We start from the raw sequence: 57,671 nt of genomic DNA, 5'->3' as shown, positions 1-57,671 counted from the left end.
AGTCTTGGTTCCTTCCTGATGGACTGAGTAGTAAAATAGGGTTTGGATTGCTTTACAAACAGTGGATTGCTTTAGGCATTCATTCCGGAATAGATTGGAAATGGTACGACAAACTAGTTATAGTTCCTGTTTATATTAATTTAAAATTAAGTCCAAAAATAGGAGACAATACCAGACTTGCGCTACAATTGGGCTCAGGAAAAGCAATTGCTCTGGGTCGCGGCGCTTTAACAGGAGGTTATAATAAAATAAGCTTGGGTGTACAAACTGCAGATAACCTCATTATATTCATTGAACTAAATCAATTTAAAATTCCTTTTGGCAATCTAAAAGAGAATGAAAGCATTAGTTTAGGTCTTTCTCTAATCACTTTTTAAAGTAAAATCCTTATCAAAACGCAAAAACACATGACAAATCCTGTAATTGAACTTGCGATGTGTTTTTTCTAAAAAAATTAAAGTAGTTTTAAACCATACTTTTTTTGTCTAACCGGCTACTGCCTTCTGTTAATAATTAGCTACGTCTTTACCTCCAAATAGTAAATAAGATAAATAATCATAAACCCTCTCAAATAAATTTTTCATAATGATGTTTTTTTAATTGTTATACAATAGTTAAACATCCATAAAAAAGTAAATCAAATAATAGACTTGGTTGGCAAAGAGCAATTTACGAAATTTTTCGCTGTATAAACATTTAAATTCGAGAAAATGTTAATAATTTAGGTTTGAAGGATCGTATTAATTCTTCCTTCAAATAAAATAGTGTTTGTTTTAAGCTTCGGAAATAAATTTAGCTTTCATCTTATGCATCTAATTCTAGCATTGCACCCACCAACTCATTTTGAGTAGTTATGCCTTTATCATGCAAATACCAAAGTTGCAAATTGGTTTTTAGTGTTTCATCGATAACTCCAAATTCTTTTTTATAATCCGCTACCAATTCTGCGGCAGCTTGCGGCCTTGGACCCCACTTTCCTAAAGCACTTCCTGTTTCTTTGTCTAAAAATACTACTATGGGAATTGCTTTTTTGTTATTAGTTAAAAACAAATTCATTAACTCTTCGTTTTCATCTCGCAGCACAATTCTCAATTCTATTTTGCCAGATTCCACTGCCATCTTATTCATGATAGGAAGCAATTGTGCAGCATCACCGCACCAACCTTCAGAAATTATCAACCAAATGTATTCTCCGTTTAGCGCCTTTAGTTGAGAGGTAGTTTCGTCTGTTATTTTTATCGTTTTGTCTAAACGGTTCATTCGGGTTTCATTCAACTCACTATAATGGGTTAAATCCTCTGATTGTTCGTTTCCGGTTGATTTTTTATCAAGCAATAAATCGGCAATTAATTTTCTATATTCTAAATAGGAATGACTATTAAACAATGCTTTAGCTATTGGAATTTTCATAGTGAATATTTTGTTTTTAACAAAGTTACCATAAATTTGAATTTTAATCATGACAAATATCACATTCAATTGGCCAAAAAGAGTAATTTTATAACAAATAGTTACAATGGATTTAAAAACAAAGTCGATAGGATTGGTACTTTCTGGCGGGGGCTCTAAAGGTTTAGCACACGCTGGAGTTATAAAATTTTTAGAAGAACAAAATATTAAGCCTTCGCAAATAGCAGGCACGAGTGCGGGATCCATTGTTGGTGCATTGTATGCTTGGGGAAAAACACCCGAAGAAATTTTGGAATTTTTCAAATCCATTTATCTTTTTCATTGGAAACACCTCACTTTTAAAAAAGCAGGACTAATTGATTCCGAATCCTTCCGCATTTATTTTCACAGTATTTTTGGAAATGCCGTTTTAAGCGATTTGAAAATTCCAATTCAAATTACAGCAACTGATATGGTTAGGGGAAAATTAAAAGTGTTTGGTCCTAAAATAAAAATCGTTGATGCTATTTTAGCCTCTTCTGCCTTTCCAGGAATTTTGTCGCCGTATGAGATCGAAGGGAGCATATATAGTGACGGCGGAATACTAAACCATTTCCCCACCGATATTCTGCAAGGACAATGTGATACAGTAATAGGAGTTTATGTAAGTCCAATCCAGAAAATTGAAGCCAAAGATTTGCGTTCTATCAAAGCGGTGACTACACGGGCTTTTGATATACTTTCGGCAAATTCAAATATGCATAAATTTAATATTTGCGACTGGGTTATAGAACCAAAGGATTTGTGTCTGTATAGCACCTTTGAAACCAGCAAAGTAAAGATGGATGCGGTTTTTACTATTGGCTATGAAGCCGCAAAAAAATCGTATGAAAAACTTAGTTTATAAAATTTAAGCAACATTATATTAAAAAAAAAAGAATATTCTATATTTGCACCAATCAACTCAACACACACATGAAATACAAAAGAATTCTTCTGAAACTAAGTGGCGAAGCTTTAATGGGCGACTTGCAATACGGAATTGACCCAAAAAGACTGGCTGAATATGCTGACGAAATCAAGCAAATTCATGACAAAGGAGTAGAAATAGCCATTGTAATAGGTGGTGGAAATATTTTTAGAGGAGTTGCCGGAGCCAGTGCAGGAATGGATCGAGTTCAAGGAGATTATATGGGAATGCTAGCCACTGTTATCAATGGGATGGCATTACAAGGAGCACTGGAAGAAAAAGGGATGAAAACCCGTTTGCAAACGGCATTGAAAATGGAATCCATAGCAGAACCTTACATTAAAAGAAGAGCAGATCGTCATCTTGAAAAAGGAAGAATTGTGATTTTTGGCGCAGGTACAGGAAATCCCTATTTTACAACAGATACCGCTGCTGTTTTACGCGGTATAGAAATCAATGCTAATGTAATCCTAAAAGGAACTCGTGTAGATGGAGTGTATGATTGTGATCCGGAAAAAAATGCCGCAGCGATTAAATTTGATACGATCACCTTTGATGACGTACTTAAAAAAGGATTGAATGTAATGGATACCACTGCATTTACCTTGAGCCAGGAAAACAAATTACCAATCGTAGTTTTCGACATGAACAAGGTAGGAAATCTATTGAAAATTTGTGCAGGAGAAAACATAGGAACCATAGTAAATATATAGCCCCTAAATTCTAAAGAGGGAAATCAAAATTTAAAAAAATGACTGAAGAAATTGAATTTATTTTAGATAGCACCAAAGAATCCATGACGGGTTCAATTGCGCATTTAGAAAAAGAATTTTTGAATATTCGTGCCGGAAAAGCATCTCCAGCCATGCTTGGAAGTGTTTTTGTAGATTATTATGGATCTGCTACACCGCTATCTCAAGTTTCAAAAATTAGTGTTCCAGATGCTAGAACTATTACTTTACAGCCTTTTGAAAAAAACATGCTGCAAGTCATTGAAAAAGCAATTATGATTGCAAACATTGGTTTTAATCCAATGAACAATGGCGATGTAATTATCATTAGCGTTCCCGCATTGACAGAGGAAAGAAGACGCGATCTAGCAAAACAAGCCAAAGTTGAAGCAGAAGATGCTAAAGTGGGTATTCGAAATGCCAGAAAAGATGCCAATACCGAAATCAAAAAACTGGAAAAAGACGGGACTTCAGAGGACATTTGCAAATCTGCCGAAGATGAAGTTCAAAACTTAACCAATACGTTTATTCGTAAAATTGATGAACTTTTAGTGGTGAAAGAAGCTGAAATCATGAAGGTGTAATCATAACCAAATATACTTTAAAACCGTCTTGTTGATTTACGAGAGGGTTTTTTTTTGCTTAAATATCACTAAAAGTGGGTATTGTAACTTGTGAAATATTTCCTATTTTTATGAAATATTAACATCTAAAAATTTTATGAAAACAAACAAACAAACAAACAGCTAAAAAACTATTTATGCAGGACAACTATCCTTAGCTTGGTTTTAATTTTACTTAGTTGTAGTGAAGATTTATATGAGGAAAATATTGATGCTTCAATTGGCAAAGCAACTATTACTGAAATGAAATTTGAAGAGCTTTTGGCAAAAGATTCTAAATTTAAAGACTTAGTTGAAAAAGTAGGTGGAAATTTGATTACAAAAAAAAATGCGTTCAAAATACAAAATGATTTTATCATCACTAACGACAATGTAAAAAAAATTAAATTAAACAATATTATTTCTTATACAATGGCGATAAAAAGAAACAATGTTTCTGATAATTTAAGTTTTGAAAATTTAGTTATACAAGAAGAAATTAATACTAATCCAAGAGCATACATTTTAAAATATATACCTAATAATATTATATTATCAGAAGGTCAATTATTGAATTTTGAAGGTAAAATTCAAATGAATCGTTTAGAAAAAGCACCTAAATTTAATAACAACAAACCACAGAACCGAACCACAGAATCAGAATGTTTCGTATATGTAGACCAATTATGGTGTTCAGCACCTTATCAAGGTAGTACACAACATCATTTACCCGGTGCGTCGTGTAAAGTTTCAACCCTCTATATAAGAACAGTTAAAGTATTAACACCTGATGCATGTGGTAGTACTGGTGGTGGTGGAACAAGTGGTTCAACAGGAAGTGATGGTGGTTTTGGCGATCCCTACGGTATAGGAGGCGGTGGCGGCTACGACAACAGTGATTACCCAACAGAGGATGCATATACAGAGAATTATCAACAATATATTACAGTCCCTATATTGAGTGCAGAAAATAGTTTTGATATAAAGAATACTTTGATTTTTTATAACAGTCTTTCTTTTCAGCAGCAACAATGGGCTATTGACAACCCTAATTCATACAATCAAATTATCCAATATCAAATAGACAACAAATGGAGCGATGAAAGTAAAGAATTTTCTATACAAATAATAACACCATTAAGTGGAGACTCTTCATTAAAAATCGATATTGAGTCTTCTTTTAAATCACCAATGAATATTGATTGTTCAAGTATTCCCTATGACCCTACAAAACCCGAAAATCAGAAGTTCAATGAATTATTCAAGGCATTAAAAACGTCTGCTGAATTTAAAAAACTGTTTTTAGATATTTTCCACGATAGTAAACGATTTAATGTTAAATTTGAAATAGCCGATCGAGTATATGAAGATAATAATTCTAGTAAACCAGAAGTTAATGCTACCACAAGTGAAGATCCAGTTACAAAAAATTTGACAATAAAAATTAGTAAACAAATATTAATTTCAGGATCAACAAGATCCCAAACCAATATTGAAAATACAAAAACAATATTACATGAATGCATTCATGCTTATCTTTTTTCAAAAGCTGCTAATCCTGCTGTGGGGGTTACTTTTGTTAAAACTTTAAATAATAAATATCCTACTCCTGATGAACAACACAATTTCATGTATGATAAAATGATACCTACTATGCAAAAAGTTCTTAGCGAAGTAAGAGATTTAGTAACGACTATACCAAAAAGAACTATCCTAGAAGAGTATACAATGCATCCAACAACAAATCCATTGGCTTCTATTCCATTTAATTGGGCTGATTATTATCGTTATTTAAGTTTAAGCGGATTAGATGAAACCGACTGTTTTAAACAGGATTTTCAAAATCCTTCAGATGCTCTGAGGTTACACCAAAATTATATTGATGCTGGTAAAACTGAATTAGACCGTTAACTTAAAGTATAATAAGATGAAAAAATTAGCCTTTTTAATTATATTTTTTTGCTATTCTCATAGTCATGCACAAGATATTGAGTATATCAAAAAACTTGACACTGTTTACGTAAAGTTTAAACAATCTGTTAATCAGACGAAACAGGGTTCGGCAGATTATCGTTTTTATACAATTACGCTTGATAAAATTCAAGACGAAGGTTCTTTATATTTTACTAAACCTGATTTTAAAGATAATTCAACAGAGACAGCTAAAAAATATTTGCCTAGAATCGAAAAGAAATCTTTTCTGAAGAAGCATAAAAACAATATTGTTGGAATAGATTTTTTTCAAAAATACGGTATTAAAAAAAGCACATACGACGCTTTTTCTGTAAATAGTGTAATTTACATCATTGATTGTGATGAACGAAAAAAAGACAAAATTTCTTTGTATAGAGTTTCAATGTCGAGTTCTTATCGTATGGGAGAATAAAACAGTATTAGGTTATGTTGACGAAATTACCCCCAGCTGGAGCAATCGACTCGCTCGTGATGCTTGTTATGGATTAATATGATTTTGATTTATGGCTAGGTTTAAAAATTAAAGAATGTCACAATTTAGGTTGTCTTCACGAGCGAAACGCCCCGTGAGCTAGGGAAGTAGATGTTTCATATGAGATAATAATTAATAATCCTAACGGAACAATAATTTCAATAAAAAAGTTGTAATGGAAAAAATAGTAAATGATTAAAGTATTGAATTAATTATTTGGCAAATATTTTTAGTGATATTGGTCCTAATAATTGTTTATTTTTTAGTTAAACTTTATAAAAAATTTAACAACTTTTTAAATAAAGACAAATAGATTTATTTAAAAGAATTCAAAAAAAAGACAAGAAGGCGCAAACATGCAGTTACTGACAATTCTTGATGGCAAATGTAACCGAGGTTTACTTTAGTATTTAGCTTTCTTTTGAATTATGGTAAGATATGAATTGTTTTCACGACGGGGATGCTTACGCGAGATGGGACCAAAATCATGAAGTTTCAATTCCCATTAAATCATATAAAACCCGTTTTATTATCATGTAAACAGGACGGGTTTTTTGTTTTTAATGGGATTTTGCATAGATTGTTTTTGGACTTCAAAATTACTTCCGCTAGCGCGAGCGTCCCGCTCGTGATGCCTGTTATGGATTAATATAATTTTGGTTTGTGGTAGTGTTTAAAAATTAAAGCATGTGACAAAACAGATTGTGTTCACGAGCAATACGCTCGCGCGAGCTGGGGATATTTGCAAAACTGCCGAAGATGAAGTACAAAACTTGACCAACACTTTCATCCGTAAAATAGATGAACTTTTAGTGGTGAAAGAAGCTGAAATCATGAAGGTGTAATTACAGCTTCAATTATATTAAAAATGCGTCGTGCTAGAAACTCGACGCATTTTTTATTTAAAAAATTTAAAATGTCTTTTTAATGACTCGAAACAAATTTTAATCCAATAATCGAACTGATTAAAGTGGTAATAAAAAATATTCGCCAGAAATCAGCCGGTTCTTTGAATACAAAAATCCCAACCAATACGGTTCCCACAGCGCCAATTCCGGTCCACACGGCATAAGCGGTCCCTATGGGTAAGGTTTGTGTGGCTTTGTAAAGCAACACCATACTTATTGTCAAGCAAACCAAAAATCCGCCCAACCATAAGGTTGCTGTTGTCCCGGTGCTTTCTTTGGCTTTGCCTAAACAAGTGGCGAAACCCACTTCAAAAAGACCACCGATAATTAATAAAATCCAATTCATATTACTGTTTTAAAATTAGTACTGAAGGAACGTCGCTGAGCCAGACACTTCTGGAATCAACTAATTGTTTCCAACTTTCAAGACTAATTAACATTAAATCCTGTTGGTCTAAAAATTCCTTTTTAATAGTTTTATCCGTTATCAAACTAATGTTATTTGGATATTTTTGTTCCAATGAATCAATCGCACTCTTGATTACAAAATTAGTAGTAACAAACCCATTGACATCCAAAATAACAATTTTAGTATTATTGTTGTAAATTAATTTTTGAATATAATCAATCACAAACGAATCCTCTGGACTAAAAATTGGAATAAAAACATGTTTGACTTGTTGTAAATCTTTATCAATCAAAATCCCGATTGGCATTTTGGTTTTGGAAATAATCTGTCTGGTTCTTTCATCAAAAGGAGAATTTTCAAACAAGCCTTCTTTTCCGGTGAACTTATCAATTAAACGATCCGGATTGATTATTCTAGTTGTAAAACCGATTACTTTCCCAAGAATCGTACCTTCAAATATTGATTTCCCCAGACCTATCAATAACAAATCGTAATCGCCTTGATTGGCTACATCAGCAATCTCAGTTTCAATATCCATCGTTGCTTTAAAAATGGTGGTGATATCCTGTTTCAGCAGTTGCGACTCTTCCACAATGGGATAAAAACTATTTTTTTCTTTATCATCCATATTAAAAGTGTGCATCTCATCACTCAAAGACAAATGCATCACGGTAATACTGGAAGTGTTTTTCTGTTTTTTTATCAAACTATTGGCCAATCGCAATAACGATTTCCCTTTTTCGTTGTTTCCAAACGAAATTAAAATACGGTATTTATTCTGGTTTGTTGGTTCTATAATTTCAACACCATCTTTAGTTTTAAAGATGTAATTGATTAAATCTAAAGCTGGTCCCGTCATAAATGTGGTAACCAAAGCCATAATTACCATCATGGTGAACACTTCGGGAGTCAAAACTTTTAGTTCTAAACCGATGTTCAAGACAATCAATTCCATTAAACCTCTGGTGTTCATTAAGGCTCCAATGGTTAAGCTGTCACGCCAACTCTGTCCTACAAATTTGGCTGCCAAGGCACTTCCCAGAAATTTCCCTACTACAGCTACCAAAATAATAAAACCAGTAACTTTCCATAGATACGGATCATTGATCAGACCAATTTCAGTTTTTAAACCCGTGAATACAAAAAACAAAGGCAGTAAAAGTATCAAGGCTACGTCCTCTACTTTTTCTATGAAAATAGTTCTGAATTTTGGAACATCTGGCATAATAGCTCCTGCCATAAAAGCACCAAATAAGGCATGAATACCAATCACCTCAGTGGCATAAGATGAAATGATTAAAACGAGAAAAAAGATAGCTACAACCGGTTTGATAATAGTGTCTTTTGAACCATATAAATCTCCAATTCGCTTTAGAAATGGCTTTACAATATAAATCATGGCTATAACATAAAGCACTGCCAACATAATGATGTATAAAGAACTAACGAAAGTTCCTGCTTTGACAATGGCAATAACCACGGCCAAAATACACCATGCCGTAATATCATCGGCAGCGGCACAGGTAATGACAATAGCACCTAATTTCGTTTTATGAATTCCTCGTTCCTGCACGATTCTGGCCAAAACCGGAAAAGCGGTGATACTCAACGCAATTCCCATAAACAAACTAAAGGAAAGGAATTTAACACCTTCAGGAGCAAATCGATTGTACACAAAATATGCTAGTCCTATTCCAAGAGCAAAAGGAATTACGATACTCGCATGACTAATGACCACCGCTTCATTGGCTTTATTCTTCAGCACTTTTAAATCGAGTTCCATGCCGATGACGAACATAAAAAGGATTAATCCTATCTGACTTAAAAATTTTAAATTCCCTAAGGACTCAGCGGGAAATAAAGCTAGAGAAAATTCCGGAAAATACATTCCTAATAAAGACGGCCCGAGCACAATTCCAGCAATAATTTCCCCAATTACGGAGGGCTGGCCAATTTTCTTGAAAATCCATCCAAAAACACGGGCAACAAGTATTATGGTTATAATTTGGGCTAATAGAATAGCCAAAGGATCTTGAAAATTGTGTTGCATCGAAGTTAGAAAATCTCCCCAAGAACCCTTTCCGCTTTCAGGCGTGACAATTGTTTCAGCCACTTCTAAACGTTTCCCTTTCGTTATAATCCAATACATCAAAGCAGTAAAACCGCCTGTTACAATCAAATAAAAAACGGTGTTTTTATAATTCTTCATATACTATTTTATGTCAGCACTCTCAACTGTGAACCATGACGATGAGAATTCAAATGTATTAATTATATCTCAAAAAAATATTTAATTATAAATAAAATAAAGTGGCGTTCATATTGGCATTTACATCTAAAAAGTTTCCGTTAAAACAAATGATTTACAGCGGTTTTAACTACCTTTACCGCCGTTAAACAGGAAATATGATCAAGTGGTTTAGTTTAGGATTTTGGGAATTAATAGCTCGAATTGTCCTTAGAAATAGAATTTTAATGTTATCCATTATTGTTGTGATAACTGGGCTTTTAGCACTGCAATGGAAAAATATCCACTTCACTTTTACCGAAGCCAATTTATTACCGGATGATAATATTGTAAATATCGAGTACAACGCCTTTTTGAATAAATTTGGCGAAGAAGGAAATATGGTCATCATCGGTGTAAAAGATGACGCCATATTTACGCCAAAAGCATACGCTTCCTGGAGTAAAATGATGAATACGCTGAAAGGAGACAAAGCGGTTGATTTAGTTGTTTCACTAAATGATTTAAAGAAATTACAAAAAAATGATTCGCTGCAAACTTTCGAATTAGTCACTTTTGTGGACCAAAGCAAAACTGTTGACCCGGCATATCTTCAAAAAATAAAAAAAGAACTTTTCAATGATTTGCCTTTTTATGAAGGATTGCTTTTCAATAAAAGATCGGGAAGCATTCGCTCTGCTGTTTACATGGATAAGAAAATTGTAAACACGGCTGCCCGAAAAGATTTTGTTCTTGATAAATTAGTTCCCGCGGTTGAAACATTCGAAAAAGAAACCGGAATCGACCTGCGTGTTTCGGGAATGCCTTATATCCGAACACTGAATGCAAAAACCATTACTGATGAAATCAGCATCTTCATTGGAGCTTCATTATTAGTCACATCTCTGCTTTTCTTTTTCTTTTTTAGAAGTTTTAGAGCCACCTTAATATCAATGATTATCGTAATTATTGGCGTCATGTGGTCTTTTGGATTTTTAGGCTTATTGAATTACGAAATCACAGTTTTAACGGCTTTAGTTCCTTCATTAATCATTGTAATCGGGATTCCGAATTGTATTTTCCTGACCAATAAATACCATCAGGAATACAAAATTCACCACAATAAAGCCAAAGCATTACAGCGAGTTACTACCAAAGTAGGAATGGCAACCTTGATGACAAACCTCACCACAGCGATAGGCTTTGCTACTTTTGTCGCTTCTAACAACCAATTGTTATTAGAATTTGGAGTGGTGACTTCTATCAATATTATGGCACTTTTCTTTTTGTGTATCATTGTAATCCCTATTTTTCATAGTTACATTCCCGCACCAAAAGAGCGTCACATCGAGCATTTGGACCGTAATTACGTGAAGGTTTTCATGGATTGGATTCTGAGAAATGTAAAATACAATCGGTTTTCAATTTATGTCGTTTCGATTATTCTTCTTGTAATTAGCATTGTAGGAATCTATGAAATGCGTATTTCCGGCAGTTTGATTGAAGACATGCCGAAAAAAGAAGCCTTTTTTGAGGATATTGTTTTCTTCGAAAAAGAATTTGACGGCGTGATGCCGCTCGAAATTATGATTGACACCAAACGCAAAAAAGGAGTCATGAAATTATCTACGTTGAGGCGAATGGACGAACTGGAGAAAACTATTGACGAAATTCCGGAACTATCTAAACCTATTTCCATTGTGAATCTGGTAAAATATTCCAAACAGGCTTATTACAACGGAAACCCCGATTATTACGATTTACCAAGTTCACAAGAACAGTCGTTTATTTTGTCGTATGCTAAAAATGCGACGAAAAACTCGAAAGACAATCTGATGAAAAGTTACGTAGATTCCACGGGACAATTTGCCCGAATCACGACTTTTATGCGCGATGAAAACGGCGATAATATTGCCAAAATTGAAGCTGAAATTCGCAAGAAAGCAGATAAAATTTTCCCGCCAGATCAATACAAAGTCACCATAACCGGAAAAGCACTGGTTTTCCAGAAAGGAACCGGTTACCTGCTGGACAACTTACTTTCATCGCTGGCTTTCGCCTTTTTCCTGACCGCGCTTTTGATTGGTTTTATGTTCCGTTCATTCAAAATGGTACTCGTTTCCATCATTCCAAATTTATTACCGTTGATGCTAACTGCAGGAATTATGGGCTTTCTTGATATTCCGCTGAAACCGTCGACGATATTGGTTTTCGGAATTGCGTTTGGACTTTCGGTGGATGACACCGTGAGATTCCTGTCTCAATACCGTGAGGAATTAAAGAAAAACAACTGGAAAATCCGCAAATCCGTTTACGCCACATTTACGGATGCCGGCTTGAGCATGTTCTATACTTCTATCGTGTTGTTCTTTGGTTTTTCGGTATTTATGTTGTCCAGTTTTGGAGGAACAATCGCACTTGGTGGATTGATTTCACTGACATTATTGTTCGGGATGCTGTCTAATTTGATGTTACTACCGGCTTTGGTACTGACCTTGAATAAAACACTGGCTAACGAACAAGATTTTATCGAACCTAAAATTGATATCATCGAACCAAGCGATGCCGAAATTGATGATTTAGAGAAAAATAAGTAGCAGTTTTTGGAGCTTTTTCCCGCTATTCGTTGCAATCTTCCTGTTTTTTAAAGAAAAAACAGGAAGGATTTTCACTGCTATCGCGGCTATGGAATTGTGGAAACCTAGAAACTTGTTACTGTAACTCACATAAAATGACTTATCGTGGTGAGATTCCTCCTTCGTCGGCATGACAAATAAAGAATAGAAAGACAAAACGGTGCAGGAAATTCATTAGAATGTTTCTGAAAAACTCCCAAATACCTCCATTCGTTTAGCCCCGATAGCAGCGGCATCCTTTTACTTTTTTCTTTCAAAAGTAAAAGATATAGCGAATAGCGGGAAATAGCTCCTGATTACCCTATTTCTCGCAATGACTTTTCAAACAAATCATTTATATTTGCACTTCAGTCACGAGACAATTTTTAAAATCAATTATACACATAAAATGAGACATACAAAAGTTAAAGACTTACTAAACAGCACAACAACGCTTCATGAAGTGAATGCAAAAGGATGGGTGAGAACTTTTAGAAACAATCAATTTATTGCCTTAAACGATGGTTCGACCATTGATAATATTCAATGTGTTGTCGATTTTGAGAACACGCCAGACGAAACCTTGAAAAGAATTACGACTGGAGCTGCGATTTCTGTAACAGGAACATTGGTAGAAAGTAAAGGAGCCGGACAAAAATTTGAAATTCAAGTAGCTCAACTAGAAATCCTTGGAGACTCGGATGCAGAGAAGTTCCCGATACAACCCAAAAACAAACCGAGCTTGGATTTCTTGCGTGAAAATGCACATTTAAGAGTTCGTACTAATATGTTTGGAGCGATTATGAGAGTACGCTCCGTATTATCGTATGCGGTTCACAGTTATTTTCAAGAAAAAGGTTTTGTGTATGTGAATACGCCAATCATCACGGGATCGGATGCTGAAGGCGCTGGTGAAATGTTTAAAGTTACCGCTTTGCCATTTGACGGAACACCAAGAACAGAAGACGGAAAAGTGAATTACAAGGAAGATTTCTTCGGGAAAGAAACGAACTTAACGGTTTCGGGACAATTAGAAGGAGAAACTTTCGCCATGGCTTTGGGCCAAATTTATACTTTTGGACCAACATTTAGAGCCGAAAACTCAAATACTTCACGTCACCTTGCGGAATTTTGGATGATTGAGCCGGAAGTGGCTTTCAATGATTTGAATGACAATATGGATTTGGCTGAAGATTTTATTCAGTATGTAATCAAATACACTTTGGACAAATGTCCTGAGGATTTAAAATTCTTGGAAACGCGATTATTGGATGAAGAGAAATCAAAACCCGTTGCGGAAAGAAGTGAAATGCCGCTTTTGGAAAAATTAAATTTTGTTTTGGAAAACAATTTCAAACGAGTTTCATATACGGAAGCAATTGATATTTTAAGAGAATGTACGCCAAATAAAAAGAAAAAATTCAACTACATTATCAACGAATGGGGTGCTGATTTACAGTCAGAACACGAACGTTACTTGGTAGAGAAACACTTTAAATGTCCAGTAATCTTGTTTGATTACCCGGCAAATATCAAAGCATTTTACATGCGTTTGAACGAAGACGGAAAAACAGTTCGCGCCATGGATATTCTTTTCCCTGGAATTGGAGAAATCGTGGGAGGTTCTCAAAGAGAAGAGCGTTTTGATGTTTTGGTTGAAAAAATGAAAGCCTTAGGAATTGACGAAGAAGAATTATGGTGGTATCTTGATACCCGAAGATTTGGTTCAGCAGTTCACTCTGGTTTTGGACTTGGGTTCGAAAGATTGGTATTATTTGTAACAGGAATGACAAACATTCGCGACGTAATTCCTTTCCCGAGAACGCCAATGAATGCAGAATTCTAAAAATTTGTTTCAGATTTAAAGTTTAAAGTTGTTGAACGTTCTGCAACCTTAAACTTTAAACCTTAAACTTTTAAACAATAAAAATGCTAAAGCAATTTCTAAATTTAAAATTATCCCAGAAATTATCCCCTCAGCAAATACAGCTGATGAAGTTAATTCAATTGCCTACGCAAGCTTTTGAGCAACGACTACTCGAAGAAATGAATGAAAATCCAGCGCTTGAAACTGGAAAAGAAGAGGATGAGTACGAGAAAGACGAGTTCGAAAACGAAGATTTTGACGATTATGACGATGCCGAATCGGAGCGCATTGACGCTGAAGACATCAACATTGATGAATATTTAAGCAACGACGAAACGCCAGATTATAAAACACAGGCTAATAACTACAGCGATGACGATGATGATCGGGAAACGCCTTTTGCCGCGCCAGTGAGTTTTCATCAGGATTTAATCAATCAGTTGAATACTTTTATCTTGAATGATGAGGAGCGAGATATCGCTGAATTCCTTGTGGGAAGTATCGATGACATGGGGTATATCCGCAGAAGCGTTGCTGATATGGTAGACGATATGGCATTCACGCAAGGCATTTACACCGATGAGAAAATGGTGGAGAAAATGCTGCAAGTAATTCATGAACTGGAACCATCCGGCGTAGGCGCACAAGATTTACAGGAATGCTTGCTGTTACAACTAAAACATAAAACACCTACAGAATCCGTAGAACTAGCCACTGACATTATCGAAAATCAGTTTGATGCGTTTACCAAAAAGCATTACGACAAGCTGTTACAAAAATACAATGTTTCGAATGAGCAACTGAAAAAAGCCATTCATGAAATAGAGAAATTGAATCCAAAACCAGGCGGTTCTTTTACCGGAAACAATAAGGTAACTGAAAATGTAGTACCTGACTTTGCGATCCGAATTGTAGATGGTGAACTGGAACTCACCCTAAACGGACGCAATGCTCCTTCCCTGCACGTTTCCAAAGATTATCAGGAAATGATGCAAACCTACAAGGATTCCCGCGACAAATCAGCGCAGCAAAAAGATGCGGTGCAGTTTATCAAGCAAAAACTAGACTCTGCTAAATGGTTTATTGATGCGATTCGCCAGCGTCAAGAAACACTTTTTGTAACCATGAATGCGATTATGCATTATCAAGAAGAATTTTTCCTAGATGGTGATGAAACCAAGTTGAAACCGATGATCCTGAAAGATATTGCTGATATGGTGGGCCTCGACATTTCTACGATTTCACGTGTGGCAAACAGCAAGTATGTGGAAACGCCTTATGGGACAAAACTAATAAAGGAGTTCTTCTCAGAATCAATGAAGAACGATCAAGGAGAAGATGTTTCTACATTAGAAATTAAAAAAATTCTTCAGAACACCATTGAGGAAGAAGATAAGAAAAAACCACTACCAGACGATCAGTTAGCTGAAATTCTTAAAGAAAAAGGCTATCCTATCGCAAGAAGAACAATTGCAAAATACAGAGAACAACTCGATATTCCGGTAGCGAGAATGAGAAAGAAGATGTAAGACTGTTGATTTAGAAATACTAAAAGGGGAAATTTGTTTTGAAGCAAATTTCCCCTTTTTTATAAATTAACCCTTTCAGAGTTTTAAACTCTGAAAGGATTTCATATTTCAATCCAGTTCCGGCTCCCTCTCCTTTGGAGAGGGTTGGGGAGAGGATTTTATTTCTCCTCATCTTTGCGCATTGCATGATAATACGCAGCACGACTCAATGGTTCGTATTCTTCGGTTTCGCCGAGCATAACCAGTTTATCATTATCCGTTTTACGGAAACTATAATTAGCGAGATTTCCGGTACGAGTACAAACAGCGTGAACTTTAGTAACATATTCGGCAGTGGCCATTAATGCAGGCATTGGACCAAAAGGATTTCCCTTAAAATCCATATCTAATCCGGCAACAATTACCCTGATTCCCTGATTGGCCAAATCGTTGCAAATTTTGACAATTTCATCATCAAAAAACTGTGCTTCGTCAATACCTACCACATCACAACCTTGCGCCAAAATAGCAATATTTGCGGCAGCAGGAACAGGCGTAGAACGGATTTCATTGGCGTCATGAGATACGACCATTTCATCATCGTAGCGCGTATCAATTGCCGGTTTGAAAATTTCTACTTTTTGCTTGGCAAACTGCGCTCTTCTCAAACGACGGATCAATTCTTCGGTTTTACCCGAAAACATGGAGCCACAAATGACTTCAATCCAACCAAATTGTTCTTTATGATTTACTGTATTTTCGAGAAACATTTTGTATTTTTCTAACTTAAAAAATGAATAGTTTTTATTACTTTGTAATAAGCGAACCGACTTAAAAATTTTATACTTTTACGTCGTTTCAAAAGTATAAAATTTATATCAAATCGGAGATTCGCGAGCACTTATTTAAAAAAATAAAAAATTGCGATACAAAGAATCCCTTTTGTGGGTACAATATAAAAAGTAGTACTAAAACACATCAAAAAAGACCTGCCTAACACCCTATAATTTCAAAGTTATGAAAAAAAAATTGGAAGCCGATTTAATCAGCATTGCACACAGAATATTACAGCTAAAAAATAAATCTGACATCAATCAATTATATCTTGAAACACAGAAATTATACGAAAAACTTTCTGTCTTACGATTTGTTGACGAACATTTCAGTGAAGCAAAGCCAACTATTGGTATAACGGAAATTAGCAAAGCAATAGAATCTATTTATGATACAACTGAATCAGTTCACCCGGAAGCAGAAGTTGTAATTAAAGAAACTGCTGTAGAAGAAACTACTGAAATGACTTTGAAACAAAACGCAGAAACAACTCCTGTAGCAGCATCAAAACCAGTTGCAACAGCAGAAGAAAGTACTGTTGAAGCAGAGGAAATAGAGCCTCAACAAATTCCTGTAGCAGAAACAATTACGGAGGAAAACGTTGAAACGACTGTGGAGCAACCAGAAGTGGTAGTTGATAAAAACGAAGAAGTAGAAGAAGAAATATCGAAAACTATTGAGGAAGAAACTATTGAAGAAAAGGAACTAGTATTAGATACAGAACAAGAAATAAAAGAAGAAGCTCAGGAAAGTGATACTGCGATTGCACCTGCTTTTGAGTTATCACAGGAAAAAGAAGTACAAACTGAACTGGAAATACCAAAGAAAACAGAAGCTGTACAAATCTCTTTTGAAGATCTTTTAGGCGGCAATTATCACGATACTCTTTTTGTAAAAAAACAACAAGTAGATAATATTCCAACTGTAGTAGTCATTGAAGTTCCAAAAGACGATACAGCCACTGAAGCACCAAAATCAGCCCCTTTACAATCACAAATAGTCGAAAAGACAGAACCGAAAATAGTTTCTTTGAATGATAAATTAGCCAAAGGAATTAACATCGATTTAAATGACCGTCTGGCGTTTATAAAACATCTTTTTGGAAACAGCAGTGAAGATTACAACCGTGTTTTGAGCCAATTGATTACGTTTGATACCTTCTATGAAACTAGAGATTTTGTTCAAGAAATGGTAAAACCAGATTATAATAACTGGCAAGGAAAACAAGAGTATGAAGAACGTTTCATGGATATTATTGAGAAAAAATTCCTGTAAAATTCCTTCTATAGTATTGATTACGCATTTCAACAGTTTCTGATTTTATTGGAAATTTGTACTTAATTATTTTATCTATGTCAAAATTATATATCGTTCCTACGCCTATTGGCAACCTCGAAGACATGACTTTTCGGGCGATTCGGATTCTTAAGGAAGTAGATTTGATTCTCGCCGAAGACACGCGTACGAGCGGAAAATTATTAAAGCATTTCGATATTGGCACGCACATGTACAGCCATCACATGCACAACGAACATAAAACAATCGAAAATCTGATTTCGAGGTTGAAAGCTGGAGAAAATATCGCCTTAATTTCAGATGCAGGAACACCTGCAATTTCTGATCCCGGTTTTTTATTAACACGTGCTTGTGTTGAAAATGGAGTTGAAGTAGAATGTTTGCCTGGAGCCACGGCATTTGTACCTGCTTTAGTCAACAGTGGCCTACCTAATGACAAATTTATTTTCGAAGGATTTTTACCTGACAAAAAAGGCAAACAAACTCGTTATTTGGCTTTAGCCGATGAAACCCGTACCATGATTTTATATGTCTCTCCACATAAATTATTAAAAACATTGGCGGAATTCATCACTTATTTTGGAGAAAACAGACCGATTTGTGTGTGCAGAGAATTATCAAAACTACATGAAGAAAATGTTCGAGGAACGGTACGAGAAGTATTAAACCATTTTGAAAAAATAGCTCCACGAGGAGAAATTGTGGTGGTGATAGGTGGAAAAACAATAATCAAAGAGCCGAAAAAAAGGAAATTTTCGGAGGAAGAAGAATCATGAAAAAGGCAAAAGTTATTATAATAGGAGCTGGACTTTGCGGACTTTACACTGCTTTTTTACTTCAAAAAAAAGGTGTTGAACTTGTACTATTAGAGGCCAATACGAGAACTGGAGGCCGCATAAAAACTATCACTGGGACAACCGCTGTTACCATGGAAATGGGTGCGACTTGGTTTGGAAACCAACATAACCACCTTCTGGAAGTACTCAGATCGTTAGAAATCCCCTATTTTAAGCAACACACACAAGGCATTTCATTATTTGAAACCATGTCTTTTGTTCCACCACAGAAATTCGAAATTTCGGATTCTGAGGAACCTTCTTTTCGCATCGAAGGCGGAACTGAAACCTTAATTAAAAGATTAATTTCTGAAATCGGCATTCAAAACATTAAAAAAAATACCAAAATTACAGTAATAAAAGAGGAAAACAACCATTTAATCGTAACGGATTCTGACGGAAAAAGCTATTCCGCCGATAAGGTGATTAGCACTATTCCACCTAATTTGTTAGTGAACTCAGTGGTATTCGAACCTAATTTACCCGAAAATTTCACACAACTAGCCAAGAAAACGCATACTTGGATGGGTGAATCCATTAAAATCGCTGTGGAATATAAAACTCCTTTTTGGAAACAAAATAACTACTCTGGAACGTTATTCAGTCAAGCCAGTATTATTCAGGAAATGTACGACCACAGTACAGCTGATAATTCCGGTTTTGCGTTGAAAGGATTTTTAAACGGTGGAACCGCAGTACTTTCCATGGAGGAACGCAAAGAGAAAGTAATAGCGCAACTAACGACATTCTTTGGGCCAGAAGCTACGGATTATGTAGCCTATTATGAGAACGTTTGGCGGGAAGAACCACTTACATTTGAACCGTATGAGCAACTCGTATTAGCCCACCAAAACAACGGACATTCTCTTTTTAAAACACCGTTATTAAACGAAAAATTATATATTTCAGGCGCTGAAACCGCCACTCAAAACCCTGGTTATATGGACGGCGCTATTTTTGCCGCGAAAACAATTGCCTCACAATTCTAAACAATGAAAATCAATATGACTATAACTGCTTTCTTAGAAAAATTAACACAAACTCCTGAAGCAATAGTGTTTTCAGAAACCATTGCAACTATCGAAGAAAACTACGAATTTACTGCAACGGCATTTGAGAATGGTTTGCAACACAATGCAGCAGGAGAAAATTCAGGATCTTGTAAATTATTTGCTTTCGCCGAAATTCGAAATTTATCAGAAGCAGAAACATTAGCCTGTTTTGGAGCATATTACTTCGAAGATGTTCTGCAAAATCCAAACGGAACGGATCATCAAAACATTCGTAATTTCATAAAAACCGGTTGGGACGGAATTGCCTTTTACGGAAGTGCTTTAGTGTTGAAATAATAAGTTGTTATTTGTACGTAACAAAATATTGCAAAATTGTTATCTACAAATAACAAAATACGTTAAAAACGTTACTTATGCATTACATTTTTGAGTATATTTGTTGTCTAAAACAAACAAAATGGAAAATCTATTGCTGGAATTTCAACAGAAAATTATTAGAACCTCTTTAGACTTTCAGCGGTACTTGATGAAAGAAATTGATTGGAACAACCAGTTGGTTGCTATAAAAGGAGCAAGAGGTTCCGGCAAGACTACCTTGTTATTGCAATACGCAAAGCAACATCTGAACCTCAAAACAAGTTTATTTGTGAGTTTAGACCATTTATTTTTCATTGAAAATACTTTAATAGATTTGGCTAAAGATTTCTCTAAAATGGGAGGCAGTCATCTCCTTTTAGACGAAGTTCATAAATACCCCAACTGGTCGAGAGAGTTAAAGCTAATTTATGATGATGTTCCCGACTTGAAAGTAATATTCACCTCATCATCAATGTTAGAAATATATAAATCTGAATCTGATTTGAGCAGACGTGCTGTCAGTTATGATTTAAAAGAAATGTCTTTTAGAGAATTTATTGTTTTCGAAACGGGTCTAGTTTTGAAATCGCATACGTTAGAAGATCTATTAGAAAATCATACTGAAATTTCAAATTCACTTTTGCAACGCATAAAACCAATCCCGTTATTTATTAAATACCTCGAAATAGGCGCGTATCCATATTACAAGGAAAACAGTAAGTTATACCATCAAAAATTAATAAACACCATTAATTTAATAATTGAAGTTGACATTAATGCTGTAGACCACATCAGTTATGATTTGATTATGAAACTCAAAAAGCTCTTATTTGCCATAGCAACAAGCGCGCCTTTTACACCAAATATCACTAAATTAAGCGAAAGAATTGGCGCTTCCAGAGCAGTGCTGATTCAAGCTATAAAACAATTAGAAAGAGCGGGATTAGTAAACGAATTGTACCGCCCTACTAAAGGAATTGGCGTATTGACAAAACCCGAGAAACTATTCTTAAACAATACTAATTTGATGTTTGCACTCGCAAAAAATAATACCAATGTGGGTAATTTAAGAGAGACTTTTTTTGTAAATCAATTCAAAAATTTAGCTACAATACATTTAGCAGATCACGGCGATTTTTTGATCAATGAAAAATACACTTTTGAAATTGGAGGAAAAAACAAAACCCAAGTACAAATTCACAACGTAAAAAACAGTTACCTTGCTAAGGACAATATTGAGATTGGAGTTGGGAATATCATTCCTATTTGGCTCTTTGGCTTCTTATATTAATTATTCTAAATCATTTTCAAAAAGATCTTATCTTTTAATAGATGGCCGCCCGCAATCGATTCAATAAAAAAAATCTTTTTTAAATCCCTAAACCAAAAATAATATGCGTTGGACACTCAAACCAAAACCTTCAGAAGAAACTGTACAGCATTTAGCGACAGCGTTGAATGTAGAAGATTTTGTAGCCACTTTATTAGTCCAACGCGGCATTGAAACTTTCGATGAAGCTAAGGCATTTTTTCGCCCTTCCTTAGACCATTTACACGATCCATATCTCATGAAAGACATGGATAAAGCAGTCGAACGAATCGAGAAAGCGATTGAAAATGAGGAAAACATTCTTGTCTTTGGCGATTATGATGTGGACGGAACAACAGCGGTCTCCCTTGTTTCCTCCTATTTGAAAACCTACTACCCAAATGTGGCAACGTACATCCCCGATCGTTATGGAGAAGGTTATGGTATTTCATTCAAAGGTATTGACTTTGCTGACGACAATGGATTTTCACTCATTATTGCATTAGATTGTGGCATAAAATCCATTGATCATGTGGGCTACGCCAAAGCACGAAATATCGATTTTATCATTTGTGACCATCATAGACCTGGAGAATTCTTACCCGAAGCCGTTGCCGTTCTCGATCCAAAAAGGGATGACTGTACGTATCCTTATGATGAATTGTGCGGTTGTGGAATTGGTTTCAAATTAATTCAGGCTTTGGGCCAAAACCGAAATGAAACTATTGATGATTTGATTCCGTATCTGGATTTAGTTTCGGCTGCTATTGCTGCTGATATTGTACCAATGACTGGAGAAAATCGAGTATTAGCTTACTTTGGATTACAAGTCATCAATACTGATCCAAGACCGGGAATTAAAGCCATTATTCACCAAATAAAAAAACAAACCTTAGATATTACCGATGTTGTCTTCATCATTGCGCCCAGAATAAACGCGGCAGGACGCATCAAACACGGCAATCATGCGGTAGAATTATTAACCGAATTTGATTTTGAGCAAGCCCAACAATTTGCTTCAGAAATCGAGGCGTATAACTCGGAGCGAAAGGATTTAGACAAATTAATCACCAAAGAAGCATTAAAACAAATTGAGGAAAACAACGAGAAAGAACGTTTTACTTCCGTCGTTTTTCAAGAAGACTGGCATAAAGGCGTGATTGGAATTGTTGCTTCCAGATTGATTGAAACCTATTACCGTCCAACCCTAGTTTTTACCAAAAGTGGTGATAAATATGCTGCATCGGCACGTTCCGTGAAAGGATTTGATGTGTACAATGCACTCGAGGCGTGTACCGAGCATTTGGAGCAATTTGGAGGTCACATGTATGCTGCGGGAATGACGTTAAAAGAAGAAAATTACCAAATCTTCAAAGATGCTTTCGAAAAAGAAGTTGAAAGAACTATTCATCCGGACATGTTGACACCCGAAATTGCGGTTGATGCCGAAATTGATTTTGCTGATATTACACCAAAATTAATTCGGATTCTGAAACAATTTGAACCGTACGGACCACAAAATATGACTCCAATTTTCCTGACCAAAAACATCAAAGACACCGGTTATGGAAAACCTCTAGGACAAGAAGAGGAACACTTAAAACTTTTTATCAAACAAAACAATTCCGAAGGTCTTGCTGCAATTGGTTTTAATTTGGGAAACAAAATCGAACTGACTACGCATCAAAAACCTTTTCAAGCGGTCTATTGCATTGATGAAAACGAATGGAAAGGCAAATTTAGTTTGCAATTGCGATTGCGAGATATTAAAGAATGATTTATTTGTAATGAAAAGAAACGATCCTTATTCGGCACTGCGTTACAAAGAATTTAATATTTTTTTGTTATTGCGTTTTGCAATGGTTTTTGGCTGGTCGATGCAGTTTATTGTCATTGAATGGGAAGTATACAGTTTGACCAAAAATCCGTTATCATTAGGAATCATCGGATTAATGGAAGTCATTCCAGCGATTTCGATGGCTTTATTTGCTGGCCACATTGTGGATCAAAAAGAGAAAAAAGGATTACTTTTTAAATGTATTTTAGGGTTTTCAATCATTAGTTTGGGATTGTTTTTATTTACTTGGCCCCCTTTCATTAAAGACTTTTCTACCGAAACTATTTTATATTCCATTTACTTTTTCGTGTTTTTAGGAGGATTGGTACGTGCTTTTCTTGGCCCGACGATATTTTCTCTTTTAGCGTTGATTGTTCCTAAAAAATTATATCCCAATGCTGCCACTTGGAGCAGTTCGGTTTGGCAAATAAGTTCGGTTTTAGGTCCTGCAGTAGCAGGTTTTTCCATCAATTGGATTGGCGTTCATTGGTCCATGTCCATTGTTTTAGTATGTTCTCTTCTTGCTTTAACTGCCTTAACCCAAATAGCAACAAAACCTATTTTGAATCCAAAAATTGGGGAACCCATTATGGAAAGTTTGAAAGAAGGTGTGAAATTTGTGTTCAATAATAAGACGATTTTAGGCGCTTTATCACTGGATATGATTGCCGTTCTTTTTGGAGGAGCCGTTGCGTTGTTGCCCATTTTTGCTCAGGATATTTTAAAAGTAGGCCCGCAGGGATTTGGTGTCTTGAGAGCTGCTCCGGCTGTTGGCGCTTTTTTGATGCTGATAATTTCCGCATACATTCCCTTTACTAAAAATGCGGGTATGAAGCTGTTATCGGCCATTTTTGCGTTTGGGATTTGTATTATCGTTTTTGGGCTTTCGTCTATTTTTTGGTTGTCCGTTGCAGCCTTATTTTTTAGCGGTGTTTTTGATGGGATTTCGGTGGTGATACGGCAAACTATTTTGCAGCTTAAAACTCCCGATCACATGCGAGGCCGAGTTGCGGCTGTGAATTCTATATTTGTGGGTTCCTCTAATGAATTAGGTGCTTTTGAAAGCGGCTTAACGGCAAAGCTGATGGGAACTGTTAGCGCAGTGGTCTTTGGCGGAAGCATGACATTGATTACAGTATTTCTTACTGGTGCTGTATCGCCCACTTTTAGAAAACTGGACTTACAAAAAGATGTGGAGGAACACGAAAAGATCGAATAATAAATAGTTTTTTTTAGAAAAAACACTTCTTATTATCTTTCGATAAATTAATCTCAAGATTACTTACCGACTTTTTTTATGTCTTTTTTATGTCTTATTATTTAGAACAAATATAAATAATACTTATATTTGTTTCAAATTGATGACACATGCAAGAAATAAAACAAATATATCATAACAATTTAGGCACTGCTTTTTACTGGAGAAAAGACAATGATGTAGTATTGGACAAAGTCCAACTGGTTTTTAGAGAAATGGGTTTTTATTTTACCAAACAGGAACTGCAACTATTTAAGCGCTGTATTGAAGACAGCTATATCCAAAACAAATGTTGTGATGATTGTGAACTGAAGAACAAATGCCAAAAATTTTTACTAAAAACACCTTGTTCCCAAATTGATTTGGCCGTTTCCATGGAAGAATTAGATGCCGTAAAAGACTTGGTGGAAGGTACTTTGTTTAAAATAAAATTGGATGATTATTTGTATGGAGAGGGGATGAATTAGGGACTTGCTAATTATCATTTAACCTTTTTTTTATAAACACAAAGGAAATACTCTCACCTCCCTTGAAAGAAGCTTCCAGCATAACAAATTAGAAAGTATAATTGTGTGGAGTTTGTTCAACTAACTACTCTTTAATCTGATTGGTATTTTTCTCTTTGTAAACTTTGTACAAGAAAATCATTAAAAATAAAGCTCCAAGGATGATATTTCTATATGGTCCTTTATTGACTTCAAATGAAAAATCACCTAAGTCTACAGATAACAGCCCCATTAACAGCAATATTGATCCTAGTAAAAAAAAGAATTTAGATACTTTATTTTCAGTTTTCATAATTTAATTTTTACGATGATTTTAATACTTTTTAATCTCGAAATTCTTCCCATCAAAAACTCCGTATGTAAAATACGTAATCCAGTCACCCAGATTTACATACTCGGCATTTTCTCCCACGGTTACTTTCATAGGCAAATGGCGGTGTCCAAAAATAAGGTAATTGTAGTGTTTGGTTTCTAGTTTTCTTTTAGAATAAAGAATGAGCCATTCATTGTCCTCTCCAAGAAAGGTCACATCTTCATCGCCAGAAATGAGTTTGTTTTTTACGGAAAGGTATTGCGCCAGTTTCACGCCGATGTCCGGATGAATCCATCTAAAAAGCCATTTAAAAAACGGATTGGTAAATACCTTTTTCATGCGTTTGTATCCTAAATCACCTGGACCTTTTCCGTCGCCATGGCCAATAAGGAATGTTTTATCTCCAAAAGTGTATTCCTGATTGTCATGAAACACCGGAATATTTAATTCTTTCTGAAAGTAATCTTCCATCCATAAATCGTGATTTCCTACAAAGAAATAAATGGGGATTCCACTGTCTCTGATTTCAGCAAGTTTGCCAAGAACTCGAATAAAACCTTTGGGGACTACGGTTTTGTATTCGAACCAAAAATCAAATAAATCGCCCAACAGAAAAATAGCTTCTGCATTGCCTTTTATCTCGTCGAGCCAAGCTACGAATTTTTGTTCTCTCGGAAAACTCAGTTCGGGTGTTGGTGCGCCAAAATGCTGATCGGAGGCGAAATATATTTTTTTGTTATGGGGTAATTGCATGAAGTTACAGTATGGATTTCACATTATCACAGGCAAACCATTCTGCAAAAGAAGATTCAGTTTCCTGTAATTTTAGGGAAAAAAGAGTGATTCCTTGTGGTAATCTATTGATGATTCTTTGAGAAAAATCGACTACCATATTTTCGCTTGTTGGTTGGTAATCTACCAATATAACATGATGTCCGCGGGTCATTAATTCATTTGCCAATTCGATGTGCGGAGTAGTTGCGTTGAAAACAGTCGCATGGTCAAACTGATCTACAATTTCTTCTTTTACAATCTTCTTTAAATCCGTGAAGTCAATTACCATTCCATATTTTACATTGGAACGATCTGTAATTGGAGATCCAATTACGGTTACTGATAATTTATAACTATGTCCGTGAACATTTTTACATTTGCCGTCATAACCATATAAGGCATGTCCAGTTTCGAAACTAAATTGTTTTGTAATTCTGATATTGCTCATTAGATTTTAATTTTGATGCAAATTTAGTAAATAATTAAAGTTCTTTGTCTCTTTTTTTTGCACTAGTATACATCCAATAGGCTAGACCAATTAAAACAACGAAAGGAATAAAAGATCCAATAATAATACCAATTTGGTAACTATTGTCTGTAGCATTTTTAAATTTTTCTTCAATATTTACTTGTTGTACAAGCGTTAGAACTTTCATGATAAATTATTTTTTGAATTGTAATAATGCTTTTTTAGTAAAATCAGATAACACTAGTCTTCCAGAAATTGCAGCTCGTTCCACCAAAAGTGCCTCCCAATCTTGGGTTCCATCCCACAACACGTTCTTCATTTCGATTAAAGCATCTGGGTTATAACTGGACAATTTAGCACTGAAATTAGTAATGGCAATATCAAGAGCCTCAATAGATTCAAAAGTACTAGCATATAATCCTTTGGCGACGGCCCAGTCTGCTGATTTCCATTCTTCTGCTGCCAAAGTCATTTCGGACATCGCTGTCTTACCAATTTTTCTTGAGACTACAGGTTCTATGACAAAGGGACCAATACCAATTGCTAATTCAGACAGTTTTATTGAAGCATTTTTTGTAGCCAAAGTATAATCGCAAGCACAAGCAATTCCTACACCGCCTCCCACTGCCTTTCCTTGAATACGGCCAACAATAAGTTTAGAACAAGATCGCATAGCATTAATTAAATGGGCGAATCCAGAAAAAAATTGGGTTCCTTCTCCTTCGTTAGAAACCGACAAAAGTTCATCAAAGGAGGCTCCCGCACAAAAAGCTCCTGTTCCTTCACTTTGAATCACAATAAGTGTAATAGTGGGGTTAGCACTTAAATTATGAAACTCGGCTGTGAGTCTGTCTAGTAATTCTCTCGGAAAAGAATTACTTGCTGGATGACCAAAAGTTACCGTTGCAATTTTATTATCGAATGTTGTGAAGAGCGAGCCTGTTGGGTTTTCTGATACCATGCTGGGGATTTTGATGTAAAGTTAGAAAAAGTAACGGAGCATTTGACTTTTTTTCAAACAGAATAGATTTGTATTTTTGAAATTTGCATTTTGAGAAATTTATATGCTATCTTTGCTGTCAAGTTCGGGGGATTAGCTCATTTGGCTAGAGTGCTTGCCTGGCAGGCAAGAGGTGATCGGTTCGAATCCGATATTCTCCACCAGTAAAATCAAGCCTTACAGCAATGTGAGGCTTTTTTATTTTAAAGCCTATGTTTTATACTTATATCATTTTCTCTAATACTTTAGACAAATATTACACTGGTTCCTGTAAAAATATTAAAAATAGACTTAATGACCATTTAAATAGCAGAAGTGCTTACACAAAAGTGGCTAAAGATTGTATAATGGTTTATTTTGAAAGTTTTGATTCACGCTCATTGGCTGTACAAAGAGAAATGGAAATCAAAAAGAAGAAAAGTAGAAAATATATTGAATTTTTAATATCAAAAGAATCATCTGAATAGAGTGTCCCGAAAGCGTTCGGGAAGGTGACCGGTTCGAATCCGGTATTCTCCACAAACAAAAACCGTAAAATCTTTTAATTAAGAGTTTACGGTTTTTTATTTTTTGAAATTGTTTGATTGTGTTTCTGAGGTAAGAAAAACTATTTTGAATAGTCTATTTTCCCTACTTGACGCATCACGCGAACAATTTTATCTTTTCGTCGGTTGATGTAGGAGGAAGAACTAGTTGCCGAGTATTTTCGTGGATTGGGTAAAATTGCTGCGATTCCAGCTGCCTGCATCGGAGTGAGGCTGGAAGCTCCTTTTCTGTACCAATGTTCTGCAGCTGCTTGCGCTCCATACACCCCATTTCCCATTTCGATGCTGTTCAAGTACACTTCCATAATGCGTTCTTTACCCCAAATAATTTCTATCAAAACAGTGAAATAAGCCTCAAGGCCTTTTCTCAAATAACTTCTACCTTGCCAGAGAAATACATTCTTAGCGGTTTGCTGCGATATGGTACTTCCTCCTTTTATTCTTCGCCCTCGTTCGTTACTTTTATACGCTTTTTGCATCGCAACAAAATCAAAGCCATTGTGCTTCAAGAAAGTCCCATCTTCACTGGCGATTACAGCTTTTTGAAGATTCATGGAAATATTTTCAATTGGTTCCCAGTCGTGGCTAAAAAAAACTTCTTTCCCCGCAACCTTATTTTCAATTGCCCGAATCACCATTAATGGCGTAAACAAAACTGGAACAAATTTAAAAAACACGACAAAAAATAAAGAAAGTCCAAAGAACCAAATCAAGACTTTGAATAAAAAACGGGTTAGTTTACTCATAAAAGAAATAGGTTCTTTTTTAACGGGTTGTCTTGATTTTTTTGCTGTTATTTTTGTTGCCATTATACTAAATCTGCTAATTCTGTTCCAATTAAACTACCTATTGCCACGCCCATTCCGCCCAATCGCACACCACAATATACCGAATCAGATAGTTGTGAAACAATGGGGTTTTTACTGTTGCCAATACCCATGATTCCACTCCAACGGTGTGCAATTTGAAAATCCTGATTTGGCAAAATTACTTCTTTTAATAACTCTTCCAATTTTTTTTGGACGATTTCTGTTTGTCCAAATGCGGTCGTGTTTTCCGTCTCAAAATCTAGGTTTCTTCCTCCACCCAATAAAATCCGATCCCCAATATTTCTAAAATAATAATACCCTCGATCTAAATGAAATGTTCCACGTATATCTAAATTCTTAATCGGCTCTGTGATTAAAACCTGTGCTCTTGCAGGCTTAACTGCACCATTAGTTAATTCATTTGCAAAGCCATTCGTCGCAAAAAGTATTTTCTTGGAAGTGTAACTAAAATCACCCAGAGCGACTTCAACACTATTGCCTTTATCTAAATAGGAGGTGACTGTTTGTTGGTTTAAAATTAAAATATTTTCAGCAACTGCTTGTTTTAACAACGCCTGCATCATATTTCCAGTATCAATCTGGGCTTCAAATGGATTGAAAACTAAATATTCTTGTATGCCATTAAACCCAAAACGACCTACTTCTTTGGCAAAAACATCAGCTTTAAAAAGGGGTCTTAAAATTTCATTGATAAATGGTAATTTTCGAAGACAATCTTCGTAACTGCTTTCATCATCTTTTAAAAATAACTCATATCCGCCATACGGCTTAAAATCTATACTGTCATCACCAAGCCTATTTCGCAGCAATTGCAAACCTTTCCATCGTTTATGAACCAGATTTACCACTTCCTCCACTGCATGGGATTTTAAATCGTCTATAATTTCCGAAAGACTTCCAAAACAAGCGAATCCAGCATTTTTAGTACTGGCGCCTTGTGGCAACATTCCTTTTTCCAAGACTAGAATTTTACTTTGGGGGAATCTTTCGCGCAAGCGTAAAGCAGCGTGTAGACCAACAATTCCGCTTCCTACGATAGTATAATCTACATCAGTAAACCAGTTTTTCAACTCCCAATAGCTCAAATCCATATTCAAATATTTTTCATAAAAATAATAATTTTTTGGAGCTAATCCCGCTATCCGTTTCAATATTTTATTTTTTAAAGAAAAAAATAAAAGGATTTTCACTGCTATCGGGGCTAAAAAGCAAGTGTTAAAAACAAAAAAACATTAGATTAAATTGGCTAATTTTATCACTCGTAAAAAATCAATTACTAAAATGAAAAAAATACTATTTATACCCTTATTTATGATGAGTTTAACCGTTATGGCACAAAATGTAATGACACCAGAGCTGCTTTGGAAACTAGGAAGAGTGACTCCACTAGGCATTTCTAAGGATGGAAAAAATGTAGTTTATAAAGTAACCACCCCATCTGTTGCGGCAAATAAATCAGAAACTAAGTTCTACACTTTACCTGTAATTGGAGGCAATCCAACCGAGGTAAAAGATACTAAAGACCTACTCAAAGATAAAAACATTTCACTTGACGGGAAATATCTTGTTTACAATGAAGAGGTGAAAATAGAAAAAGTTTTAGGAAAAGATTTCTATCCGGAACTGGAAAAATCAGATGTTCAAATCTATGATGGATTGAATTACCGCCATTGGGACACTTGGAATGAAGGGAAATTCAATCATGTTTTTTACAAAGAAAACAAAGACGGTGCCGTAGGAATTGACATTCTAAAGGGCGAAAATTTTGACAGTCCACAAAAACCTTTTGGTGGAGACGAAGATTATATTTGGACACCAGACAGCAAGAGTATCCTTTATGTAAGCAAGAAAAAAGCAGGAACCAATTATGCAGTTTCTACAAACACTAATATCTTCGAATACAATCTGGAAACAGGAAAAACCATCAATAGAACCGAGGAAAACTTGGGATATGACACTGCTCCACAATTTTCTCCAACAGGGAATTTGACTTGGTTGCGAATGAAACAAGACGGTTATGAAGCCGATAAAAACGACCTAATCGTGAGTTTCAAAGGAATAAATATGAATTTAACGGCTAATTGGGACGGAACCGTAGATAATTTTATGTGGAGCGCTTATGGAAAAAAAGTATATTTTGTAGCGCCAATTGATGGTACAAAACAGTTATTTGAAGTTAATTTCCCGGGTGAAACTAAAATTATGATCACTGTTCGCCAAATCACTACTGGCGATTTTGACGTCACTGATTTAGTAGGTTTTTCAGATAATAACATCATTTTAACAAGAACCGACATGAATCATGCGGCGGAAATTTTTTCTTATAATCTAAAGAAAAATTCTTGGAAACAACTTTCTAATGTCAACACTGCAACGTATAATTCTTTGGCATTAAGCAAAACTGAAAAACGCTACGTGACGACAACCGACGGTAAAAAAATGTTGGTTTGGGTGGTTCTTCCACCAAATTTTGATGCCACAAAAAAATATCCAACTCTTTTATATTGTCAAGGTGGGCCACAATCTGCCTTAACACAATTTTATTCCTACCGATGGAATTTACAATTGATGGCCGCTAATGGGTATATCGTCGTAGCTCCAAACCGCCGCGGAATGCCCGGTCATGGTGTGGAATGGAACGAGCAAATTAGTAAAGACTGGGGCGGACAAGTTATGGACGATTACTTATCAGCAATAGATGCAGTGGCGGAGGAAAAATATGTTGATACAGGCCGTTTGGGCTGCATTGGTGCTAGTTATGGTGGATATTCTGTTTTCTATCTAGCCGGAATTCACAAAAACCGTTTCAAAACCTTTATTGCCCATGATGGCGTATTTAATACTCAAAGTATGTTTGGGACAACCGAAGAAGTTTTCTTTAGCAATTGGGATTTTGGTGGCGCGTATTGGGAGAAAGACAATGCGGCAGCCCAAAAAACCTATACGACGTTCAACCCAATGACTTTAGTAGAAAAATGGAATAAGCCTATTTTAATTATTCAAGGCGGCAAAGATTTTCGGGTGCCAGTAGGACAAGGACAAGAAGCTTTCCAAGCAGCTCAATTGCTTGGCTTAAAAAGCCGATTTCTGTATTTTCCAGAAGAAAATCACTGGGTGTTAAAACCACAAAACGCTCAAGTTTGGCAAGGTGAATTTTTTAAATGGCTGAAAGAGACCTTGTAATACCTATTTTACGAAAACTTCAAACCGCATTTCTAGTGCGGTTTTTTTGTAGAAATAACACTTTTTTGAATATCTTAACTTTAAAGCCTACTCTTATTTTTATCTTTGAAACATGGAAAATAAAAAAAGTTACATTCCTATAAAAGTTTTTATAAGCTACCTAGTTCTGGTGCTTCTTTTTGGAAGTGTCGCTTGGTTTTTATATTCTGAAAACAAAAGCTTTTCTAAAAACGAAAACCGATTTACGGAGAAAAACAGTTCTATTCTCAAGGTAAGTAATGTATTGTACGATTTGTACGAAACGGAGAGCATGGCCCGAATCGCCATTCAGTCAGAATCTGAAAAAGATTTCAAAGATTATGTAGCAAAGACTATAATACTGAAAGTTAACATTGATTCCTTGAAAGCAGTAGTTTCTACTTCATATCAAATCAAATTACTGGATAGCGTACAGGTATTATTATCCAAAAAAATTCAGAATATTCAGCAATTAAAAGCTATAAAAAATAAAACCGAAGATGAAGCTGCAGTCAGCAATGCCATCTCCGATTTAACTAAAATGGAGTCTTCAATGCGGAAACTTCAATTAGAAGACTTTGTAAAAAGCCCTGCAACGATGGGCAATTATGAGCGGAACGTACTCCAGAAATATGTTGCCTATTTAAATCAAAATATCCCGGACGACAGCACAAACACATTAAGTAAAAAAGCATCTGATTCTATTATATCGGTTTCAAAAATCTTGCTGAATCAAGTACAGAAAGAGACTGCAAATAAGAAAAAGTTATTGAATCTTGAGGAAAATAAATTACTTCAAAATGAACTTTCAATCTCGGATCAATTGAGGAAAGTCCTTGGAATTATAGAGAGAGAAATTATCTTAAACACAACCCAGATTTATTTAGGACGAGAAGCATCTTTAAAAAAAACGAATCAAATTGTTACTACCGCGGCAATAATTGGATTGCTGCTGACATTATTTTTTCTAATTTTAATTTTGAATGACTTTTCTAAAACGCAATCATACAAGAAACAATTAGAGACTGCTAGTTTGAAAGCTAGAAAATTACTAACTAGTAGGGAACAACTTATTTCGACAGTAAGCCATGATTTAAAAACACCATTAAGCACTATTATTGGCTATACAGAACTGCTGAGCAATTCAGATTTAAACACCAAGCAACTGTATTTTACAAAAAACATCAAGGGATCCTCCGACTATATCTCCAAGTTGGTACAAGACTTGTTGGATTTTACTCAAATTGAAGCAGGTAAAATTACCATTGAAAAAATCCCTTTTTCCTTACCTGATATCATAAATGAAGTCGGCAAAAGCATTCAATCCGTTTATCCGCAAAAACCAATACAGCTACTCCTTGATATAGACCCAACTTTGCAGCAAAGAATTGTTGGTGATCCTTTTCGACTGAGACAAATTTTGTCTAATGTCATAGGGAATGCATTTAAATTCACGGAAAAAGGATTCATAAAAGTTGAAGTCAAAGCAAATTTTGAAACTAATAAAATAACTATTCAAATTGAAGATTCAGGGATTGGTATTGCAGAAAAAAATCAGCAACTGATTTTTGAAGAATTTACGCAAGCTGATGATAAAATAGAAAAAAAATATGGTGGAACTGGTTTGGGACTTACCATATCCAAAAAAATGACAACAATCCTGGGGGGAACTTTAAAAGTAAAAAGTGTATTGGGTAAAGGAAGTGTTTTTGAAATCCAAATTCCATTGTGCTATGACAACACTTTATTAGAGAAAAAGCTTCTATTTGACACCTCAAAAAAGAAGCTCATTGCCATTATTATTGATGATGATCAAAGTTTATTACAGCTAACAACTGAAGTCCTAAGACAGCATCATTATAGTGTTTTCCCATTTAACAATGCACCTGAAGCACTTATTTGGATAGAAAATAATGCATTTGACTTCGTTATTACTGATATACAAATGCCCAATATGGACGGTTTCATCTTTATGAAGGAATTACAAAACACACTTAAATTAAATTATAAGAACCAAGCAGTAATTGCAGTAACCGGAAGACAAGATTTAAGTTTAGAAGATTATAAAAGAGCAGGATTTGCACCCGTAATCCGAAAACCCTTTTCACCAAAAGTGATGCTAAAAACTATAAACGCCATTTTTAACAAGAGCGAGATTCCTATCATTCCAGCTAAAAATAATAATTCTAAAAATGGTGATAAACTGTATTCGCTAAAAGTACTAAAAGCATTTTTACCGAATGAAAAGGAAGCTTTAAAAGAAGTTTTAAAAGTATTTATGACGAGCTCAAGAGAGAATTTAGAGTTGTTAGAGCAAGCCGCGTTAGATAACAATTATACCCTAATTAAAAATATTACTCATAAAATGAATCCGATGTTTAAGCAAATAGAAGCTTTCGATATCAGCAATATTTTAGACCAATTAGAACTAAAAGACACGGAATCATCAGAAATCAATCGTGCAGTTCGGGATTTAAAAAATAAAATATCGGTTCTTTTTATACGGTTGGAAAAGGAAATAAATTAATTAATACCATATAATTTTAATTTATTATACAAAGTTTTTCGGTTGATTTTGAGCAATTTTGCAGCCTCCGTTTTATTGTTATTGGTTCTATGTAAAGTCTCTAATATTGTTTCTTTTTCATTTTCCGACAACGAAAATACCGTAGTTTTTTTCTCCTCATTTAGAAAAAACTCGATTGGTAATACTGCTTTTTCAATGAAATCCCCTTGTGACAATAACGTGGCTCTTTTGATACAGTTTTGAAGTTCCCTAAGGTTTCCAGGCCATTTGTAATTTTGAAAAATAGCCATCACTTCAGGAGAAAATCCGATAATGTTTTTATTCAATTCCAAATTTGATTTTTCCAGAAAAAAATCGGAAAACAACATCAAATCCTCTTCTCTTTCCACTAATGATGGAGAATGAATGGAGAATTCATTAATTCTATGGTATAGATCTTCCCTAAAATCACCTTTTTTAACTGCTTCTCGCAAATCTTCATTTGTTGCGGTAATAATCCGGATATCTACCTCTATTTCTTTATTACTACCAACGGGTTTGATTTTTCTTTCTTGCAGGGCACGCAAAAGCTGGATTTGATTCTCATAAGAGAGATTTCCTATTTCATCCAGAAAAATAGTTCCTCCATTTGCTGCTTCAAAGAAACCAATTTTATCTTGTATAGCTCCTGTAAAAGAACCTTTTATATGACCAAAGAACTCACTTGAGGCCAATTCTTTTGGAATCGAACCACAGTCAACCGCAATGAAATTAGTATTTTTTCTGGAGCTATTTTCGTGAATGCTTTTAGCGATGACTTCTTTTCCGGTCCCACTTTCACCAATAATCAAAACAGACATAGTAGTTGGACTGACTAATTGGATGTGTTCCGCAAGCTTTAGAGAAGCTTTAGAGATACCCTTTACAAATTTATTTGGATTGATTTTTACCTCTTTCTTTTCGCTTTTTACAAAGAAGCTCGTTTTAAGTGGTCCTTTATCATCCGTTATTTGTAAAGCATTATTAATAACCAGTAAGACTTCTTCTGGGTTAAAAGGTTTTGATATATAATCTGCCGCACCGTTTTTTATAGCTTTAACGGCTGTACTCACATCAGCATAACCTGTCATTAAAAGTATAGGGATACTAGGGTGAGTCATTTTGATTTCGGACATCAGTGTAATTCCGTCGTAATCAGGAAGCCTTAAATCTGTAATAATAAGATCAAATTCAGTACTTTTTATGTTAGATTTTGCTTCCGCAGCAGAAAATGCCGTTGTAACCTCAAAGGTTTTTTTTATTAGAAATTTTTCTAATAACTTGCAAAACGCCACGTCATCCTCAATCAATAAAATTTTAGCCATCACATTTTAACTTTAATGCTAAAATAAAATTATTTAAATTATATTCTCCTAATTTTTTGCAAAAAAAAGAGAGATTGTCAAAAACAATCCCTCTTTTTAAAAAATAAAAAAATTCCCCAATTATTTATTTATCCAGTTCCCTTCAGCATCCGCGTAAACAGTAGCTTTCTGGTCTCCAACTGTAATTTCTAATTTGTATTCTTTCTTTTCATTAATGTATGCTTTTTCTAGAATTGCTCCTGGATGGGCCGTTTCAAGAGCTGCTTTCACAGCATCAGGAACAGTCTCTACTACTACATATCGTTCTTGAACAAGTATTGATTGATTTTGTGGATTTTGCAATGGAGCTGTTACCGCATACGTAGATAAACTTCCCATAATTAGGGCTGCTGATAAAATTAATTTTTTCATGGTACTTGTATTTTGATATAGTATTATTTTAAAAATCTATTTTTGAATCCATTTTCCGCTTTCATCAGCAAACAGATTGCCTTTCTTGTCGCCTATTGTGACATCCAGTTTATATTCTTTTTTTGCATTGATGTAGGCTTTATCTAAAATTGCATTAGGATAGGACCCTTTCAACGCATCCATAATCGCTACTGGAACTTCCTCTAATTTAACTTCGGTATATTCTTCTTGAGTAGTTGTTGTTTTAACTACTTGGATTGTATTTGGAACTATTGCTGCATAAGTTGATATACTTCCTAAAACGATTGCTGCTGATAAGATTAATTTTTTCATAATATTTGTTTTATTGTTATTTTTAATTGCTTATTTCTGAATCCATTTCCCATTCTCGTCGGCAAACAAATTCCCTTTTTTTCCATCCATGGTAACCTCTAACTTATACTCTTTGGCTGCATTGATATACGCTTTGTCTAAAACTGTTTTTGAATAGGCTCCTTTTAATGCCTCTATAATTGCCGCAGGAACTTCCTCTAATTTAACTTCGGTATATTCTTCTTGAGTAGTTGTTGTTTTAACTACTTGGATTGTATTTGGAACTATTGCTGCATAAGTTGATATACTTCCTAAAACGATTGCTGCTGATAAGATTAACTTTTTCATAATATTTGTTTTATTGTTATTTTTTAATGCCTATTTCTTAATCCATTTCCCATTCTCGTCCGCAAACAAATTCCCTTTTTTTCCATCCATGGTAACCTCTAACTTATATTCTTTGGCTGCATTGATATACGCTTTGTCTAAAACTGTTTTTGGATAGGCTCCTTTTAATGCCTCCATAATTGCCACAGGAACTTCCCCTAATTTAACTTCAATATATTCTTCTTGAATGGTAGTTGTTTGTACTACTCCAACTGTACTAGGCACTGTGATTGCGTAAGTAGATACACTTCCTAAAATAATGGCTGCGGATAAGATTAACTTTTTCATAATGTATGTTTTATAGATTGTTTATTTGTTTTTGTTGCTAATGGTAATAGAATAATCATACCACTTTTACAATACAACCCACCATCTTCATAAATATCTTAAAAACAATGTTTTATAAAAAAATACAAACTTTGTAAACGGGGCAATTGGGCAATTTTGTGAGTATCCTGTGTATTATTTACACGCCTTGCTGCTTGTTCTGAAAAAATTCGATCCAAAAAAAAAACCTTGCATCGCTGCAAGGTTTTAAAAATATAAGTTTAGTATTTCTATTCTGGATCATTCATTTTGAAAGTATCCATAAATGCCGTTGTATAATCACCCGCAATATAACGCGGATCATCCATTAACTGTCTGTGAAAAGGAATCGTTGTTTTGATTCCCTCGATAACAAATTCATCTAAAGCTCTTCTCATTTTGCTAATTGCTTCCTCACGAGTTTGCGCAGTTGTAATCAATTTAGCAATCATAGAATCATAATTAGGAGGAATCGTATATCCTGAATACACGTGCGTATCTAAACGAACACCGTGCCCTCCTGGCATGTGAAGGGTAGTGATTTTCCCTGGAGATGGACGAAAATCATTATAAGGATCTTCCGCATTGATACGGCATTCTATCGCATGCAATTGTGGTAAGTAATTCTTACCTGATATCGCTACGCCGGCAGCAACAAGAATTTGTTCACGAATTAAATCATAATCAATAACTTGTTCTGTAATAGGATGTTCTACTTGAATACGAGTATTCATCTCCATAAAGTAGAAATTACGATGTTTATCTACTAAGAACTCTACAGTTCCTGCACCTTCATACTTGATATATTCTGCTGCTTTTACAGCTGCAGCACCCATTTCAGCCCGCAATTTATCGGTCATAAATGGCGAAGGTGTTTCTTCAGTCAATTTTTGGTGACGCCTCTGCACGGAACAGTCTCGCTCAGAAAGGTGACATGCTTTTCCATATGAATCGCCTATAACCTGAATTTCAATGTGGCGAGGCTCTTCAATTAATTTTTCCAAATACATTCCGTCATTACCAAAAGCAGCTGCAGATTCCTGACGTGCACCTTCCCAGGCTTTTAATAAATCTTCCTCTTTCCAAACGGCACGCATTCCTTTTCCACCGCCACCAGCAGTAGCTTTAAGCATTACTGGATAACCAAAATCTCTTGATAATTGCAAGGCCTGGTCATAAGATTCTAAAATTCCCACTGAACCTGGTACACAAGGAACACCTGCTTCAATCATTGTCGATTTTGCAGAGGCTTTATCTCCCATTCTATCAATCATCTCAGGAGAAGCTCCAATGAATTTGATACCATGTTCTTGACAAATTTTTGAAAACTTCGAATTTTCAGAAAGGAATCCATACCCTGGATGTATTGCATCTGCATTTGTAATTTCAGCAGCTGCAATTATGTTTGACATCTTCAAATAGGACAAGTTGCTTGGAGGCGGCCCAATACAAACTGCTTCGTCAGCAAACTTTACATGTAAACTTTCAGCATCAGCAGTAGAATAAACGGCTACCGTTTTTATACCCATCTCCTTGCAAGTTCTAATTACGCGTAACGCAATTTCCCCTCTATTTGCAATTAATATTTTTTTAAACATCTTTTTTTGAAATTTTAAATGTTGAATTTTAAATTTTAAATTATTTCAAATAACGAAAACTCATCATTCAAAATTTATAATTTATAATTTATAATTTCTTATGATGGATCTACTAGGAATAATGGTTGGTCAAATTCAACTGGTGACATATCGTCCACTAAAATTTTTACAATTTTACCAGAAATTTCAGATTCGATTTCGTTAAATAATTTCATCGCTTCGATTACACAAAGAACGTCCCCTTTAGAAATAGTTTTACCTACTTCCACAAACATTGGTTTATCCGGAGATGGTTTTCTATAAAAAGTCCCAATAATTGGAGATTTTATAGTGATATAATGTGAATTTTCAACTACTGGAGCCTCAGGGACAGCGGCCACAGGTGCCATTTGTGGTGCAGCTGCTACTTGCTGAGGTACCGCTTGAGCAGGCATTTGTTGCACATAAGTGGTCTCTGTTACATTTCCTTCCAAAGTTGTTCTAATGGTGATTTTGACATCATCCATTTCCAACTTAACTTCTGCAACTCCTGAATTTGCTACAAACTTGATTAGATTTTGAATTTCTTTTAAATCCATAATTATTTGTTTTTAGTTTAAATTTATTTTTTGTCGTATGCCCATTTTAGATAAATAGATCCCCAAGTGAATCCACCTCCAAAAGCAGCCAAAATTATAACATCACCTTTTTTGAATAAATGTTCAAAATCACTTAGTACTAATGGCAAAGTGGCCGAAGTCGTGTTTCCGTATTTCTCTATATTCATTAGCACCTTAGAATCTTCGAGGTTCATTCTGTTAGCCGTAGCATCAATAATACGTTTATTAGCCTGATGAGGAACTAGCCAATCAACATCTTCATTGGTCAAATTATTTCTTTTGAGAATTAATTCGCTTGAATCCGCCATATTAGTAACCGCATACTTAAAAACAGTTTTCCCATCTTGGACAATATTGTGTTTATTATCTGTTACCGTTTGAAGAGTCGTTGGATTAAGAGAACCACCTGCATCAATTTTCAAAAAATCTCTGCCTATTCCATCACTACGAAGGTATTCGTCTTGCAATCCTAATCCTTCATAGTTAGGTTCAAATAATACTGCACCGGCACCATCCCCAAAAATAATGCAGGTCGAACGATCCGTGTAATCTACGATAGAGGACATTTTATCTGCGCCTATCAATAGCACTTTTTTATATCTTCCTGATTCGATGTAAGCTGCTGCTGTTGACATGCCAAATAAGAAGCTGGAACAGGCTGCCTGCAAATCATACGCAAATGCATTTGTAGCTCCAATCTGAGTGGCAACATATACGCCCGTTGCTGCTACTGGCATATCTGGTGTTGCAGTTGCCATTATCAATAAATCTATTTCCAAAGGATCAATATTGGCTTTAGCCAATAAATCTTGCGCAGCTTTTACAGCCAAAAAAGAAGTTCCTTTATCCTCATCTTTGAGAATCCTTCTTTCTTTTATTCCTGTGCGAGAGGTAATCCATTCGTCATTGGTATCCACCATAGTTTCAAGAGCTTTGTTGGTTAGCACAAAGTCCGGAACATAAGCTCCAACAGCGGTTATTGCGGCTGTGATTGTATTCATTGTATGCATTTATTTCTAGTCAAATGTTGCCATTTGAAATTTTTTAAAAGACTTGAAAATTACAAAAAAAATTCCACTCTCTTTGAATTGGAACTTCTTATTTAACGAAAATTACAAACAACAAAAAAACTCTCACGATGTGAGAGTTCGAATATCATTTCCAAAATGTATTAAGCAACAGCTACAGATTTATCTATAACAACTTGCCCTCTGTAGTACATTTTACCTTCATGCCAATACGCTCTGTGGTATAAATGCGCTTCTCCAGTGATAGGACAAGTAGCGATTTGTGCTACAGTTGCTTTGTAATGTGTTCTTCTTTTATCTCTTCTTGTTTTGGAGATTTTTCTCTTAGGATGCGCCATTTTACTATATTATTTATCCGTTAATAGTTGCTTTAATTTGTCCCAACGTGGGTCTATATTTTCTTCTTCTTTATTCTCTTCTTTTTCTTCCTTTACTAATAGCTCATTGAGCTTAGTCAGGGCTTCCGTTTTTAAACTTCCGTCTTTTATGCCCGGATGAACGCGTCTTAGAGGAACTGACAATACAATCATTTCATAAATATATTGCGCCACATCCATCTCAAATTCACCATGTGGCAGAATCAACAAAGCCTCATTTTCATTGTTAAATTCTTCTCCAAAACGAACGATTAACTTCATCGCACCTTTAATTGGCAAATCAAAATCTTCGCTTGTGAGATCACAAGGTACATTTACAACACCTTTATGTTTAAAACTCAATTCTAACAGCGTACTTTTTTTCTCTAAAACTACATTTACTTTGATATTTGAATCTTGATATTCATTATAATCAAAGATTTCAAAGAACGCATTATTGATTTGATATTCAAAATGATGTTTCCCTAGCTTTAATCCTATGAAAGGAATTAAATATTCTTTTGTGTTCTTCATTTCAACAACAATTTGCCCCTAAACTTCGGGAGTGCAAAGATATAAAATTATTGCAAATCTAATAATGTTATTCACTTTTTTTTGTTCACAACTGCTTTTCTTTTGTTTTCAGTGGTTTTTTACTGATTTCGGCATATTGATTTCGCGAATGATAGATATCTATTGCTAGATATACCGCTTCTTTAAACGAGTTAAAATCAGATATTCCCTTACCCGCTATATCATAGGCCGTACCGTGATCCGGCGACGTTCTTACCTTGCTTAAACCAGCAGTATAGTTTACCCCTTTACCAAAAGACAATGTCTTAAAAGGAATCAATCCTTGGTCGTGGTACGTTGCTATCACGGCGTCGTATTTTTCGTATTGGTTACTCCCAAAAAAACCATCCGCCGCAAAAGGTCCAAAAACTAAAGTTCCTTTATCAAATATTTTTTTTAAAGCAGGCTTAAGTATCAAATCATCCTCTGTACCGATAACACCGCCATCGCCGCAATGAGGGTTTAATCCTAATACTGCAATTTTAGGCTTGTTTATACTGAAATCCTGAATCAATGACTGTTTAATGGTTTCAATCTTTTTTCTAATCAATTCCTCCGTAAGATGAGAGGCCACTTCGCTTAAAGGAATATGATCCGTCAACAATCCTACCCTTAACGTATCCTGAACCATCAACATAAGAGCATTACCTTCTAGTTCTTGATCCAAATAATCTGTATGTCCTGGAAACTTAAATTCGTCTGATTGAATATTGTATTTGTTTATGGGTGCCGTTACTAACACATCAACAAGTCCTTCTTTAAGCGCTTTAGTTGCAGCTACAAATGATTTTATAGCATACTCCCCTGCTTTTGGATCGCTTTTACCAAGATTCAAATCCAATCCTTCTCTCCACAGATTTAAAACATTTATCTTTCCTGGAACAATTTGATCTAATCTATCAATACCATGCAGTAAAGAAGTCGATTGAAAACTTTTTTTCACAAAGGACAACAGCTTAACGTTTGCAAAAATTACAGGCGTACACAACTCTAACATACGAGCATCCTCAAATGTTTTTAAAACAACTTCGCTTCCAATACCGTTTAAATCTCCAATAGAAATTCCTACGATTATATTTTCTGCTTTTTTCATCATGACATACCGTTATTTATTGCTAATTTTGAAGTGCAAATTTAGTAAAATAAAACAAGAAATGTTTACAGGAATCATAGAAACCCTTGGAACCATCCAAGAAATAAAAAAAGAGAACAGCAATCTACACATCACCATTAATTCATCTATAACCGCTGAACTAAAAATTGACCAAAGTGTCGCTCATAATGGCGTGTGCCTTACGGTTGTCGCCCTAACAGACAACTCCTACTCTGTAACGGCAATTGATGAAACCATAAAGAAAACAAACTTAATAAATTGGAAAATTGGAGACTTAGTCAATCTGGAAAGAGCCATGAAACTAGGCGATCGACTTGACGGACATATCGTTCAAGGCCACGTTGATCAAATTGGCACTTGCACAACAGCAGCGGAAACAAATGGAAGCTGGCTTTATACCTTTGAATACGACGAAAACCTGCACAACATAACAATCGAAAAGGGTTCAATAACCGTAAATGGGGTGAGCTTAACCGTAGTAAACTCCATGAAAAATGAATTTAGCGTAGCTATTATTCCCTATACTTACGAGCACACTAATTTCAAAAACTTTGAAGTAGGCACAAAAATAAACCTTGAATTTGACGTTATCGGTAAATATGTTTCCCGATTGTACACTAACAAATAACAAGTACCTACTACCCAAAAAAAACTCCAATTTTACATTGGAGTTTTTTGTTTTAGTTCAAAACTGTAAATGATATAAATTCCCACAAACAAAGCAATCAACACCAGTATAAAAATATTCTCATCAATAGCTAATCCGGGAGGCGGAGGTGGCCTTCTTCTTCCTACAGGGCTAGGTGGATTTGCAATGCCAGCAAACGCATTAAAAATGCCTAGCACTAAAATCATTAAAATAAAAAAAACGCTCTTTAAAAATTTCATAAAATTAATAAAATAAAAAAAAATCATTCTTAAAGTATAATTTGCAGAAAGATATAATTTCTTGTAAAATAAGCACATAGTTTTAACAAAAACAACAACCCACGTGATAAAAGTACATTTTTATATAAAAAACATACTCAAAGTTGCTATAAACAAAAAAAATCTTTCAAAAAAATTGAAAGATTTTATAATTGTGGTCCCACCTGGGCTCGAACCAGGGACCACCTGATTATGAGTCAGGTGCTCTAACCAGCTGAGCTATAGGACCGGTTTTGAGTTTGCAATATTACTACTATTTTTTCTTTGCTCCAAATATTTAGTTGTTAGATTTTAGGATAATTTACTAATTAACACCGCTGAATCGCAAACCAACTGACTATTAGAATACTACCTAATCCCATGGAAAATAAAATTATTTAATCTCTTGACACAATTCAATTAGCACTCCATTAGTATTTTTGGGATGTAAAAAAGCAACCCATTTATTATCAGCACCTTTCTTTGGAATTTCATTTAAAACTACAAAACCCTCTTTTTTTAAACGCGCAATTTCTGAAATAATATCTTCTACATCAAAAGCGATGTGATGAATCCCTTCTCCTTTTTTTTCTAAAAACTTAGCAATAGGACTTTCGGGTGTGGTTGCTGCCAAAAGCTCAATTTTGTTAGGCCCATTCTTAAAGAAAGAAGTGGTTACTCCTTCACTTTCAACTGCTTCAAACTTGTATGCAGGAGCACCAAAGAGTTTTTCAAAAACTAAATTAGACACTTCTAAATCCTTGACCGCAATCCCTATGTGTTCTATTTTTCTCATTATTTATGTTTTGAACTTGTTGGCACTTTAAGATTAAAAAATGCAAAACCGCTACAATTTATAGTTCTGAATGTTTAATGCTGTAAATTTAAACATTATCTATTTAAATAAGAGGCTTGCGCAGTAAGTTACACAATATCCTTCATAATAATTTTATAAAAAACAGCAAACACATTAATTATAATTGTTATTTTGTAGATTCTAATTATGATTTGATATGTTGAAAAACAATTTAAAATATACCTTCTTTCTATTACTTTTAATTACTGTTGGCTGTGCCAAAAGAGGCTCAATAACCGGTGGGCTGAAAGATACTATTGCTCCTGTATTGAAAATGAGTTTCCCAAAGAACTTCAGCACTAACTTTAAAGGCAATGAAATTAAATTAATATTTGATGAAAATGTTAAATTGAAAAACCTGAGCAAGCAATTAATCATTTCACCGCCAATGAAAAACGAACCCTTAATTCTTCCAACAACCGCAAGCAAAACAATTTCGATAAAAATAAAAGACACCCTGCAACCCAACACGACCTATAGCTTTAATTTTGGCCAAAGCATCGCAGATAATAATGAAGGAAACCCATACAATCAATTCAAATATGTGTTTTCTACTGGCGCATTTATCGACTCTTTAAGCCTTGGCGGCAGCATCAAAAGCGCTTTCGATAGAGAAGTAGAATCCTTTGTTTCAGTAATGCTATACGAAGTAAATGATAATTTTAAAGATTCTATAGTTTACAAAGAGGTACCCAGGTATGTAACAAATACCTTAGATAGCTTAAAAACGTTTCGACTTGAGAATTTAAAAGCTGGAAAGTATCTTCTTGTAGCCATGAAAGACTACAATAGCAACAACAAATACAACCCAAAAACAGATAAAATTGGATTTAGCAAGGACTTCATCACGATTCCTAACGATACGGTGTACGAATTAGAAATATTCAAGGAAACACTTCCTTTTAAAACTTTTAAACCCATTCAAGCTTCTGGAAACCGATTATTACTTGGATATGAAGGCAAAATAAATTCAGGTATTTCAAAACCCAAAATAATCCTGAAAAACAACACTGAAATCCTATCGACAGTCATTACTAAATTCCCCAAAAAAGATTCCCTGCAAATCTGGTACAAACCCATTAAAGTAGATTCGCTAACCTTGGCTGCAGCCAAAGAAAATTACCAAGCGAACTTCAGTTTTAAAATAAAAGACCAAAAGAAGGATACACTGAGTATTATCGCTTTGCAAAACAATACTTTAAAGTTTAGAGAACGCTTTACCTTAGAGAGTAATACGCCTTTAATTCGTTTCGAAAATTCTAAAATGAAGCTGATTAATAATTCAAAAACTACGGTGCCATTTACTACAGAATACGATGAGTTCAATCAGAAATTATATTTTGACTTTAAAAAAGAACCTTCTGAAAATTACACTTTTGAAATTTTGCCCGGAGCGTTAACTGATTTTTTCGAGCAGACTAATGACACCTTAAACTACAAAATAGCAACCAAAACCACTTCCGATTACGGTAACCTAACCGTAACACTACAAAATGTAAAACAATTTCCGCTTATTATCGAACTTACTAGCCTCAAAGGAGAAGTCCTAAACTCGGAATACACAGAAAATAAAACCACGATAGATTTTAATTTAATTGAACCTGCGCTTTACACCCTGCGTATTGTTTATGATACCAATAAAAACAAAGAAGGGGACACAGGTAATTACCTTGAAAAACGACAGGCTGAGGAGGTCCTTTATTTTTCAAAAGAAATTGATGTTCGTGCTAATTGGGATGTAAATCAGATATTCGATTTAAGCCTTCCCTACATTCCCGAACCAAAAAAGAAAACCGAAAAGAAAAACTAGAAGTGCCTATTTATTTATTTCAAAAGCATCTCTATCGTTTAGAAACCCTAGTTTGTGTCTAGTTCCTAACATAATTTCTTTGTCTAATAGCACCGAAAAATTACCTTCGGATGTAACTGGTTCCAAAATATAATTCCCAAGAAAGTCTAATGCTTGCGAGTGCCCTATGTATTCGTAAGCATTACCATCAGCCCCTATTCTATTGACCCCAATAACATAACTCATGTTTTCAATCGCTCGGGCCTTTAATAAAGCATCCCAAGCATTTGTTCTTATTTTTGGCCAACTGGCAACATAAATCAATAAGTCATAATCCTCTGAATTTCTGGAAAAAGCGGGGAAACGCAAATCATAACAAATCAACGGACAAATTTTCCAACCCAAGTAGTCAATTACTGTTTTTTGGTTTCCACTAGTATAGACTTTGTCTTCCCCAGCTAAGGTAAACAAATGTCTTTTATCGTAAAATTGAATTTCACCTGATGGAAACACAAATACCAATCGATTGTAAAAATTTCCATTTTCCTTTATAACTAAACTTCCCGTAAAAGCACAGTTCCTGGCTTTCGCCAACGCTTTAAGCCAAGTTATTGTTTCGCCTTGCATTGTTTCAGCTACAGTCTCAGGGCTCATTGTGAAACCACTTGTAAACATTTCCGGCAATACAATTAAATCCATATTTTCAGTAATTGAATTGATTTTCGCTTCGAAATAATCACGATTTGACTGCGGATTTTCCCAAATTAATGGAGCTTGGATCAGATTGACTTGCATTGTTTTATTTTTTATAAAAATAAGAAATATAGGAACACCATAAGTTTATTACATTAGCAAAAAATATTTTTATGAAAAAGTTACTGGTTACAAGCACACTGTTATTCTCTATTTTTATTTTTGGTCAGGAGCAGTCAGGGGCGAAACAATTTTGGGAAAACTTACAGATACAGTGCGGTAAATCGTTTGAAGGTGAAGTAAAAGAAGGTGCTTCTAATGATACTTTTCGAGATAAAAAACTAGTAATGCATGTTCGCAACTGTGATGAAAATACGATTCGGATTCCGTTTTTTGTAGGAGATGACAAATCGAGAACTTGGGTGTTAACCTATAAAAATGACCGAATCCAATTGAAACACGACCACCGGCATGAAGATGGCTCTGAAGATAAAGTGACTCAATACGGCGGAACAACATCAAATTCTGGTTCATCAACACTTCAGTTTTTTCCGGCAGATCAAGAAACCTGCGAGTTAATTCCAAATGCTTCCGCAAATGTCTGGTGGATCACTTTAGATGAAACTTCTTTTACATATAACCTAAGACGGATCGGTTCAGACCGTTTGTTTACCGTGAAATTTGACTTGACAAAAGCAGCAACAACACCTTCAGCACCTTGGGGATGGAAAGACTAAACTAAATTCTGAAATCTAACTTTTAACCATAAAAAAACGCATCTAATTTTGAAATTGAATGCGTTTTATAAATTTATATATTACGGTTTTATCCTTTCAAACTTGCAGACAAATATTCTCTATTCATTCTGGCAATATTTTCAAGCGAAATTCCTTTTGGACATTCTACTTCACATGCTCCAGTATTGGTACAGTTACCAAAACCTTCTGCATCCATTTGAGCAACCATATTCATTACACGGTCAGCAGCTTCAACTTTACCTTGTGGCAATAAAGCAAATTGAGACACTTTTGCAGAAACAAATAACATAGCCGAGGAGTTTTTACAACTTGCCACACAAGCTCCACAACCAATACAAGTTGCAGCATCAAAAGCTCTATCTGCATCATGTTTAGGAATAGGAATTGTATTTGCGTCGATCGTGTTTCCAGATGTGTTTACAGATACAAAACCACCAGATTGCTGGATTCTGTCAAATGCACCTCTGTCTACTACTAAATCTTTAATTACTGGGAAAGCTTTTGCTCTAAATGGTTCGATAAAGATAGTATCTCCATCTTTAAATTTACGCATGTGCAACTGACAGGTCGTAACTAAGCGATCTGGTCCATGTGCCTCACCATTGATGTATAACGAACACATCCCGCAAATTCCTTCACGACAGTCATGATCAAAAGCAACTGTGTCTTCGCCTTTCACAATCAATTCATCGTTTAAAATGTCAAGCATTTCAAGGAAAGACATATCTGGTTCAATCCCATCAATTGGATATTCTACGATTTTACCTTCTGCAGCGGCATTTTTCTGACGCCATATTTTTAATGTAAGTTTCATATTTTTAGTTTGAAAGTCATAAAGTCGAAAGTCGAAAGTCGAATGACATGCTGCCATTTGACTTTAAGACCTGAGACATTTGACTAAATTATTTATAACTTCTTTGAACTAGTTTCACATTATCAAACACTAATTGCTCCTTGTGTAGCACTGCATCGCTAGGATTTCCTTTGTATTCCCATGCTGCAACGTAGGCAAAATTTTCGTCATCACGTTGTGCTTCTCCTTCTGGTGTTTGGTACTCTTCACGGAAATGTCCTCCACAAGATTCGTTTCTATGCAACGCGTCTTTAGCAAATAACTCTCCTAATTCAAGGAAATCTGCAATACGAAGTGCTTTGGCCAACTCTGGATTGAAACTATCTGCTGTTCCAGGAATTTTTACTTCTTTGTAAAATTCTTCTCTAATAGCTGCGATTTCGTTTTGTGCTTCGGTTAAACCCTCAGCATTACGTGCCATTCCAACTTTGTCCCACATAATTTTTCCTAATTTCTTATGGAAATAATCTGCTGGTTTTGAACCTCCATTATTCATCAAGGCTACAATCTGTTGTTTTACATTATTCTCTGCTTGCTCAAACTCAGGTGAATCAGTAGAAATGGTACCCATTTTAATATCTGGTGCCAAATAATCTCCAATAGTGTATGGTAATACAAAATAACCATCAGCCAAACCTTGCATCAACGCCGAAGCTCCTAATCTGTTGGCCCCGTGATCTGAGAAGTTAGATTCTCCAATAGAAAAACATCCAGGAATAGTCGTTTGTAAGTTATAATCAACCCAAGTTCCTCCCATAGTATAATGCACTGCAGGATAAATCATCATAGGCGTTGCGTATGGATTCTCATCTACAATTTTTTCATACATCTGGAATAAGTTACCGTATTTATTGGCTACAACTTCAGTTCCTAATTTAACAACCAAAGCTTTATCATTCTCGTCTAAATGCTTTAATCGCGCTTGATCCACTCCATATCTTTCAATTGCCGCAGCAAAATCAAGGTAAACCGCTTCTCCTGTTTTATTAACACCAAAACCGGCATCACATCTTTCTTTAGCTGCACGAGAAGCAATATCTCTAGGTACTAAATTTCCAAAAGCTGGATATCTTCTTTCTAAATAATAATCTCTGTCCGCTTCTGCAATTTGAGTTGGTTTTAATTTTCCCTCACGAATCGCTTTTGCATCTTCTAGTTTTGCAGGAACCCAAATACGTCCATCATTACGCAAGGATTCTGACATTAATGTCAATTTTGCCTGATGATCTCCAGATACTGGAATACATGTTGGGTGAATTTGCGTGTAACAAGGATTTGCAAAATACGCTCCTCTTTTGTGAATTTTCCAAGCTGCTGTTACGTTACTTCCCATTGCGTTAGTCGACAAGAAAAATACGTTTCCGTATCCTCCAGAAGCAATAACTACAGCATGTGCAGAGTGTCTTTCGATTTCTCCTGTAACCAAGTTACGTGCTATAATCCCTCTCGCTTTTCCGTTTACAATTACTAAATCTAGCATCTCGTGACGGTTGTGCATTTTTATTTTTCCACGACCTATTTGGCGATTCATTGCTGAATACGCTCCTAATAATAATTGTTGTCCCGTTTGTCCTTTAGCATAAAAAGTTCTAGAAACTAATGTCCCTCCAAAAGAACGGTTATCTAATAATCCACCATATTCACGAGCAAAAGGAACACCTTGAGCCACACACTGATCAATAATATTAGTTGAAACCTCAGCTAGACGGTGTACGTTTGCTTCACGCGCACGATAATCGCCTCCTTTTACTGTATCATAAAACAAACGGAAAGTTGAATCTCCATCTCCTTGATAATTCTTTGCAGCGTTAATCCCCCCTTGTGCAGCAATAGAGTGCGCACGACGTGGTGAATCTTGAAAACAAAATGCTTTTACGTTATATCCTAACTCTGCTAATGTTGCAGCTGCAGAACCTCCAGCTAATCCAGTACCAACTACAATAATATCTAAATTACGTTTGTTAGCAGGGTTTACTAAATTAATATGATCTTTATAATTTGTCCATTTGTCCGAAATTGAACCTCCTGGAATTTTTGAATCTAATGCCATTTATAATTTAATATTAATGATTAAAATGATGAAATAATGCAATGAAAATGAAACCAAAAGGAATTACGATTGCAAAACCGTATCCGAAACCTTTTAACGATTTTGAATACTTATTATTAAATCCAACGGATTGAAAAGAAGAACTGAATCCATGCCATAAGTGCAATGACAATAAAAGGAATGATAAGGAATACAACCCCGTACGTATTGGACTCTCAAATTTTTCAGCTAATTCATGAAAATATCTAGTTTCATTCAATGGACTAACATCTACGTATTTGTAAACCATTTCGGGAACCCAAAAATCATAAAAATGAACTAATAAAAACGCTAAAACTACTGATCCAGAAATAATCATATTTCTTGAAGCCCAAGAAGAATTAGCCGCTCCGTTATTCTTAGCATAAGAAATTGGTCTTGCACTGTTATTTTTAAATTCCAAGACAAAACCCATGATAAAGTGAAATATTACCCCTACAATCAATATAGGCTGTATAACAAATTGAACCAATGGATTATTTCCCATAAAGTGGGAAATGGAATTAAAAGTATCGGCACTGAAAACCGATGTCATATTGATAAAAAAATGCTGTGCTAGAAACAACATTAGAAAAAGGCCTGAAAGTGCCATAGCTACTTTTTTTGCTATTGACGATTTCAATAATGCAGATTTTGCCATAAGATTTAAATAATTGATTTTAAAGAATTGTACAAAAATAAAGCAATTAGACAGCAACTACAACCTTTTCGCTGTTATTTATAATGAATTTAAAGTGTTTTACACAAAACACCAAGAAATCCTTAAAAATCTAACATATACCCTAAAATTGACAGAAAAGCGATTAAACAAAAAAGAAAAAAATCATAAATAGATCATCGCGATATTGCTGAAAAAGCAAGCTGTAAGTAGTCCAAAAATAGCAATTCAATAATTTTTATCAAGCTAAATTTCCAAATCAACAAAAAGAACAAGACTAGCCATTTTACGACTCCAAATCACTTGCTGTAGCTGGCTATGCTTTTAACTTTGTCCTTAAAAATTTAAAGAATGAAAATAGGAATTGACGCTATCACTTTTGATGTTGCAAAAATACATTTACCAATCAAAACCTTGGCAAAAGCCAGAAATATTGATCTCGAAAAATTAGAAAAAGGACTGGGACTACTCAAAATGACTTTACCGGACACCCATCAAGACACAGTAGTTTTTGGCGCCAACGCCTTGACAAAATTAATTATAGACCATGCAATTGAACTTAAAGATATAGCCCGCATTTATGTAGGCACCGAAAGTGCTATTGACAGCTCAAAACCACTAGGCTCTTTTTTAGTCGCTTTAATGGAACAAAAATTTGGACAAAATACATTATCAGAATGCGATGTGGTCGATTTTACTTTTGCCTGCATCGGCGGGGTAGACGCCATGCAAAACTGTATTGATTATGTAAAATTAAATCCAACTAAGAAAGCAATTGTAATTGCAACTGATTTTGCTAAGTACGATTTAAACTCTACTGGAGAATACACGCAAGGCGCAGGTGCTTTGGCAATGTTGATTACATCTAACCCAAGAATTATTGCTTTCGAAAAGCATTGGGCCACCAGTACCAAAGGTGTTTTTGATTTTTTTAAACCATATCGCGCCATTTCTAAAACTGCCATAACTGGAAATACAACCAACGAACCTTGGTTTGAAAATCTAGAGAACGAGATAGAAATCCACAAAGACCAACCGGTTTTTGACGGTCAATATTCAAATCAATGTTACATGGATCGTACTAAAGACGCTTATTTTTCATTCAAAAAATTAAAAAACACTACTGAAACCGTTTACGATTCTTGGAAAAGCATTGTCATGCACTTGCCTTATGCCTTTCAGGGACGTCGAATGTTGTCTGAAATTTATGCTTTGGATGCCTCCAATACTACTATATCAGGAAACGAAGATGCTGTGGAATACCAAAACATACTGAAAGAAATCAGCAAATCAGAAGCCTACAAAGAATTTGTAAAGGAAAAATTAATACCTGCAGAAATCGCTTCTTCTTTAATTGGAAATCTATACACAGGTTCTATTTTCATGGGATTACTATCGACTTTGGCCCATTTTTACGACACTGAAAAAGAAATTTCTGGAACTATATTTGGATTCCTAGCCTACGGAAGCGGCTCAAAATCGAAAGTATTTGAAGGAACAATTCAACCCAATTGGAAATCAGCCATGACAAGCGTACACCTTTTTGAAACCTTAGAAAAAAGCTTAGAGATTGATTTTGAGACCTACGAAAAGCTCCATAAAAAGGAACAAAAAACCAGCATTCAAACTCCACAAAACGAATGGACTCTGGATCGCATTGAAACTGAAAATCCTAACTTATTAGGGGCTCGCTATTACAAGTGGACCAAATAATTAAACCTTAAGATAAAAAAGTGATGAAAATTTTACTATGAATTTTTTGTCGCTTTCTTTTTTTAACACAATATCCATCTAACTAAACTTCGCCATATACTGTTGCACAATCAAATCTGTATTTTCATTGCGTGTTTTCTGCTCTAATTGAATTGGTGGCGAAACTCTTTCCAAACAATTTTTAACTGCACAAGTTTCACAAGTAACTCCAACCACTTGTTTCTTAATGGAATTGCTTTCCATAAATTTAAATTTCTTTTTAACCGCTGGCGTGATCAAAATTCCAACAGAAATACTACGGATACAATCTACCTTGAACGGATCTGGTGTTGCTGATGAAAAAACCAAGTATTCATTTTTACTGTTTTCATAACTGGATATTTGAGCGTCAAAGAAGTGATTTTTCTTTTGTTTCAAAGATTCCTCAATGGTCCGAATAGAAACCCAGCGGCGGCAATAATGCTCATTCATTTCATTCGCATGCGGTTCCTGCTGATTCGTGATGTGTAATTCTTTTTTTATCTGATACGTATCAGCTCCTATTTGATGAGACAATCTAAGAAAAAAGAGATTCTTTAATTGAAAATCTTTTGGTAAAATATTGGTTAATCTTTGGTAAAAAGATTCTGGAGAAACATTAAATCCGCTCATTAGCGCGATCATCTCTTGCGGTTTTGGATCTGTTTTTGCTAAAAATAAATTCAGTTCGTCTATCAGTTTTTGTCTCGGAATAAGCAATGCTCCCGCAAAGTATGAAGCGTAAAAATTATTCAGAACCTGATCAAAATTATCAAACTTAATCCAGCTGAACGTATACAATCTTTCGGTTATTTCTAAAAAATTATAGGCAATTTCTTTGGCTAGAATAAATGCTTTTTGAGGTTCATCAATATCTAGCGAAAGCAATAACGTCTTACTTTTTGGGACAAATATCGATCGTAAGTCCCCTAACTGTTCTTGTTCAGAAAAAACCAACTCTTGGATTGTGTAGCCATATTCCTCAATCAATATTGCCGTGAGCTCCTCAATAGAAATTTTACTATCAATATTTACATAAAAAGCTTTGGAGAAGTCCAAGACCTTTTGCTCTAAATCTTCAAAGTAGTTATTGTGCGCCTCTTGATACGAGCGTAAGGAAGCCAAAAAGAAACTTTCTCGGGTCAAATTATAATGTTGGGCAATCTCAATAATCGTACTTATAAAGGCATTGACTTTTGCAGGAGCGTTAGCAATAATATCGATTAGATCGTTTTCCTGAATTCCGAAAATTTCCAACGGAATTTCTTTCAAAATGCCAGATTTTAGAATTTCTCCAATAGGTGCTAGATTATTATCCAGTTTTAAAGACACCATATTATCATACGAAACTTCTAATTTTTCAGCCAAAAGAATGATTTTATCTGTTTTGGGATACTTCTTCCCTTTCTCAATTTCATTTAAATACGATTTTGAAAGGTCTGTAATTTTGGCTAAGCCAAATAAAGATAAATTCTTATTCGTACGCGCCTGCTTGAGTTTTAGGCCAAAAATCAGCTTGATGTAATCCTTTTCTATGTTCATAATTCAAATATACATTAAAAAATATTTGCGTCAAAAAAATTATTTTTAACTTTTAGCGTACGTTCGCTTGTTTTGTAAAAAACTTTTTGTAGTATTGCAGTGTTGAATAATTACATATTCTTATCAAAAGTCAATTAGTGTTAAATTAAATAAGCCATAAAATGAAATTTAAAGAAGTATATTCGGAAAATTTGTTAAATTTTTCAGAAGAAACCACGGAACGTTTCCCAGAGATCTTAACTGACGAAGCAATGACTTTTTTGTCTTTACTTCATGAGAATTTTAACGAAAAAAGACTAGCTCTTTTGGAGGAAAGAAAGAAGCAACAAGCATTATTCGATGCAGGTGCAGTACCCACTTTTCCCCTTGAAACAAAAAGCATTCGAGAAAGTAATTGGGAAGCAGCCACGACACCAGCCGATTTATTAGACCGAAGAGTCGAAATAACGGGACCCGTCGATAGAAAAATGGTCATCAACGCCTTGAATTCTGGAGCAAAAACGTTCATGGCCGATTTTGAAGACAGCACATCACCAACTTGGAGCAACTTAATGACCGGCCAAGAGAATCTTAAAGATGCTGTAAACAAAACCATCACCTTAGAGGACACAGTAAAAAATAAAAAATACAGCCTCAACAATCAAACAGCCGTATTACTTGTTCGCCCAAGAGGATTGCATCTACCTGAAAAACATCTTTTAGCAAATGGAGAAACAACTTCAGGTTCGTTAATTGACTTCGGCTTGTATGCTTTTCACAATCATAAAAAGCTGATTGAAGATGGAACGGCACCATATTTTTATATTCCGAAACTAGAACATTACCTGGAAGCAAGATGGTGGAACGAAGTTTTCGAATTCACGCAGGAATATTTGGGCGTGGAAAACGGAACATTCAAAGCCACAGTTTTAATCGAAACAATTACAGCTAGTTTTCAATTGGACGAAATCATTTTTGAATTAAAAGATCATATTGTAGGGCTTAATTGCGGACGATGGGATTATATTTTCTCTTTCATCAAAAAACTTAGAAATAATCCAAAGTTTATAGTTCCAAACAGAGATCAGGTAACCATGACTGCACCGTTCATGAGTGCCTATTCCCAACTAGTAATTCAAAGATGCCACAAGCGAAATATTCATGCAATTGGCGGAATGGCCGCACAAATTCCGATAAAAAATAACGAAGAAGCCAACAAAGTAGCTTTCGATAAAGTAATTGCCGACAAAGAACGTGAGGTTAAAAATGGTCATGATGGTACTTGGGTTGCACATCCTGATTTAGTTTCACTTGCCATGACCGTTTTCGACAAATACATGCCAACTAAAAACCAAATTCACATAAAAAGAGAGAACGTACATGTTACCGAAGGCGATTTACTTGAAACCCCAAAAGGAACCATTACCGAGGAAGGTGTTCGAAAAAACATTAGTATTTCCGTTCTATATATCGCTTCATGGCTTAACGGACAAGGTGCAGCAGCGTTGCACAATTTGATGGAAGATGCTGCTACTGCTGAGATTTCGAGATCACAATTGTGGCAATGGCTTCAAAACAAAGTTCTTTTAGACAATCAAAAAGTATTGAATGAAAAATACTATCACCGCTTAGCGATGGAGGAATTTGAAAAAATCCGAAAGCTCGTTGGAGATGAAAATCATGAAAAACAAAAATACAGACTGGCGGAACAATTATTAGACATTCTAGTCGTAAACGACAATTTTATCGAATTTTTGACTCTACCAGGATACAAATACATTTAAAAAATTAATTACAATCCCTATTAACAAACAACCAAAAAAAAGAAAAATGAAAACTACAGAAACAAGAATTCAAGAATTAGTTACCGACTGGATTACGAACCCAAGATGGAATGGTATTGAGCGACCTTATACTGCTGAAGAGGTGGTAAAATTACAAGGTTCGTATCAAATAGAACACAGTGTAGCCAGAATTGGAGCGAATACTTTATGGAATAAACTAAATTCTCAGGATTTTGTAGCCGGACTTGGCGCGCTAACCGGAAACCAGGCCATACAAGAGGTAGAAGCAGGATTAGATGCTATTTATTTGAGCGGATGGCAGGTTGCTGCTGATGCAAATGTAGCTGGAGAAATGTATCCTGACCAATCTTTATACCCTGCGAACAGTGTTCCATTGGTAGTAAAAAGAATCAACAATGCCCTTTTGAGAGCAGATCAAATACAAGTGGTTAACGGCACTACAGACAAGAAAGACTATCTGGTTCCTATTGTGGCTGACGCCGAAGCTGGTTTTGGCGGAAACCTGAACGCTTTCGAATTAATGAAGGCGATGATTGAAGCGGGAGCTGCCGGGGTTCACTTTGAAGATCAATTGAGTTCTGCTAAAAAATGCGGACACTTAGGGGGAAAGGTATTGGTTCCTACTCAAGAAGCTATCAACAAATTGATTGCGGCACGTTTAGCCGCTGACGTAATGGGAACGCCAACAATTGTTGTGGCCCGCACAGATGCTGATGCAGCCAACTTATTGACTAGTGATATTGATCCAAGAGATGCTAAATTTATCACGGGAGAAAAAACGGGAGAAGGGTTTTTCTATGTGAATTGTGGCGTGGAGCAAGGAATTGACAGAGGATTGAGTTATGCACCTTACGCTGATTTAATTTGGATGGAAACAAGTAATCCAGATCTGGATTATGCAAGAAAATTTGCTGAAGGAATTCATGCAAAATTCCCTGGAAAAATGTTGGCTTACAATTGTTCACCTTCTTTCAACTGGGCTGCAAAATTATCAGTTGCCGAAATGGAAACATTCCGCGAAGATCTTGCAGCAATGGGATATAAATTCCAGTTCATCACTTTAGCAGGATTCCACGCATTGAACACGAGTATGTTCGAATTGTCTAAAGCCTACAAAGAAAGAGGAATGGCAGGCTATTCTGAATTGCAGGAAAGAGAATTTGCTTTGCAAAAACATGGTTTCAAAGCAGTAAAACATCAAGGTTTCGTAGGAACATCCTATTTTGATGCGGTACAAAATACCGTGACAATTGGAAAATCTTCTACAACCGCAATGAAAGATTCTACAGAAGTAGCTCAGTTTTAAATAAAGTAGCAACCATAAAAAAAACACGATTTCAGATGGAATCGTGTTTTTTGTTTTTAAAATAAAAAGACTTTCTATTTTGATTCTATAATTTCAAGATCA

General features: G+C 35.2%; 56 protein-coding genes, 2 tRNA genes and 1 pseudogene (2 of these 59 running past the window's edge). 28 read left to right on the top strand and 31 right to left on the bottom strand.

The window, feature by feature from the left end; all coding sequences use genetic code 11:
• A protein-coding gene (locus BLS90_RS00810) for a hypothetical protein (protein WP_245705017.1) crosses the window boundary here: on the top strand, positions 1–377 show its 3' portion. 166 nt of this gene lie to the left of the window's left edge; 377 of the gene's 543 nt are visible here — the last part of the coding sequence; the start codon falls outside the window, past its left edge; its stop codon occupies positions 375–377.
• Between the two features lie 427 nt (positions 378–804).
• Here the strand turns inward: BLS90_RS00810 and BLS90_RS00805 are convergent, their stop codons facing one another.
• Entirely contained in the window at positions 805–1,410 is a 606-nt protein-coding gene (locus tag BLS90_RS00805) for a thioredoxin family protein (RefSeq protein ID WP_091254608.1), read from the bottom strand.
• Between the two features lie 106 nt (positions 1,411–1,516).
• Between BLS90_RS00805 and BLS90_RS00800 the strand changes: the two genes are divergently transcribed.
• The 6 genes and pseudogenes from BLS90_RS00800 to BLS90_RS16610 all read left to right on the top strand — a co-directional run.
• Positions 1,517–2,296, top strand: coding sequence for a patatin-like phospholipase family protein (locus BLS90_RS00800; RefSeq protein ID WP_091253883.1), 780 nt, complete (start codon positions 1,517–1,519; stop codon positions 2,294–2,296).
• A 68-nt stretch (positions 2,297–2,364) separates the two neighbouring features.
• Positions 2,365–3,072 (top strand): UMP kinase, encoded by a 708-nt coding sequence (gene pyrH / locus BLS90_RS00795; protein ID WP_091253881.1) that lies wholly within the window; start codon positions 2,365–2,367, stop codon positions 3,070–3,072.
• 38 nt (positions 3,073–3,110) lie between these two features.
• Entirely contained in the window at positions 3,111–3,674 is a 564-nt protein-coding gene (frr, locus tag BLS90_RS00790; RefSeq protein ID WP_066075279.1) for a ribosome recycling factor, read from the top strand.
• A 198-nt stretch (positions 3,675–3,872) separates the two neighbouring features.
• The gene (locus BLS90_RS16730) at positions 3,873–5,603 is read left to right on the top strand and encodes a hypothetical protein (protein WP_091253879.1); all 1,731 of its coding nucleotides are present in this window, start codon (positions 3,873–3,875) and stop codon (positions 5,601–5,603) included.
• A gap of 16 nt (positions 5,604–5,619) precedes the next feature.
• Positions 5,620–6,078, top strand: coding sequence for a hypothetical protein (locus tag BLS90_RS00780; protein ID WP_091253875.1), 459 nt, complete (start codon positions 5,620–5,622; stop codon positions 6,076–6,078).
• A 797-nt stretch (positions 6,079–6,875) separates the two neighbouring features.
• A pseudogene (locus BLS90_RS16610) lies at positions 6,876–6,983 on the top strand (ribosome recycling factor); the annotation flags it as partial.
• A gap of 79 nt (positions 6,984–7,062) precedes the next feature.
• Here the strand turns inward: BLS90_RS16610 and BLS90_RS00770 are convergent.
• On the bottom strand, positions 7,063–7,392 hold the full coding sequence (locus BLS90_RS00770) for a DMT family transporter (protein ID WP_091253869.1): 330 nt from the start codon (positions 7,390–7,392) through the stop codon (positions 7,063–7,065).
• A 1-nt stretch (position 7,393) separates the two neighbouring features.
• Positions 7,394–9,664: a cation:proton antiporter gene (locus BLS90_RS00765; RefSeq protein ID WP_091253867.1), complete on the bottom strand. Its 2,271-nt coding sequence runs from the start codon at positions 9,662–9,664 to the stop codon at positions 7,394–7,396.
• Positions 9,665–9,861: 197 nt separating this feature from the next.
• On the opposite strand from BLS90_RS00765, the gene BLS90_RS00760 reads away from it, so the two are divergent.
• The 3 genes from BLS90_RS00760 (at position 9,862) to rpoN (ending at position 15,693) form a co-directional block, all read left to right on the top strand.
• Positions 9,862–12,279: an efflux RND transporter permease subunit gene (locus BLS90_RS00760; protein WP_091253862.1), complete on the top strand. Its 2,418-nt coding sequence runs from the start codon at positions 9,862–9,864 to the stop codon at positions 12,277–12,279.
• Between the two features lie 427 nt (positions 12,280–12,706).
• Positions 12,707–14,143, top strand: a complete 1,437-nt coding sequence (gene asnS, locus BLS90_RS00750) for an asparagine--tRNA ligase (protein WP_091253855.1) — start codon at positions 12,707–12,709, stop codon at positions 14,141–14,143.
• A gap of 83 nt (positions 14,144–14,226) precedes the next feature.
• Complete coding sequence (rpoN, locus tag BLS90_RS00745; protein WP_091253851.1) at positions 14,227–15,693, top strand: RNA polymerase factor sigma-54; 1,467 nt, start codon at positions 14,227–14,229, stop codon at positions 15,691–15,693.
• Between the two features lie 158 nt (positions 15,694–15,851).
• Here the strand turns inward: rpoN and BLS90_RS00740 are convergent, their stop codons facing one another.
• Positions 15,852–16,442: a thymidine kinase gene (locus BLS90_RS00740; RefSeq protein WP_091253847.1), complete on the bottom strand. Its 591-nt coding sequence runs from the start codon at positions 16,440–16,442 to the stop codon at positions 15,852–15,854.
• A 247-nt stretch (positions 16,443–16,689) separates the two neighbouring features.
• On the opposite strand from BLS90_RS00740, the gene BLS90_RS00735 reads away from it, so the two are divergent.
• The 8 genes from BLS90_RS00735 to BLS90_RS00700 all read left to right on the top strand — a co-directional run bounded on the left by BLS90_RS00735 (position 16,690) and on the right by BLS90_RS00700 (position 24,879).
• Positions 16,690–17,781 (top strand): hypothetical protein, encoded by a 1,092-nt coding sequence (locus BLS90_RS00735; RefSeq protein ID WP_091253844.1) that lies wholly within the window; start codon positions 16,690–16,692, stop codon positions 17,779–17,781.
• 77 nt (positions 17,782–17,858) lie between these two features.
• A complete protein-coding gene (gene rsmI / locus BLS90_RS00730) occupies positions 17,859–18,578 on the top strand; it encodes a 16S rRNA (cytidine(1402)-2'-O)-methyltransferase (protein ID WP_091253841.1) in 720 nt (239 codons plus the stop codon).
• On the top strand, positions 18,575–19,627 hold the full coding sequence (locus BLS90_RS00725) for a flavin monoamine oxidase family protein (RefSeq protein WP_091253838.1): 1,053 nt from the start codon (positions 18,575–18,577) through the stop codon (positions 19,625–19,627). The genes rsmI and BLS90_RS00725 overlap by 4 nt, the downstream gene beginning before the upstream one ends.
• 15 nt (positions 19,628–19,642) lie before the next feature.
• Positions 19,643–19,987 carry a HopJ type III effector protein gene (locus BLS90_RS00720; RefSeq protein WP_091254604.1) on the top strand — a complete coding sequence of 115 codons (345 nt, stop codon included), beginning with the start codon at positions 19,643–19,645 and terminating at the stop codon, positions 19,985–19,987.
• Positions 19,988–20,108: 121 nt separating this feature from the next.
• Positions 20,109–21,299 (top strand): ATP-binding protein, encoded by a 1,191-nt coding sequence (locus BLS90_RS00715; RefSeq protein ID WP_091253835.1) that lies wholly within the window; start codon positions 20,109–20,111, stop codon positions 21,297–21,299.
• 103 nt (positions 21,300–21,402) lie between these two features.
• Positions 21,403–23,094: a single-stranded-DNA-specific exonuclease RecJ gene (gene recJ, locus BLS90_RS00710; RefSeq protein WP_091253832.1), complete on the top strand. Its 1,692-nt coding sequence runs from the start codon at positions 21,403–21,405 to the stop codon at positions 23,092–23,094.
• Between the two features lie 10 nt (positions 23,095–23,104).
• The gene (locus BLS90_RS00705; protein ID WP_091254601.1) at positions 23,105–24,373 is read left to right on the top strand and encodes an MFS transporter; all 1,269 of its coding nucleotides are present in this window, start codon (positions 23,105–23,107) and stop codon (positions 24,371–24,373) included.
• A gap of 149 nt (positions 24,374–24,522) precedes the next feature.
• Entirely contained in the window at positions 24,523–24,879 is a 357-nt protein-coding gene (locus tag BLS90_RS00700; RefSeq protein WP_091253829.1) for a hypothetical protein, read from the top strand.
• Between the two features lie 124 nt (positions 24,880–25,003).
• Here BLS90_RS00700 and BLS90_RS00695 read toward each other — a convergent pair whose 3' ends face one another.
• From BLS90_RS00695 to BLS90_RS00680, 5 genes are read right to left on the bottom strand one after another with little or no spacing between them, the layout of a single operon-like run.
• Complete coding sequence (locus tag BLS90_RS00695; RefSeq protein WP_091253826.1) at positions 25,004–25,210, bottom strand: hypothetical protein; 207 nt, start codon at positions 25,208–25,210, stop codon at positions 25,004–25,006.
• Positions 25,211–25,231: 21 nt separating this feature from the next.
• Entirely contained in the window at positions 25,232–25,984 is a 753-nt protein-coding gene (locus BLS90_RS00690) for a UDP-2,3-diacylglucosamine diphosphatase (RefSeq protein ID WP_091253822.1), read from the bottom strand.
• Positions 25,985–25,988: 4 nt separating this feature from the next.
• Entirely contained in the window at positions 25,989–26,453 is a 465-nt protein-coding gene (locus BLS90_RS00685; RefSeq protein WP_091253818.1) for a 6-pyruvoyl trahydropterin synthase family protein, read from the bottom strand.
• 34 nt (positions 26,454–26,487) lie between these two features.
• A complete protein-coding gene (locus BLS90_RS16725; protein WP_175455406.1) occupies positions 26,488–26,661 on the bottom strand; it encodes a hypothetical protein in 174 nt (57 codons plus the stop codon).
• Between the two features lie 6 nt (positions 26,662–26,667).
• Positions 26,668–27,435: an enoyl-CoA hydratase/isomerase family protein gene (locus tag BLS90_RS00680; RefSeq protein WP_091253815.1), complete on the bottom strand. Its 768-nt coding sequence runs from the start codon at positions 27,433–27,435 to the stop codon at positions 26,668–26,670.
• 126 nt (positions 27,436–27,561) lie between these two features.
• On the opposite strand from BLS90_RS00680, the gene BLS90_RS00675 reads away from it, so the two are divergent.
• Positions 27,562–27,638, top strand: a tRNA-Ala gene (locus BLS90_RS00675).
• Between the two features lie 48 nt (positions 27,639–27,686).
• A complete protein-coding gene (locus BLS90_RS00670) occupies positions 27,687–27,941 on the top strand; it encodes a GIY-YIG nuclease family protein (protein ID WP_091253811.1) in 255 nt (84 codons plus the stop codon).
• Between the two features lie 140 nt (positions 27,942–28,081).
• Here the strand turns inward: BLS90_RS00670 and mtgA are convergent, their stop codons facing one another.
• Complete coding sequence (gene mtgA / locus BLS90_RS00665) at positions 28,082–28,828, bottom strand: monofunctional biosynthetic peptidoglycan transglycosylase (protein WP_091253808.1); 747 nt, start codon at positions 28,826–28,828, stop codon at positions 28,082–28,084.
• A complete protein-coding gene (locus BLS90_RS00660; RefSeq protein ID WP_091254597.1) occupies positions 28,828–29,940 on the bottom strand; it encodes an NAD(P)/FAD-dependent oxidoreductase in 1,113 nt (370 codons plus the stop codon). The genes mtgA and BLS90_RS00660 overlap by 1 nt, the downstream gene beginning before the upstream one ends.
• A gap of 190 nt (positions 29,941–30,130) precedes the next feature.
• On the opposite strand from BLS90_RS00660, the gene BLS90_RS00655 reads away from it, so the two are divergent.
• Together BLS90_RS00655 and BLS90_RS00650 are read left to right on the top strand one after the other, a co-directional pair.
• Positions 30,131–32,032: a S9 family peptidase gene (locus BLS90_RS00655; protein ID WP_091253805.1), complete on the top strand. Its 1,902-nt coding sequence runs from the start codon at positions 30,131–30,133 to the stop codon at positions 32,030–32,032.
• A 112-nt stretch (positions 32,033–32,144) separates the two neighbouring features.
• On the top strand, positions 32,145–34,577 hold the full coding sequence (locus BLS90_RS00650; protein WP_091253803.1) for a hybrid sensor histidine kinase/response regulator: 2,433 nt from the start codon (positions 32,145–32,147) through the stop codon (positions 34,575–34,577).
• Here BLS90_RS00650 and BLS90_RS00645 read toward each other — a convergent pair.
• From BLS90_RS00645 to pdxA, 11 genes are all read right to left on the bottom strand, one after another.
• Positions 34,574–35,920 carry a sigma-54-dependent transcriptional regulator gene (locus BLS90_RS00645; RefSeq protein WP_091253800.1) on the bottom strand — a complete coding sequence of 449 codons (1,347 nt, stop codon included), beginning with the start codon at positions 35,918–35,920 and terminating at the stop codon, positions 34,574–34,576. The genes BLS90_RS00650 and BLS90_RS00645 overlap by 4 nt on opposite strands.
• A gap of 120 nt (positions 35,921–36,040) precedes the next feature.
• Positions 36,041–36,331 (bottom strand): hypothetical protein, encoded by a 291-nt coding sequence (locus BLS90_RS00640; RefSeq protein ID WP_091253797.1) that lies wholly within the window; start codon positions 36,329–36,331, stop codon positions 36,041–36,043.
• Positions 36,332–36,367: 36 nt separating this feature from the next.
• Entirely contained in the window at positions 36,368–36,664 is a 297-nt protein-coding gene (locus tag BLS90_RS00635; protein ID WP_091253794.1) for a hypothetical protein, read from the bottom strand.
• Between the two features lie 30 nt (positions 36,665–36,694).
• Complete coding sequence (locus BLS90_RS00630; RefSeq protein ID WP_091253791.1) at positions 36,695–36,991, bottom strand: hypothetical protein; 297 nt, start codon at positions 36,989–36,991, stop codon at positions 36,695–36,697.
• 30 nt (positions 36,992–37,021) lie between these two features.
• Positions 37,022–37,318: a hypothetical protein gene (locus BLS90_RS00625; protein WP_091253788.1), complete on the bottom strand. Its 297-nt coding sequence runs from the start codon at positions 37,316–37,318 to the stop codon at positions 37,022–37,024.
• Positions 37,319–37,587: 269 nt separating this feature from the next.
• Positions 37,588–38,934 (bottom strand): acetyl-CoA carboxylase biotin carboxylase subunit, encoded by a 1,347-nt coding sequence (accC, locus tag BLS90_RS00620; RefSeq protein WP_073355552.1) that lies wholly within the window; start codon positions 38,932–38,934, stop codon positions 37,588–37,590.
• 98 nt (positions 38,935–39,032) lie between these two features.
• A complete protein-coding gene (gene accB / locus BLS90_RS00615; RefSeq protein WP_091253784.1) occupies positions 39,033–39,512 on the bottom strand; it encodes an acetyl-CoA carboxylase biotin carboxyl carrier protein in 480 nt (159 codons plus the stop codon).
• A 23-nt stretch (positions 39,513–39,535) separates the two neighbouring features.
• Positions 39,536–40,534: a beta-ketoacyl-ACP synthase III gene (locus tag BLS90_RS00610; RefSeq protein WP_091253781.1), complete on the bottom strand. Its 999-nt coding sequence runs from the start codon at positions 40,532–40,534 to the stop codon at positions 39,536–39,538.
• Positions 40,535–40,704: 170 nt separating this feature from the next.
• Positions 40,705–40,899 carry a 50S ribosomal protein L32 gene (gene rpmF / locus BLS90_RS00605; RefSeq protein ID WP_007137315.1) on the bottom strand — a complete coding sequence of 65 codons (195 nt, stop codon included), beginning with the start codon at positions 40,897–40,899 and terminating at the stop codon, positions 40,705–40,707.
• Positions 40,900–40,908: 9 nt separating this feature from the next.
• On the bottom strand, positions 40,909–41,451 hold the full coding sequence (locus BLS90_RS00600) for a YceD family protein (RefSeq protein WP_091253778.1): 543 nt from the start codon (positions 41,449–41,451) through the stop codon (positions 40,909–40,911).
• 85 nt (positions 41,452–41,536) lie between these two features.
• Positions 41,537–42,586, bottom strand: a complete 1,050-nt coding sequence (pdxA, locus tag BLS90_RS00595; protein WP_091253776.1) for a 4-hydroxythreonine-4-phosphate dehydrogenase PdxA — start codon at positions 42,584–42,586, stop codon at positions 41,537–41,539.
• Between the two features lie 58 nt (positions 42,587–42,644).
• Between pdxA and BLS90_RS00590 the strand changes: the two genes are divergently transcribed.
• Positions 42,645–43,232 carry a riboflavin synthase gene (locus BLS90_RS00590; protein WP_091254593.1) on the top strand — a complete coding sequence of 196 codons (588 nt, stop codon included), beginning with the start codon at positions 42,645–42,647 and terminating at the stop codon, positions 43,230–43,232.
• A 32-nt stretch (positions 43,233–43,264) separates the two neighbouring features.
• Here BLS90_RS00590 and BLS90_RS00585 read toward each other — a convergent pair whose 3' ends face one another.
• From BLS90_RS00585 to mce, 3 genes are all read right to left on the bottom strand, one after another.
• Positions 43,265–43,492, bottom strand: a complete 228-nt coding sequence (locus BLS90_RS00585) for a hypothetical protein (protein ID WP_139171366.1) — start codon at positions 43,490–43,492, stop codon at positions 43,265–43,267.
• Between the two features lie 194 nt (positions 43,493–43,686).
• A tRNA-Ile gene (locus BLS90_RS00580) sits at positions 43,687–43,760 on the bottom strand.
• Positions 43,761–43,904: 144 nt separating this feature from the next.
• Entirely contained in the window at positions 43,905–44,306 is a 402-nt protein-coding gene (gene mce, locus BLS90_RS00575) for a methylmalonyl-CoA epimerase (protein ID WP_091253770.1), read from the bottom strand.
• Between the two features lie 217 nt (positions 44,307–44,523).
• Between mce and BLS90_RS00570 the strand changes: the two genes are divergently transcribed.
• The gene (locus tag BLS90_RS00570; protein ID WP_091253767.1) at positions 44,524–46,176 is read left to right on the top strand and encodes an Ig-like domain-containing protein; all 1,653 of its coding nucleotides are present in this window, start codon (positions 44,524–44,526) and stop codon (positions 46,174–46,176) included.
• A 6-nt stretch (positions 46,177–46,182) separates the two neighbouring features.
• Here the strand turns inward: BLS90_RS00570 and BLS90_RS00565 are convergent, their stop codons facing one another.
• Entirely contained in the window at positions 46,183–46,950 is a 768-nt protein-coding gene (locus BLS90_RS00565; RefSeq protein ID WP_091253764.1) for an amidohydrolase, read from the bottom strand.
• Between the two features lie 71 nt (positions 46,951–47,021).
• Between BLS90_RS00565 and BLS90_RS00560 the strand changes: the two genes are divergently transcribed.
• Positions 47,022–47,585 (top strand): hypothetical protein, encoded by a 564-nt coding sequence (locus BLS90_RS00560; RefSeq protein WP_091253760.1) that lies wholly within the window; start codon positions 47,022–47,024, stop codon positions 47,583–47,585.
• An 88-nt stretch (positions 47,586–47,673) separates the two neighbouring features.
• Here the strand turns inward: BLS90_RS00560 and BLS90_RS00555 are convergent, their stop codons facing one another.
• From BLS90_RS00555 to BLS90_RS00545, 3 genes are all read right to left on the bottom strand, one after another.
• Positions 47,674–48,420 (bottom strand): succinate dehydrogenase/fumarate reductase iron-sulfur subunit, encoded by a 747-nt coding sequence (locus BLS90_RS00555; RefSeq protein WP_091253757.1) that lies wholly within the window; start codon positions 48,418–48,420, stop codon positions 47,674–47,676.
• Between the two features lie 88 nt (positions 48,421–48,508).
• Complete coding sequence (locus tag BLS90_RS00550) at positions 48,509–50,509, bottom strand: fumarate reductase/succinate dehydrogenase flavoprotein subunit (RefSeq protein ID WP_091253754.1); 2,001 nt, start codon at positions 50,507–50,509, stop codon at positions 48,509–48,511.
• A 13-nt stretch (positions 50,510–50,522) separates the two neighbouring features.
• Complete coding sequence (locus BLS90_RS00545) at positions 50,523–51,188, bottom strand: succinate dehydrogenase cytochrome b subunit (RefSeq protein WP_091253751.1); 666 nt, start codon at positions 51,186–51,188, stop codon at positions 50,523–50,525.
• Positions 51,189–51,557: 369 nt separating this feature from the next.
• Here BLS90_RS00545 and BLS90_RS00540 point away from each other — a divergent pair, with 369 nt between their 5' ends.
• Positions 51,558–52,919, top strand: a complete 1,362-nt coding sequence (locus BLS90_RS00540; protein ID WP_091253748.1) for a hydroxymethylglutaryl-CoA synthase family protein — start codon at positions 51,558–51,560, stop codon at positions 52,917–52,919.
• 78 nt (positions 52,920–52,997) lie between these two features.
• Here BLS90_RS00540 and BLS90_RS00535 read toward each other — a convergent pair whose 3' ends face one another.
• Positions 52,998–54,479: a helix-turn-helix domain-containing protein gene (locus tag BLS90_RS00535; protein ID WP_091253746.1), complete on the bottom strand. Its 1,482-nt coding sequence runs from the start codon at positions 54,477–54,479 to the stop codon at positions 52,998–53,000.
• A gap of 161 nt (positions 54,480–54,640) precedes the next feature.
• Between BLS90_RS00535 and aceB the strand changes: the two genes are divergently transcribed.
• Together aceB and aceA are read left to right on the top strand one after the other, a co-directional pair.
• A complete protein-coding gene (gene aceB / locus BLS90_RS00530) occupies positions 54,641–56,242 on the top strand; it encodes a malate synthase A (protein ID WP_091253744.1) in 1,602 nt (533 codons plus the stop codon).
• Positions 56,243–56,288: 46 nt separating this feature from the next.
• Complete coding sequence (gene aceA / locus BLS90_RS00525; RefSeq protein WP_091253741.1) at positions 56,289–57,569, top strand: isocitrate lyase; 1,281 nt, start codon at positions 56,289–56,291, stop codon at positions 57,567–57,569.
• Between the two features lie 74 nt (positions 57,570–57,643).
• Here aceA and BLS90_RS17285 read toward each other — a convergent pair whose 3' ends face one another.
• On the bottom strand, positions 57,644–57,671 hold the end of the coding sequence (locus tag BLS90_RS17285) for a hypothetical protein (RefSeq protein ID WP_175455405.1). 233 nt of this gene lie beyond the right edge of the window; 28 of the gene's 261 nt are visible here — the last part of the coding sequence; the start codon falls outside the window, past its right edge; it ends in the stop codon at positions 57,644–57,646.

This window comes from Flavobacterium omnivorum (assembly GCF_900099915.1).
GTDB lineage: Bacteria > Bacteroidota > Bacteroidia > Flavobacteriales > Flavobacteriaceae > Flavobacterium > Flavobacterium omnivorum.
This window is presented reverse-complemented; position numbering and strand designations above follow the sequence as displayed.

Coding starts and splice junctions, on each gene's coding strand:
- BLS90_RS00805 (WP_091254608.1), bottom strand. CDS start 1,410: ATGAAAATTCCAATAGCTAAAGCATTGTTTAATAGTCATTCCTATTTA.
- BLS90_RS00800 (WP_091253883.1), top strand. CDS start 1,517: ATGGATTTAAAAACAAAGTCGATAGGATTGGTACTTTCTGGCGGGGGC.
- pyrH (WP_091253881.1), top strand. CDS start 2,365: ATGAAATACAAAAGAATTCTTCTGAAACTAAGTGGCGAAGCTTTAATG.
- frr (WP_066075279.1), top strand. CDS start 3,111: ATGACTGAAGAAATTGAATTTATTTTAGATAGCACCAAAGAATCCATG.
- BLS90_RS00780 (WP_091253875.1), top strand. CDS start 5,620: ATGAAAAAATTAGCCTTTTTAATTATATTTTTTTGCTATTCTCATAGT.
- BLS90_RS00770 (WP_091253869.1), bottom strand. CDS start 7,392: ATGAATTGGATTTTATTAATTATCGGTGGTCTTTTTGAAGTGGGTTTC.
- BLS90_RS00765 (WP_091253867.1), bottom strand. CDS start 9,664: ATGAAGAATTATAAAAACACCGTTTTTTATTTGATTGTAACAGGCGGT.
- BLS90_RS00760 (WP_091253862.1), top strand. CDS start 9,862: ATGATCAAGTGGTTTAGTTTAGGATTTTGGGAATTAATAGCTCGAATT.
- asnS (WP_091253855.1), top strand. CDS start 12,707: ATGAGACATACAAAAGTTAAAGACTTACTAAACAGCACAACAACGCTT.
- rpoN (WP_091253851.1), top strand. CDS start 14,227: ATGCTAAAGCAATTTCTAAATTTAAAATTATCCCAGAAATTATCCCCT.
- BLS90_RS00740 (WP_091253847.1), bottom strand. CDS start 16,442: ATGTTTCTCGAAAATACAGTAAATCATAAAGAACAATTTGGTTGGATT.
- BLS90_RS00735 (WP_091253844.1), top strand. CDS start 16,690: ATGAAAAAAAAATTGGAAGCCGATTTAATCAGCATTGCACACAGAATA.
- rsmI (WP_091253841.1), top strand. CDS start 17,859: ATGTCAAAATTATATATCGTTCCTACGCCTATTGGCAACCTCGAAGAC.
- BLS90_RS00725 (WP_091253838.1), top strand. CDS start 18,575: ATGAAAAAGGCAAAAGTTATTATAATAGGAGCTGGACTTTGCGGACTT.
- BLS90_RS00720 (WP_091254604.1), top strand. CDS start 19,643: ATGACTATAACTGCTTTCTTAGAAAAATTAACACAAACTCCTGAAGCA.
- BLS90_RS00715 (WP_091253835.1), top strand. CDS start 20,109: ATGGAAAATCTATTGCTGGAATTTCAACAGAAAATTATTAGAACCTCT.
- recJ (WP_091253832.1), top strand. CDS start 21,403: ATGCGTTGGACACTCAAACCAAAACCTTCAGAAGAAACTGTACAGCAT.
- BLS90_RS00705 (WP_091254601.1), top strand. CDS start 23,105: ATGAAAAGAAACGATCCTTATTCGGCACTGCGTTACAAAGAATTTAAT.
- BLS90_RS00700 (WP_091253829.1), top strand. CDS start 24,523: ATGCAAGAAATAAAACAAATATATCATAACAATTTAGGCACTGCTTTT.
- BLS90_RS00695 (WP_091253826.1), bottom strand. CDS start 25,210: ATGAAAACTGAAAATAAAGTATCTAAATTCTTTTTTTTACTAGGATCA.
- BLS90_RS00690 (WP_091253822.1), bottom strand. CDS start 25,984: ATGCAATTACCCCATAACAAAAAAATATATTTCGCCTCCGATCAGCAT.
- BLS90_RS00685 (WP_091253818.1), bottom strand. CDS start 26,453: ATGAGCAATATCAGAATTACAAAACAATTTAGTTTCGAAACTGGACAT.
- BLS90_RS16725 (WP_175455406.1), bottom strand. CDS start 26,661: ATGAAAGTTCTAACGCTTGTACAACAAGTAAATATTGAAGAAAAATTT.
- BLS90_RS00680 (WP_091253815.1), bottom strand. CDS start 27,435: ATGGTATCAGAAAACCCAACAGGCTCGCTCTTCACAACATTCGATAAT.
- BLS90_RS00670 (WP_091253811.1), top strand. CDS start 27,687: ATGTTTTATACTTATATCATTTTCTCTAATACTTTAGACAAATATTAC.
- mtgA (WP_091253808.1), bottom strand. CDS start 28,828: ATGGCAACAAAAATAACAGCAAAAAAATCAAGACAACCCGTTAAAAAA.
- BLS90_RS00660 (WP_091254597.1), bottom strand. CDS start 29,940: ATGGATTTGAGCTATTGGGAGTTGAAAAACTGGTTTACTGATGTAGAT.
- BLS90_RS00655 (WP_091253805.1), top strand. CDS start 30,131: ATGAAAAAAATACTATTTATACCCTTATTTATGATGAGTTTAACCGTT.
- BLS90_RS00650 (WP_091253803.1), top strand. CDS start 32,145: ATGGAAAATAAAAAAAGTTACATTCCTATAAAAGTTTTTATAAGCTAC.
- BLS90_RS00645 (WP_091253800.1), bottom strand. CDS start 35,920: ATGGCTAAAATTTTATTGATTGAGGATGACGTGGCGTTTTGCAAGTTA.
- BLS90_RS00640 (WP_091253797.1), bottom strand. CDS start 36,331: ATGAAAAAATTAATTTTATCAGCAGCCCTAATTATGGGAAGTTTATCT.
- BLS90_RS00635 (WP_091253794.1), bottom strand. CDS start 36,664: ATGAAAAAATTAATCTTATCAGCAGCAATCGTTTTAGGAAGTATATCA.
- BLS90_RS00630 (WP_091253791.1), bottom strand. CDS start 36,991: ATGAAAAAGTTAATCTTATCAGCAGCAATCGTTTTAGGAAGTATATCA.
- BLS90_RS00625 (WP_091253788.1), bottom strand. CDS start 37,318: ATGAAAAAGTTAATCTTATCCGCAGCCATTATTTTAGGAAGTGTATCT.
- accC (WP_073355552.1), bottom strand. CDS start 38,934: ATGTTTAAAAAAATATTAATTGCAAATAGAGGGGAAATTGCGTTACGC.
- accB (WP_091253784.1), bottom strand. CDS start 39,512: ATGGATTTAAAAGAAATTCAAAATCTAATCAAGTTTGTAGCAAATTCA.
- BLS90_RS00610 (WP_091253781.1), bottom strand. CDS start 40,534: ATGAATACAATCACAGCCGCAATAACCGCTGTTGGAGCTTATGTTCCG.
- rpmF (WP_007137315.1), bottom strand. CDS start 40,899: ATGGCGCATCCTAAGAGAAAAATCTCCAAAACAAGAAGAGATAAAAGA.
- BLS90_RS00600 (WP_091253778.1), bottom strand. CDS start 41,451: ATGAAGAACACAAAAGAATATTTAATTCCTTTCATAGGATTAAAGCTA.
- pdxA (WP_091253776.1), bottom strand. CDS start 42,586: ATGATGAAAAAAGCAGAAAATATAATCGTAGGAATTTCTATTGGAGAT.
- BLS90_RS00590 (WP_091254593.1), top strand. CDS start 42,645: ATGTTTACAGGAATCATAGAAACCCTTGGAACCATCCAAGAAATAAAA.
- BLS90_RS00585 (WP_139171366.1), bottom strand. CDS start 43,492: ATGAAATTTTTAAAGAGCGTTTTTTTTATTTTAATGATTTTAGTGCTA.
- mce (WP_091253770.1), bottom strand. CDS start 44,306: ATGAGAAAAATAGAACACATAGGGATTGCGGTCAAGGATTTAGAAGTG.
- BLS90_RS00570 (WP_091253767.1), top strand. CDS start 44,524: ATGTTGAAAAACAATTTAAAATATACCTTCTTTCTATTACTTTTAATT.
- BLS90_RS00565 (WP_091253764.1), bottom strand. CDS start 46,950: ATGCAAGTCAATCTGATCCAAGCTCCATTAATTTGGGAAAATCCGCAG.
- BLS90_RS00560 (WP_091253760.1), top strand. CDS start 47,022: ATGAAAAAGTTACTGGTTACAAGCACACTGTTATTCTCTATTTTTATT.
- BLS90_RS00555 (WP_091253757.1), bottom strand. CDS start 48,420: ATGAAACTTACATTAAAAATATGGCGTCAGAAAAATGCCGCTGCAGAA.
- BLS90_RS00550 (WP_091253754.1), bottom strand. CDS start 50,509: ATGGCATTAGATTCAAAAATTCCAGGAGGTTCAATTTCGGACAAATGG.
- BLS90_RS00545 (WP_091253751.1), bottom strand. CDS start 51,188: ATGGCAAAATCTGCATTATTGAAATCGTCAATAGCAAAAAAAGTAGCT.
- BLS90_RS00540 (WP_091253748.1), top strand. CDS start 51,558: ATGAAAATAGGAATTGACGCTATCACTTTTGATGTTGCAAAAATACAT.
- BLS90_RS00535 (WP_091253746.1), bottom strand. CDS start 54,479: ATGAACATAGAAAAGGATTACATCAAGCTGATTTTTGGCCTAAAACTC.
- aceB (WP_091253744.1), top strand. CDS start 54,641: ATGAAATTTAAAGAAGTATATTCGGAAAATTTGTTAAATTTTTCAGAA.
- aceA (WP_091253741.1), top strand. CDS start 56,289: ATGAAAACTACAGAAACAAGAATTCAAGAATTAGTTACCGACTGGATT.